This window comes from Peribacillus sp. S4, from assembly GCF_046715815.1.
GTDB classification, from domain to species: Bacteria; Bacillota; Bacilli; order Bacillales; family DSM-1321; genus Peribacillus; species Peribacillus frigoritolerans.
Map to the genome: position 1 here is coordinate 1,857,133 of NZ_CP175708.1, position 57,671 is coordinate 1,914,803.

The following is a 57,671-nucleotide window of genomic DNA, read 5'->3' on the forward strand; positions in this document are numbered from 1 at the left end:
TAATTAACATACTATGAGTACATTCAATAAAAATAAACCGTTTTTTTACCTATCTGTCCTGGTACAGTTGGAGGGGGATTAATATATGAACTCAAAATATATAATGATAATGGAAGACATTAAGCTTCGCCTAGAAGATGGTTCGCTAATTGCAGGCAGTAAACTTCCTTCTGTTCGTCAATTATCTGAGTATTTTTCATGTAGCAAAAATACGGTAATTAAAGCATATACAGAACTTGAAAAAGAGCATTTAATTTATTCTGTTCCTAAAAGCGGCTACTATGTTGTGAATGAATATCAAAAAGCGAAGGAAGAAAATGAGGTGATTGATTTTTTGTCTGCCGGTCCAGATAAAAATGTTATGCCTTATGTTGAATTTCAACATTGTATGAATCAAGCAATTGATCATTACAAAGAAGAGCTATTTACATACTCTGATCAACAAGGGCTTTACTCACTGCGAGTACAGTTGGTGAAATATTTGGAGAATTTACAGGTCTTCACTAAACCAGAAAGATTAGTCGTTGTCTCTGGCTCGCAGCAAGCCCTCCATTTATTAGTTTCTATGCCATTTCCAAATGGAAAAAACAATATTCTAATTGAACAGCCTACTTATTTTGGATTTATAGAGTCCATCAATCTGCATCAAGCGACCACTTTTGGGATCGAATTATCAATGAAAGGAATAGATCTTGATCGACTGGAATACATTTTTCGAAATAATGACATAAAGTTTTTCTATATTATCCCGAGATTTCACAATCCACTTGGACATAGTTACACAAATGGCGAAAAGAAAAAAATCGTTGAGTTAGCTGAAAAATACGATGTATACATAGTGGAGGATGATATTTTAGGAGACCTTGATCCAAATCCAAAATCAGATCCTTTATTTTCTTTTGATCCTTCTGGGAGAGTGATTTATATTAAAAGCCTTTCGAAAATTTTTCTCCCAGGGCTAAGGATTGGGACTGTCGTTCTTCCTGCATTAATGATGAACAACTTTTTACGTTATAAATTCAGTTCGGATTTTAATAGTTCAGCACTTTCTCAAGGTGCGCTAGAAATCTATTTAAAAAGCGGTATGTTTAATAATCATCTCAAAAATGTAAAAGAGGTATACCGAACTAAAATGCAAATCCTTCAAGAAGCATGTGAATTATTGCTGCCGGCTAATACTTCTTTTTCTAAACCGAATTCCGGATTCTATCTTTCCATCAGTTTGCCCAAGAATGTGAAAGCAAAACAGGTGGTTCATATGCTAAACGAGCAGCATATATATGTTGATGATGCCTCCAGAATGTTTTTAGCAGAATATAAAAAGGAGAATCTCGTTCGTTTATGCATCTCTCAAGTGAACGAGAGTCAAATTAAACTAGGGGTAGAGCGATTGGCTCACTGTATTGCTTTACTTGACAGTAGAAAAAAACATAGTACTCCCAATAACTTTTTACTCATTTAGAAAGTGTCGGATTTTTCCGGTCACAACCTAAATAATCTTAACTTGTCGCTCACTTAATTCCTTCCTATAAAATTATTTAAAATAGAGCTGCTTGTTTATAAGGGTAGGTTCTGATATGATTGTTTGATATTTTAAGGGGTTAAGAGAGGGTGAGTCAATTGACTAAAAACCTTAGGCAATTGAAAAATGTTTCGGTGTTCCAAACGCTTCTAACTTAGAAAAATAATTTAGAAGCGAGGAATAATCATATGAAAAATCAAAGAATCTTAAATAAATCATTTCTTTTTTTATTTATAAGCAACTTTTTAGTTTTTATTGGGTTTGAAATGATGCTTCCTATTTTGCCTGCCTATTTGTTAAGCATGAATGCATCTTCCATTCAAGTTGGTCTAGTAACATCATTATTTACGATAGGTGCTGTTTTAATCAGGCCTTTTGTAGGTTACTATTTAATGGATAGCCAGAGGAAAAGTCTGGCCATTTGTGCAAGTGCAGCTTTAATGGTCATTACAATTCTATATCCGTTTCTTAATATGATATGGCTTCTTCTATTGTTACGGCTTTTCCATGGTGCAGCATGGGGGGTATCAACCACAGCTAACAGTACAATGGTAGTGGATTTTATTCCTAAGACACGCTTAGGAGAAGGGATAGGGTATTTTTCTATATCCACAACGGTCGGGGCTATCGTTGCACCGAGTATAGGTATCCTTATCTATGACTCTTTTTCCTTCGATATATTGATATGGTCATCAGCCGTATTGAGCTTATTGGCAGTACTTGCGCTTCAATTGGTCTATTCACCTACTATTGTAAAGCGTGAGAAGAAGCCATTTCGCTTTTTGGATATGATTTTTGAAAAAGACGTATGGTTCCAAGCGTTACTTACGGTTATTACAACACTAGGTTTTGGGGCTATCATCACATTTTTGGTTCTTTTTGGGAAGCAAAGGGAAGTAGATCATATTTTTCTATTCTTCCTTATCAATGCAACTGTCTCAACTTTACTACGTCCGTTTACCGGAAAATGGTATGACAAAAAAGGACCTTGGTCTATTATCATTATGGCGGCTGGGTTAGGATTCTTTTCACTTGTTATCCTGTCATATACGACAAATGAATCTCAACTCATCGTTGCTGCGATTTTATTTGGGGCAGGTTATGGTACCGTTATGCCATGTTTACAAACATGGACTGTTCAAAAGGTAAGTGAAGAAAAAAGAGGAGCAGCCAACGCAACCTTTTTTTCCAGTTTTGACGTTGGTGTTGGAGTTAGCGCGTTTGTATTAGGTATTTTAGCAGAATGGATCAGTTTAGAGATGATCTTCAGGATTGTTAGTCTAAGTTTTATTGTTGTTGCTGTGTTGGTCTATAAGGATTATATAAATGAAAAGATAAGGCATAATAAATCGATCTAAAACAAATCCACCTCTATTTTAATAGAGGTGGATTTGTTAGCTGGAATACCAAAATGAGTAGAACTGGAATACATCCAGTTCTACTCGTAAGGGATGAAGTGCTTTGATTCACGAATCGCAAACTTCAAAGCTCTTCTCAAATTTCCCAGGTGCGAAGTTTGAGTTATAATAGTAAAAAACATCCGTCTTCTATAGGATGGATGCTTCTTGATTGAAATACATATAAAGGATTGGTGAATAAGAATGGCAATAGTTGATGTAACGGTTATTCCTGTCGGTACACAAACTCCAAGTGTTAGCAGCTATGTGGCGGATATTCAAAGAGTATTAAAGCAATATGAAGAGAAGGGGGAAATTCGTTTTCAATTGACACCCATGAATACAATCATTGAAGGCGACCTGCCTAAATTGTTTGAAGTGATCCAAGCGATGCACGAAGTACCTTTTGAAAAAGGTCTTGCTAGAGTTTGTACGAATATCCGAATCGATGACCGTCGTGATAAAGAACGCAGGATGGAAGACAAAGTAGAACGAGTGAAGGGCATGCTTGAGGAATAACAGGTTTTGTAATTAACAGTGAAATGTAGATAATGCTGTTTTTCGGAGATATATCCTGAATTTCGTCGATATATTGCTGTTTTTCGGAGATATATCCTGAATTTCGTCGATATATTGCTGTTTTTCGGAGATATATCCTGAATTTCGTCGATATATTGCTGTTTTTCGGAGATATATCCTGAATTTCGTCGATATATTGCTGTTTTTCGGAGATATATCCTGAATTTCGTCGATATATTGCTGTTCTTCATAGATATATCCCGAGTTTCGTTAATGATCTTTAATTAATGTCAATGTATTAATAGCTTTAAAGCCTTGGTATTACTGATTAATCAGTTCCCAAGGCTTTTTTATTTTTTATTTCATACATTTCCATTTTATATCTTGCTGAGGAGATTAAGTAATGATAGATATAGACCGTTATCTGGATAATTTATAAACGTTCGCCATAAAGTTCTTTTTCTTCATTTGGATGAAAAAGAGTGAATCCTTTTGAACAAAACACAAACCTTCTATCTATCTCGAATCCAGCCTTATTCAAAATTTCAACTGTCCCCTGTGAACCAGTGCCAGCATACCCGCAACTACAACCAGAAAGGTGTAGCTCATTTCCTTTTTTGTCTATAAGGATGAGATCGCTATCGAGCAAAATATTATCTTTAATATTTTCTTTAGTAATTTTAGCAATTTTAAAACGATCAAAATGATCCTTGACTGCTTCGAATAATGCAATACTTTTATTGGTAATACCGCGGTCTTCTCCGTAATCTTTTATGACGAAAACTTCCCGCTCATATGATTTCTTATATAGATGGTACTTTTGGTAAGTGACGTCATTAATTTTACAAATAAGCGGCCTAATATTATCCAGTTTTTGATTAAACATTGCACCCCTCCTAAATAGTTAGTTTATTAAGTTTATTAGGAGAAAAAGAGATTAGTACTAAGAAACTGATAAGAAGCAAATTTTTTTCATTTTTGATTCTCGTTTGTTTAATTAATAGTAATGAAACGTGATACCTATAAGGAATGAATGAAGCTGTCAGGAAGAAGTGAAAGTGTGAAGTCAAATTAAAAAAGCACCAAAAAAGGTGCTTACTAGTTTTATATCTTCTTAAAGTAACGGACAAACATAATATTCATGACAATTTCGACTATAGCATTAATACTTACATCGAAAATATTAGTTTCCTCAAGTGAATGATAAGGAGCAAATAAGACAATGTAAATTGAGCCAATGATAGTTAAAAGTATGGTCCATATGCTGTTACGTAAAAACAGTGGAATCAGTAAGCCAAAAATGGGCAAGAAGAAATCTTATTCTTTCCTCATTCTCTTTTTATAAATACCGACTAAAAGATAGATTGTAATCATATTGATAATAAAAAAAAAAATTAGATCAATAACATCATATCCATTCATAGATGAAGGGTTATAAACTCCTGGCAGTGAAAACACTGTAAGAGCAACTAGTACCCAAAAAGTTATCCGATATCTTTTCTTTTGTTTGCCAGTTATTGTTCCTGCCTGTAACGCCTTGACAAGTTTGTTAATATTCCATCTGGAGAACCCATTCAGTTCGTAAAGGATTTTAGATTGGTGGAATGAAAGACATTCATATCGACCATATGGAGTCGTCACAAAATTGCAGCAAAAGAAATATGTTTTTATGCCCAACGCTAACAGAAAGCAGTTCTATTTAAATAGTAAAGGCAAGAGGCACAAGAATATGACAACCCCCTTTGACATAACATTTAGAAAAAGATAAGGGTGTGACCATTATGGGTATGAAGAAAAACGACCAAATCGTTATTTATATAATAAAAGGTTCAACAATTAAAAGGTTTTTAATCCTAGATCTAATTATTGGATCAGGAATTTTTTATGTGGTCAAATTCATTTCTTCAAGCATTTTAATAGCGAGTGCGAGCAGTTTTGTTGGAACGGAAGGAATTAAAAAGGCACCGAAAGTACTAAAATGTGCAATTGGATTAATATCCTAAGGGCATCTGGATCAATGGGATCGGCCGTAGGATTAGTCAAACTGGAATTAAACAGGATGGTGTGTGGATGAAATGGGCAGTTACGAAGTATACATCTATAATGATTCATATTAATAAGGAGGGAACCATGACAAAACCTCAAAAAGTGAGACCCTATTTAACTACGCGTAGTTTACTGCCGGAAAATCAGGAGACACCCATTCAATTCATCAATAATGATAGTGTGGAAAACCAATTATTTTTTAGAAGGAACCACTTTACTTATCCGACACTTTCTTATTCAAACTATTGGCTTCCTATAAATGGAGCAGTATCAGCTCCATTACTGCTGTCCATGCAAGACATTCTTCAATACCCATCCAAAACGGTTGAAGTTGTCCTTGAATGCTCGGGAGACAAGCGTAATCTCTTCGAACCTAAAACATTTGGGGAACAATGGGAAAAGGGGGCCATTAGTCAAGGGAAGTGGAAAGGTGTACCATTACGGACATTACTTGAATTATCTGGCATAGGAGAAGGGGCAAAAGAAGTTGTCGTGGAGGGATATGATTATGGCCTTAGGAACGATCTGGATGAGGTTTACACCTACACGAGGAGTTTGCCTATCGAGAAGGCACTGCATCAGGATACAATCATTGCATATGAGTATAATAACCAGCCAATTCCTTTTAAACATGGTTATCCATTGAGATTAATCGTTCCGCAGTGGTATGCGATGGCATCTGTTAAGTGGATAAGGCAGATAAGTGTTATTAATACTACTTTCAATGGACCTTTTCAAAACATTGATTATATGTATTATCCAAATAAAGACAATGATCAAAATGCATTTCCGGTCACTGCAATAAATATCAATTCGACTATCCAAAAACCGCTGGACATGGAAAAAATTAATACAGGTGTGCATTTAATAAAAGGGATTGCATGGACAGGAAAAGGAGTTATTACCAAGGTGGAAATTAGTATGGATGATGGCTATACATGGAGTAACGCCGATATATTACCTGTTAAGAATGTTGGTTATGGATGCGTTAGTTGGTCATTCGAATGGAATATATCAGAAAAAGGTGAGTACACGATTAAATCCAGAGCAACAGATTCATTTGGTCAAATTCAACCTAATTTACCTTTTTGGAATAAGAAAGGTTATGGGTATAATGCCATTGATAAAATTAAGGTAAAGGTAGAATGACTTTAATTTTATTTTAAGGAAATGAAAACGGCTGAAAAAACTTTTGGATTTAGCCAAATAACGGTTTTGTGATATAGAGAAAAAAACCTTCCAAAGGATGGAGGAAAGTGGCTTACCCATGGCTCATACAACGATTATGCGTTGGGTTCATCAATATGGACCTGAATTAGGTGAAAGAGTAAGGCTTCATCTTAAGTCAACAAATGATTACTGGAGAGTCGATGAAACGTATAACAAAGTAAAGGCTCAATGGATGTACTTATATCGTGCAGTCGATTCAGAAGGGATTACCATTGATTTTTATCTAAGTGAATCAAGAGATAAACAAGCAGCCAAGCGCTTTTTCAAGAAAACCTTGGCTACTTCTCAAGTTTGTAAACCACGTGTCATAACAGTGGACAAAAACCTATCCTATCTCGTAGTGATTCAAGAGTTAAAAGAAGAGAAACATATGCCTGAAGGCAAATAAGACAAGATATCTCAATAGCATGGTAGAACAGGATCATCGTTTTATAAAGAAGCGAGTTCGTTCGATGTTAGGTTTAAAATCATTTCGTACAGTTACTTACATATTGAAGTCTGTCCAAAACCAAAAAAAATTTATCCATAATTTTTTTGGATTAGCTTCATAAATTAGCCATTCAAAGGAAATTGATACTCTGTGTTTCTAGTGAGTAGTTTTTGCACGAGAACCATAAAAAGTACTGTAGCTCTTGTGAGATAGATTCAGTTCAATTGAAATGGCAGGATTCATAAAAAAAACACCATCCTTTCTCGTAAACTTCTTACGATAAGCATAGCGTTTTTTCTTTTTGACGGTATAATTTTAACTTAGCTTGATACAGGAACCCCAAGAGGTATGATTTTAAGGGCATGGGGTAATTCCATCGGTAGGACCCCTTAATGTAAATAATGAAAAACACTGACCTTTGAACGTTGTTTTAAGCTTAGACTTTAAAAGGTAACTTTTAAAATAAATTCATCTCTATGTATTAAAAGTTCTCTTCAAGTGACAGGCTAACTCAATTTTCAGCATATCTTCAGTATTATTGAAACTTAGATTTAAGGCTTCTTCAATTTTTTTTAGACGTTGGTACAGTGTATTAATATGAATATGTAATTTTTCAGCTGCCTGTATTGCAGAACGATTTGAATTTGTATAGACTAACAATGTTTTTTCTAATTCATTTTTCTTTGCTTTATGAGACCATAATGGTGAAAATATTTCGTTCAAAAACCTTTCTATTTCTTCGGGCTTTTGATTTAAGAAAAAGCGATTAAGTCCAATTTCTCCATATCTTATCATACCAGGCCTGTTCTGCTCTGTTAAATACGAAAGAGCTTTACCAGCTTCATCATAGCTTTTTCGGATATTTTCAACACCATAATAAGAATTGCCGATTCCGGCACTCAATGGCGGTCCGTCTTTTCTGTTCCATTCTTTAATGATTGAATCAAGCAGTTTAGTAATTGAAGAAATATGATCTGCACTTGATAAAGAAATTAGAAGTGTAACTTTATTATGAAAGCCATAAACGATCTTTTCGGCTCTAGCCATTTGTTGTTTAATAATCGAGACCAATCGATGAATGATAGCTTCTAAAACTTGCAAATCTTGATAGGATCTAATTTTAAATAAGGTGACAAACATGATAGAGTTCATATTTAAACCAAGTTCTTTCCCTTTTGTTAAAAGTAGTTCTGGCTCTTTGTATTCTAATAACTCGGTAAAATATTCATGTGTCTTTTTGTAATACACATCAGTCAATGTATGCTGTTTTGCCAATTCTAATGCAAGGGTTGAGCTCCCTTGCTCAATGGTAATCCGCTCAAGATGTGAAAGAGGTCTAAGAAGAGTAATGATCAAGCAGCCTAAAAAAACGGTTCTATTGATGATGGGGTATATAAAATATCTGTATGCTTGTTGATCATATACATCAATATAAACAGGGTACTGACGTTTAAAGAACAAAATTGATATTTCGTCAATGCTTAACGGAGGAATTTGATTTGGCTTATTGAAATAAAACTCATTTCCTAAAAAATCAGCAAAAACAATCTGGGTATCTAACATTCGATTTAATTCCATAATGATAGCTTGTACTCCCTCATTTTGCAGTGAAAGCTTTGTTAACGTTTCGTGAACCTCATTTCTTTTTAAAAGAAATTGATTTCTCTCCTTTAATTGATTACTCAATTTAGTAACTTCTTCTAAACTCATTCTCACTTTTGTGTATAGGCGCGCATTTTCAATGGCGACCGCTGCTTGATTCGCAAATCCTTGTAATAAATTCAAGTCACGCTCTGTCAATCTTCTTTTTGTATCGTATTGATGAACAATCATTATTCCAATTCGCTTACTTCCAATTGAAACGGGTACACACATGATTGCTCTCACATCCAAGCTTATCGCGGATGAAGAAATGTAGAATAAATTTTCATTTGACATATTGTTAACAAACATTTCGTTTATAACTTCTTCATTAGAGTTGAGAACTCTGGCTTTTCCATCCATAAAGACTTTTCCAGTAATCCCCTCACCGATTTTTGTTTTAAAATATTGAATCTGCTGGTTAAAACCAACCGATGCACTTGGAACTAACCGTTCAATTTCAGCATCATAAAGTTGTAAATATCCTGCATCTACAGCAGTAATAACTGCAAGAGCATTCCCGACTATTTTTGTCAGCAATTCATCCAGATCAAGAGATGAGCTAATAGATTGCATGCCTTCCATTAGTTTTTCAAGTTCGTTCTCTCTTACTTGGAACATCTCATGTGTAAAAAAACAGTAAAAAAGCAGATTTAAATGGTCGAGCTCATTAACATTGAAAAAACATTCTTTATCTAACACACAAACGATCACCTGATAATCTTCCAAATAGGAAAATGATAGATATGTATCTCCCCCTTCATACAAAAGCGTAGATTGCTCATGATCTATTTCAGTTAATGGCAATTTTTCAATATCCTCTTTACCCTGTTTATAAGCTAAATTGAAATTCTCCTCTAGTGGTTTGCGTATCCAAATCTGATAAGAAGTGTCTATATATTTAGTATTGAAAAATGCAAGTATCTTTTCATATATATTCAATTTATTCCTTCCTTCCTTTTGTGTAAAAATTTACACATATCACAAATATATACGTTAAAAACCTACATTGTAATAATATTCTGAATAATATAAAATTTCAATACGTGAGTTGTGCTGCGAATTTTTATTTAGCACTTTGTCGCAAATCAACCGTTTCAAAATAGATTCTTCTTTGATTGTAACCAGAGGATACTATTATTTAAAAAGCAATGGGAGGTCAAAAATGGAACGGTTAGTGGGAAAAGGACAAAACAAAATAATAATTCTTGCACTTTTATTTCTTGGTTGGATGGTCTCTTATCTTGATCGAGTTTCAATTAACATTGCCATGGTACAAATTGGTGAAGAGTTTCAGTTGGGCCCAGAAGCTTACGGGACTGTCCTTAGCATTTTTTTCGCAGGATATGCACTCATGCAAATTCCTGGCGGCTGGTTGGCAGATAAGTTCGGTTCTAGGAAAGTGCTCATTTGGTCGGTCGTCTTATGGTCTTTATTCACCTTTTTAACAGGATTTGCGTGGTCGATGCTTTCTCTAATCGTGATCCGGTTTCTTTTTGGACTAGGTGAAGGAGGCTATCCTGCTGCCAGTCAAAAGACAGTTGCTGAAGTGTTTCCGAAGGAGCAGAGGGCAAGGGCATCGTCATCGATTATGTCTTCGAATTACTTTGGCGGGGCGCTGGCACCGATTCTTGCGACACCACTAATTGTTGCACATGGCTGGAGAAACATGTTTTTTATTACCGGTGTACTTGGGATTGTCGTTGCTGTTCTATTTTGGTTGTTTATTCGCCCACGGTCTGAAGTAAAAGAATTAAAAGAAGCAAAAGTGGAAAAAGTGCAAATTTCTAAAAATAAAGTAATACCAGTAAGAGACTTATTAAAAATGCAAGTAGTATGGAAGTTAATCGTCATTTGGTTTGGAATCGGTATTGTTAACTGGGGGCTTGCTTCCTGGATGCCAACTTATTTAGTTACGGTACGAAATATTGATTTGATGTCATCAGGTATGCTATTGTCATTGCCTGCCATTGTTGGAGGATTTGCAACTATTATGGGCGGTTGGATTTTAGATAAGATAACTGGGCGTGAAAAAATTTTTTTAGTTGCAAGTTCCGTCTTAACGGCTGTCTTTCTTTATTTTATGTTTAAGGCTCCAACAGTTTCCCTTGTCATTACCTTTTCAATCTTGATAAGTGTCGTTAAATCATTTGTATTAGCGACAGTTTTTGCTCTCCCTCATAAATTGCTTCCAACAGAAGTAATTGGAACGGCGATCGGGACCATTAATTTTGGAGGTCAGATTGCAGGATTTGTAGCTCCTCTTGCTATTGGATTTTTAATTGGTGCTTTCAATGGTTCCTATGATGCGGCATTCTGGTTCTTGATTGCATCAACTATTTTTGCAGGACTTGTCGGACTAACGCTTAATACCAATAATCATTCGAAACAATACCCAGATAGAAATGCAACGGTCCAATAACTATTATTAAGGAAAAGGATTAAAGCAACCGTGAAATATAACCCTAGCAAATTAAAAAATATGCTGAATAGCATTTTTAAGCAAGGAAAAATGGCTTCGATCCAGCCCATTTCATTAGTCAGCTTTTTTTAAAACATAATTTTTTTTCATTTAAAATGGTAGTAATAAAACCGTTTTATTAATTTTATGATATAAAGGGGTGCTTTTAACATGCTAGAAAACTTATTTGACAGATTGGAAGAACTGTATCCAGACCTAGTGAACTTTAGAAGAGATTTACATATGTATCCTGAACTATCCTTTAAGGAAGAAAACACACCAAAAAAGATTGCTGCCTTTTTATCAACTTTAGGAATAGAAGTAAAAACAGGTGTAGGTGGTAGAGGTGTAGTCGGGTTTCTAAAAGGAGGCAAACCGGGCAAGACAGTAGCATTAAGGGCAGATTTTGATGCTCTTCCAATTCAAGATGAAAAAGAAGTAGACTATAAATCTCGAATTCCTGGCGTCATGCACGCTTGCGGACATGATATTCATACAGCTGCTTTGCTTGGAGTAGCGAAAGTATTAAGTGAAGTGAAGGACAAAATCGAAGGAAATGTTGTATTTATCCATCAATTTGCTGAAGAGCAGCTTCCAGGAGGAGCGAAATTCATGATTGAAGACGGTTGTCTGGAAGGGGTGGATGTCATTTATGGAGCTCATGTAGCAGCCACGTTTCCAACAGGGTCAGTAGGTGTACGTGAGGGTTATTCGATGGCTGCTTACGATTCTTTTGAAATTGAGATCTATGGAAAAGGCGCACATGGGGCAATGCCGCATTTAAGTGTGGACCCTCTTGTAACAGGCTGCCAGCTAGTGTTGAACTTACAACAAATTGTAAGTCGCCGTGTGAACCCAATAAAACCGGCTGTATTGACAATCGGTTCATTTAATAGTGGTCAAACATTTAATGTTATTCCTGGAACGGGAAAAATTACTGGAACAGTTCGAACATTTGATGAAGATGTTAGAGACTTAATAGAAAAAACGATCGGAGAAATAACTAAAACAACATGTGAAGGGGCTGGTGCAACCTCAAAATATAATTATCGTAGAGGTTATCCTGCCCTTTGGAACCATCCAGAAGAATCGAAAAGAGTGGAGGAACTCGCGAATAATCTTTTTGGCCAAGAAAAAGTAATCCATATTCCACAGGCAATGGGTGGTGAAGATTTTGCTTATTATTTACAAAAAGTGCCGGGTACTTTCTTCCATGTTGGCGGGGGACATGAGTATCCGCATCATCATCCGATGTTTGATGTAGAAGAAAAATCTATGTTGCAAATTGGGAAGTTGTTTATTTCATCCGCATTTCATTATCTCACTGATGGGAAAGTAAAACCTGATCGAGTACAAGTACAAAGGTAGAAACAATTTATCACTGTTCTTCTAGTAAGTTTCCCTACTTTCAGGATATTTTTACTAGTTTAATGATTTTTAAAAATAGTGTTATTGATTTAACATACAGTATCTTAAGTAACATGGTTTTTTTAGAAAATGAATACTTCGTAAAGAAAATATCTATTGGGATTGCTGATTGGAAACAATGAACTTCCAACAGATGGTTCCGGTACAAATATAACCTGTGAAACATAGAATCACAATATCCTTTTCATCTATGAATTATGAGGCTGCTCGAAATAATTTATGTATGAAATCAATCTCGCTTTGGACAGACTTCACCCCTTGTTGAAGTTGTCCTTTTTTCAGCATATGCATCATCTCTACTCCACAGATGATTTGTTTGGCTGTTCGGAACTTTTTTAATCCTAGCATAGAACGGACTCGCTTCTTTATAAAGCGGTGATCTTGTTCCACTAGATTGTTAAGGTACCGTATTCGTCTGATTTTAACGCCTTCAGGCATCATCTTTTCCTCTTTTAACTGGCTCATGGCTAAAGGATACGCTGGATGCAGCCTTTCTTGAATTGTGAAGAAATGTACTTAAACTATCGAGTGCGTTAGCTGAAGATCAGAGCTGTCTTTAAGGCAGCTTTTTCTTTATGCAACTAACGGGGCAGCATTCCTGTAATAACTGAAAATGAGGTTTGAACGAAAAAAGACCTCTTGATAAGATGAATGTGTCCTGAGCTGGCCAGCTAAAAAGGACAAAAACATCTATCGGAGGCCTCACAATGAATTATAACCAAAATCATAAAATCACTCAAATTACTTCTGAAACTTTAATTGTCGGAGTTGACATCGCCAAACACAATCATGTCGCAAGAGCATAAGATTTTAGAGGATTGGAACTGGGGAAAACGTGTTTCTTTGAAAATACGAAAGCAGGATTTCATTCGTTTCTAGATTGGATTAACCAACTTGTTAAAGAGTGTAAGCTAAATCAAGTGATTGTAGGGATGGAGCCAACCGGTCACTACTGGTTAAATCTAGCTCATCTTCTAAAAGAGAATAATATTAAGTTCGTATCAGTCAATCCACTACATGTTAAACGAAGTAAAGAATTAGACGATATTCACCTACAAAGAATGACGTGAAAGATGCAAAAGTCATCGCACAGTTAGTCAAAGACGGAAGATACGCCGAACCAACAATTCCACGTGGAATTTATGCAGAACTCCGAGTGGCCAAAAAACTTCGCGATCTTCTCAACGTTGATTTACAGGTCGTTCAGGGACAAGTTCATAACTGGCTTGATCGTTACTTTCCCGAATTTTTGACGGTGTTCAAAAGTTGGGAAGGCAAGGCAGCTATTCATTTTTTAAAGCTAGAAGCTTTGCCACATGAACTTGTAAAGTATACGGATGAAGAGCTCTTACTTTCCCTAAGACAAGTGGTAAAACGCAGTATAGGCTTAAAGAAAATACGAGCACTTAAAGAAGCAGCCAATCGTTCAAAATTGGTATTCGTCAAGGGGCAGCTATGGCGAAATTAGAGTTGAGAGCTTTACTAGGGAAGTATGATTTTATTCAAATGAAATTCGAAGAAATAGATCATCAATTAGATCAGTTATTAGACCATATCCCAGGTGTCACACAGATGTTAGAGGTGTCAGGAATCGGTAGAGATACAGTAGCAGGGTTTTTCGCAGAGGTCGGAGACCTCAGAGACTATCAACACCCTCGCCAAATCGTAAAATTAGCAGGTTTAAGTTTAAAAGAAAACACATCCGGAAAGCACAAAGGTCAGACCAAGATTACCAAACGGGGACGAAAGAAATTGAGGGCTCTCTTATTCCGGGCAGCCATGATACTGGTGGCAAAGAACAAGGCTTTTAAAGCTCTTCATATATATTACACAACACGTTCCCATAATCCCTTAAAGAAAATGCAATCTCTGATAGCCTTGTGTAACAAGCTTATTCGAATTCTGTTTTCAATCGGTAAAAAACAATTTACGTTTCAAGAAGACAAGGTGTTAAAGGATATCCCTCATATGGCAACATTTGTAGCACATCAAACAGTCGCATAGTTCATCGGATTTTTATGGTTACACGGTTATTTAATTAACACTCATTAAAAGTGAAGCACGGATTAGTCGGCAAAGCAACTAACGTGAGGACTTAGATGGGGCAGCATGACCGACATCCACCTCATGGAAAGGTTGAACGAAGGAATGTAGGAGCATCGACTCTGTGAGACATGGGAGGGTTGACCTCCATGAGACATGTGGATATCCTAAGTGCGATCATAACATTGCTTAAACCAATTTTTACCTATGATTGGCTAGTTTAGCATGCACTTTTTTCGGTAAATCCATATTCTTGAGGCGTAATGCCAAGCTTACATAGATAACGGTTAATGATATGACTATGAAATCCTAAGAATTCTAGAGCAATCGTGAGATTGTGTTTAGTTTATTGAGGGAGGTTAGTTGAAAACTGGTTTTAGTTACCATTAGAGTAATGAACGATGTATTTTTCATGAATTAAGCAAAAAACCTCTCTGGAATTCCAGTTAATTTAGGATTTTATGAGAGGTTTGTTTTATATGTTGCTCTTCGAAAAATATTTCTTAGTAGCTTCACGTATTTGTTTGGGTAAGACACAATCAAGCTCTTCATTTAACCATAAAAGTGTCTTACTGCTTATTGAGGGAGGTTAGTGGAAGGACATTTTATTAATGCAGGACCAATCAAAAAAAGTTCGAAAAATTTGATCTTTTTTCAACAATTGGACAATATTGTTGAAGATGAGCAGGGAATGTTCAACTAAAGGGAAAGAAGAGTTTAAGAAAGGAATATCCACACATTGGCTGAAATATATAGGGTGGGAAAAAATAAATCGGGTTTCAATTGACAGAGTATTACATAATATTGTGAGTTTTTCCGAAAAAAGCGAAAGATTAGGAAGATTTTCCTTAAAGGGCAGGTGTGTTAGTTCTTTAAAGAACTATGCGACCAGCTCTTTTCTTATGGAGCCCGCGGTGCAGGTTAGTGTAATAAGAAAACAAAAATGATTTTAATTTTTTATAAAAGGTTAATCCAATTAATTATGTTAAGAGCATGTTTTGAACAAAATTTTTCAAAATTATGCTCTTGCTAATTGTTCAATTAATCAAAGTGCTTAATATTAATTTTCTCAAACTTTATTCAAAATCAAGATTAGATTTTATTCTACTAGGGGAGTTTTTGGTTTTTTATATTTGTTCCCGTCCCCCTAGCGGACTGAAGTTTTTTCATAAAGTAACGTTTATACTGAATCAATGATAAAAATATTAGTGTTGTTTTTTTAGGGAGTTTTACAGCTAAAGGCCGAGTTTCTTTTCCTTATTTGAGTCTATAAAAGTGCTAAAGTATTTCAATAAAGTATTTCAATACATTATTCATTTCTTCTTCGGTAATGCCGATATAACGCAATGTAACCGAAGGATGGGAATGATGTAAAATCCGTTGCAACATGGCAATTTCCTTCGCGGTTTTTTAAAAACCAATAGCCAAAAGTTTTCCGTAAGGTATGGTTGCCCACATGTTCCACGCCAGCAAACTCTGCCGCCTTATTTAACTGACAGTAAGCCGGAGTGGGGAATGGGGCGTATTCATAGTCATAGACCTCCTGGAAGCAATTCGCGATATACATGTCGCGGATTATTTGCGTTTTAACCTTCCTTGACCAGAAGAATTTTGTGTTGTTTTCCTTTAAGGTTAGTTACGCTTTTACGAATTACAAAAAAGTGGAAAGTTTAACCAGCCGTACAATAAGTTGAAATGAAATTCCTTGAAAAAAATTTTTTTTTTAAATATGATAGCGATAATTTGAAAGAAGGGCTGGTAAAGTGCAAAGTCTAAATAATCATGTTTCAAAGTTTTTGCCAGGTTATATTACAGTAACTGCAATCTTTTCTTTTTTAAAACCTGAATTTTTTTCTTGGTTTTATGAGAGCACCAGTTTTTTATTAGGTTTAGTTTTATTTTTAACAGGTCTAACAATGTCCTGGAAGGATTTAAAGGAGGTAAAACGATCAACCTTAGTTTTGAGTACGGGGATTGTTCTTAAATGGACATTAACTGTCCTGGTTTCTGTAATCTTAGCAAAACTATTCTTTTGGAAATATCCTGACTTAGCGGCAGGATTGATATTGACTGGAAGTGTACCAAGTGGAACAGCTGCCACGTTATATACCTTTATAGCTGGAGGCAACACTTCTTTAATTGTAGTCATGGGTATTATTGATGTATTTATTTCCCCAGTTTTAACTCCTTCCATAATGCATGTGTTTGCTGACAGCAGTGTTCAAGTTTCTTTTGTTGAAATGGCGGAAAAGATGCTTATTATCGTTATTTTGCCCATTATAGCTGGTATGTTAATTCATCATTTTTCTCGAGGGAACACTCACAAAATCCAACCATATTCAAAGCTCATCTCATCACTTACAATTCTTTTAATTGTTTTAAGTGTAGTAGGGAAAGTAAGCAGTCAGGTTATTGTACCAACAAATCTACTATTTTTTATTGCTTGTGCCGTATTTTTACAAGTACTCTTACCTATGATTGGCGGATATAAGATTGCACTAATGATAGGAATAAAGAAAGAAAATGCTATTCCAATTTTATTTGAAGTGGGGTTGTGTAATTCAGCACTAGCAGCAATTTTAGCGCTTGAAGTATTTGGAGAAATCGCGGCTGTGCCAGCAGTTATTAATATGATTTTTAATTTATCATTAGGATCTTACTTTTCAAGTTACTTCTCAAGAAATAGAAAAAAGTATTAATTTACAATAATGTTGACTTTTGTTAATAATTGAATTATTCTGAATTTAGTAAAATAAAACTATGGTTTCATAATGTGAAACTGAAGAAAGCGAATGAAGTATAGTGGATTATAAAATCAAGAGTGTAGAGAGGGCTTTCGAAATAGTTGAAGCGCTCGCCTTAAAATCAAGACTACCTTCCGAATTATCTAAACAACTCAATATTAATAAAAGTACTCTTCATCGATTTTTATCCACTCTCCAAGACCTTGGATATGTAGATAAACACTCCGATAACTCTTTTTCTTTATCGCAATCTTTTATTAACCTAGGTGTTAAAGCACAAAATCAATATAATATTGTTGCTATTTGCAAGCCTTACTTACTTGCGCTTGCAGAGAAGTTCCAGGAAAGTGCTCTATTGGCAACATTTAATGGATACCGTTGTCAATATGAAGATAAGATGGAAAGTTCCTATGCAGTAAGAATTGTATTTGATTCAGGTAAAACTGCTCCAGCACATGCCGTTGCATCTGGAAAGGTATTTTTGGCTTCCCTTGAAAATGAACGCCTCCATGAATATATGGAAAGTGAACATTTTACTTCTTATACGAAAAACACGATCACTGATAAAGATAAATTAATAGCTGAACTTTCCACAATCAAAAGACTTGGCTATGCCGTGGACAATGAAGAATATGAAATCGGTCTTCAGGGTTTTGCTTGTCCTATAAAAGATGCAGATGGAAAAACAATTCGAACAATTTGTTTAGCTGGTATTGCTGGCAGAATAAAGGAAAGAAATGATCCCAATGACATTGTGACTGCATTACTTAAAGCTTCAAAAGAAATTTCAACAAAAATGGGGTATCAAGCGTCTAAAAGCCTGTTAACACTATGAAATGCTACTTTTGAAGTAACGGGCTACATGCTTGAATATACAAGAAATATCAAAATTCTCGTAATCTTAAATGTATTCGCTTCCGTAAAATTTCTAATATTACAAAAAGGTACATCCAGTCTTCATAAGACTGTTAAATAGCTCAAATGTAAGCGCTTTAATTTTGGTGGAGCTCTATAAAATGTACATGTAATCTACTATTCAATTTTTAGGAGGAATATCCATGGCGAGAAGACTTGAAAATAAAGTATCAATTATTACCGGCGGAGCTCGAGGTATTGGTGCAGCTTCTGCAAAAGCATTAGCCAGAGAAGGATCACATATAGTCTTGGTCGATCTACTAAACTGTGAGCAGACTAAAGAAGAAATTCAAGAGATAGACCATTTAACTAAAGTGTTTATTTACAAGATTGATATTAAAGAAAGAGATCAAGTGGAGCAAGTAGTAAATGAAACGGTTGAACATTTTGGAAGCATCGATATAATTGTGAACAATGCAGGTACTTGCTCACGCCTTGATTTAGAAAGCATGACAGATGAAATGTGGTTCAGAGACATCAATACTAATCTGCGAGGAACTTTCCTTTTTTCACAAGCAGCAATTTATCCACATATGAAACGGCAGAAATCAGGGAAAATCATTAATATAAGTTCTATTTCGGGGATTATGGGGGGACCGATTTCAGGTGAAAAAGGGGAAAAAGGCGAAGAAAGTGGTCGTTCGGGTCCGGCTTATGCTGCATCTAAAGGCGGTGTAATAGCTCTTACGAAATGGATAGCAAAAGAAGTGGGAGAGTTAGGAATTAATTGCAACAGCATTGCTCCTGGCCCTATAGAAACAGTCATTACCAAAGGAATGAATTATAAGTTGGACCAGGCGATTCAACGAATGGGGACACCCGAAGACATTGCTGATGCAGTTGTTTACCTTGCTTCTTCAGGATCTGATTATGTAACAGGTGAAGTAATTAAAGTATGTGGTGGTTCAGCCATTGGTTAATCTTTCAGAAGGAAGTAAACCTACGACTCGTCAAAGTCATTCATATAAAGCTGATGAAAGTTTCACAATATTTGGATCGCTTTCTGCAGGATCTGACCTTATGAATGGAATATTAGAGCAATGCGAAAAGCATAACATCAAATCTGGCATCGTTTCTTGTATCGGTTCACTTAAGGAAGTGGGATATGTACTTTTCAAAACAATGAATGGAATGCCTTTAGGCTATGGAAGCGAAATTACTATAAAAAAACCTGTTGAGCTTATAAGTGGTACTGGATTCATCTGTGAAAATGAATCTAAAGAATTGGACTTGCATTTTCATGGCTTAGTAATAACCGAAGACGGGGAAATGGGTGCTGGGCACTTTCTTAGAGGGAAAAATCCAACACTTATTACAATAGAATTTTCTATAACAGCTAGTAACAACATAGGAGCTGTTCGTGAATTTGATGCAAACTTAGGGTTTAAAGTAATTAACTTTTCCAAACATTAAGAGGGAGGGATTGAACTGGAGACATTAAGTGCATTAGCAAAAAAAACACTTATTCAGTACAGTAATCAAATAGCAGTGAAAGATTCTAGAGGTACTCTCACATTTAGTCAACTTAGAATTAATGCATGTCAGCTGGCTCATGCTTTTATAGAGGAAGGATTACAAAAAGGGGACCGTATTGCTGTTCTTATGAGTAATCGCAAAGAACATATTGAACTTGATATTGCTGTAGCATTAGCAGGTTTGGTAAAGGTACCTATAAATTATCGTCTTCATCCAAAAGAGCTTGAGTATATAGTAGAAAATTCCCAAGCATCGATTTTAATTGGGGAAGAAGCATTAATTAACTCTGTTCGATTATTAATTAAAAAAATAAATATTGATACAGAATATGAATCATTTATCAGTAATCAACAAACTGATTTTCCTGATATTGAAATAAATCAAGATGATTTGTTCGCCCTTATGTATACTTCAGGAACTACAGGTAAACCAAAAGGGGCAATGCTTACTCACCGCAACATGATTTCGAGTGCCCTCTCATTGAATATGATTTGTGAAATTACACATGGTGATACTATTGGCCATGTCGCCCCATTAACTCACGGGAGTAACTTTTTAGCACAATGCGCATTGTTTTTTGGTTTAAAACAAGTCATTTTCAATAAATTTGAACCTGATGATTTCATTGATGATTTAGAAAGAGAGAAAATATCAATCATCTTCCTGGTTCCTACCTTAGTAAACTTAATGATTCACGGAAAAAATTTTGATCCAGAAAAGCTTCGATATGTTAAATCCATTAATATGGCAGGTTCCCCCATTTCCGTCGAAAAGATTCATAAAGCACTGGGCTTATTAGGGCCGATATTTGCCGAAACATATGGTCTTGTTGAAGCGCCAATGGTCATAACTATGATGCCAAAACAAGAGTTGGAGAACCATCCTGATTCATGTGGTGCAATTGGTCCTTTTGTAGAAGTTAAAATTTCCGATCCCAACGGTATTGAAGTCCCAAACGGAGAAATCGGTGAAGTAACTTGCAAAGGGTCTATAGTGATGAAAGGTTATTGGAATAATGAAAAAGCAAATAATGAGTCATTTAAAGATGGCTGGTTTTATACAGGTGATCTTGCTTGGAGAGATGAATTAGGATATATACACCTTGTTGATCGTACAAAAGATGTGATTATTACAGGTGGAATGAATGTCTACCCACGTGAAGTGGAAGAAGTAATAAATCAGCATCCGGCCATAAAAGAAACTTGTGTATTCGGTATCCCGGACGAACGATGGGGTGAATCTATCTGTGCACATATTGTATTGAATGAACAATTGATAAATCTAGATAAAGAGGAAATTATCATACTTTGTAAAAAGAACTTAGCTAGCTATAAAAAACCACGTTTTGTTCATATTGTAGACGCCTTACCGAAAAATAGTTATGGAAAAATCCTCAGAAAAACTCTGAGAGAAAGTTATCAACCTCAAGGAGGAATACGATGACAGGTGTTTCTATCATAGGCAGTGGAATAACAACATTCGGAAAAAAGAATGAATCCATTAAATCCATGCTCATCAAATCTTGCAGAGATGCACTAATTGAGGCAGGACGCCCAAAAGTGGATGCTGTATTTGTAGGAAATTTTGCTTCAGGGCCGTTGGCAAACCAGGAAATATTAGGTTCAGTTCTTACCAATGAACTTGGGCTAGGTAGTATTCCATCCTTAAAAGTGGAAGGTGCCTGTGCGTCGGGAGGATTGGCCTTTCGCCAGGCTTACCAGCTAGTAAAAGCAGGAGAGTACAATACGGTTCTGGTTGCAGGAGCTGAAAAGATGACGGGCATGGATACAGAAAAAATCACAAAATCTATTAATCTTGCCATGGATAATGATTCTAATGAAGGGGCTTCTGGACTTACATTTGCTGGATTTTTTGGAGTCCTTGCCAATCGGTATTTTTATGAATACGGAGCTGAAAAAAAACATCTGGCAATGGTTGCCTTAAAAAATAGACAATACGCTATATCGAACCCCATTGCCCATTTCAGGAAAGAAACTTCTCTTCATGAAATAATGAATGCGCGCACTATAACTGACCCTCTTGGATTATTTGACTGTTCCCCTATATCAGATGGAGCTGCTGCTGTAGTGCTTCAAAAAGGAGAAAATGGGGTTGAAATTTTGTCTTCAGGACAGTCATCTGGGTCCCCCCTTATGCAGGAAGTAAAGAATCTTCTTCATATTTCTGCCACCTATGAATCTGCAAAAATAGCCTATAAAGCGGCAGGCCTTGAGCCAAAGGATATTGATGTCGTTGAATTACATGATTGTTTCTCTATGACGGAAATTGTTGCTATTGAAGAACTGGGTTTCTTTGAAAAAGGAAAAGGGTGGGAAGCCGTTGAAAAAGGTTTAACGAGACACGGCGGTACTGTTCCTGTGAATACTAGCGGAGGGTTACTTTCAAAAGGACATCCAATAGGTGCTACTGGCATTGCGCAAATTATTCAGATTGTTGATCAGCTAAATGGAAAGGCATGCAATCAAGTTGAAAATGCGCGTATCGGCCTTGCACAAAATTTGGGAGGTACGGGAGCTTATTCTACCGTCCATATACTACGAAGGAAGGGGGCATAATAATTGGAACTATCAGCAAAGTATTGTACGAAATGTGACCAGATACTTAGTACGGATAAATATCATTGCCCTGTCTGTTTCTCGGAAAATTTAAAAGATAGACAGCTAAGTGGAAAAGGTAAAGTTTATTCCTATACAAAAATCCATGCTGCCCCTGAGCAATTTGCAGATCAATCACCCTATTTTGTGATATTGGTACATCTAGACGAAGGATTAAAAGTAACAGCAAGATACAATGAGAACAGTGTTTATATTGGTGAAAAGGTCGAGCTAAAAAGCGTTAAAGACAGGGCCTATTATTTCAGCCGTTAAATCACCTCTTCCCCCAATCAGTAAAGTGAAAAAATTCCAAGGGAAATAGACGCAGTATTCCAACCTAGCGATTCGGCTCCAGTTTAATAAATCGAATTAAAGGAGCGTCATAATATGAGAATTCCAAATGCACGTTGGTACAGAATCGGTTTATTGCTATTTTTAATATACTTAGCAGCTTTTATGGATCGGTCTAATATAGGGATGGCTGCTCCACAGATAGTGAAATCACTGGGAGTTTCATCGACAGCTATCGGGGTTGTGCTTTCTGCATTTTTTTGGGGATATGTAATAACTCAGGTACCAGGAGGATGGGCGGCAGGAAAGTATAGTGCCAAAAATGTAATAGTGATTTCTTTAGTTGTTTTAGGTATTTCAGCGATATGTACAGGTTTGATCAAAAGTTTTGACATGCTTATTTTTTTTCGATTTGTTATGGGATTAGCAGAAGGTGTATTATGGCCAGCATTCTCTATTTTCTTTGTAAATTGGTATTTAGACAAAGAGAGAGCTAAAGCGGTAAACTTTGCTGAGATGGCTCTACCCATCTCTTCCATTATTATGGCTCCACTAGCTGGTTGGATGATTACGCAATGGGACTACCATACCATGTTTATTTTACAAGGAGCTCCACCTCTAATTTTAGCCATCTTGTTCGCATGGCTTGCGGCAGATTCCCCTGAGAAGGATAAGCGACTCTCCAAAGTAGAACGGGATTATCTTGTAGAAAACCGTTCAACAGTGATAAAAGAAAAAGGATCCTTTTTAGATGTAATAAAAAATTATCGTGTTTGGGTATTTTCCTTTATCTATTTCTTATGGATTACCGGTGTATACAGTTTTGGTTTATGGATGCCAAGTCTAATTAAACAATTAAGCAACAGTGGAATTGGTGCCGTAGGTTGGATGACGGCTATCCCATTTGTTTTAGCTGCGGTTTTTATGTATATTAATTCAGTGTGGTCAGACCATGTAGGGAAAAATCGAGTTTTATTTGTTTCAATCCCGCTAATGATAGGTGGAATAGCACTCGCAGCTGAGCATTTCATATCAGGAGGACTTGTGTTTAACATGGTTCTCCTGATAATAGCAGGAATAGGAATCTACTCAGCTTTTGGTCCATGGTGGGCATGGGCAATGTCCTTCTTTCCAGACAACCAAACAGGTACAGCAAACGGGTTAATCAATATGTGCGGAAATATTGGCGGAATTGTTGGACCTATCGTTGTAGGTGCTGTAGCAGAAGGTAGTGATTTATCTAATGGTTTTTACGTATTAGGCTATTTCTTAATGGCTGGTTCAATACTTGCTTTAGTTTTTGGAGTAGTACTCAAGTCGAAAAGTGAAACAACAGGCCATAATGGAATAAGTGAAACAAAAGGACAATCCATATAATAGGTCAATTAACAGATAAAATCTATTGCCTGTTCTCCCTCCCTTGTCCTTTTTTACATCAACCAAAAGAACCCGTTCGTAAAAGTACTCTTTAATGAACGGTTCTTTTTTCGATAAATTCACCCTGTTTTTACGTTCGTTAAAGTTGAAAAACATTTTACGAACGTGCTTAGTGTTGCACACACTTTTACGAACGATTTTGGCAGAATAAGAGGGAAGAAAGCAGAAAAAGGAGTGAAAAAATGGATGTTCGTAAATTTGGTTTCATACGAGTTAGTAGCAAAGATCAAAATGAAGGTCGGCAGTTAGAAGCGATAAAAAAATTAGGCGTTGATCCACGTGATATTTTGGACAAATAATGTGAAAAGATTTCAATAGGGCTCAATACCACCAATTACTAAAACGTGTGGTACTTAAAGGAGAAATTCTATACATTTATTCTCTTGATCGTTTTAGTCGGAACAAAGAGGAGATTCTAAAAGAGTGGAATGACATTACAAAAAATATCCAGGCGGATATCGTCGTTTTGGATATGCCATTACTCGATACAACTCAATTTAAAGATAGTCTCGGTACATTCATTGCAGATTTAGTTTTGCAAATTCTTTCCTGGATGGAGGAAGAAGAACGGGATAGGGTCCGGAAACGGCAGCGTGAAGCAATTGATGTGGCTTTGCAAAACGGTGTGCCTTTCGGGCGACCGAAAGCTCAAGTAATAGAAGAAACTCGTCAAAAAATTAGCCGGCCATCCCTAGATATTTCGCTTTATTGTGGGGGATATCCATCCTGGGTGAATGAAGCATATACACTTTCAGCCATCCTTTTAGAATTCGTATGAACATAAAAATAGTTAACAAAACAAAAATCAAAAAGTGTCGAATAAAGAAATCTCCAATTTCATGAAGCATCAAAATAAAGAAGAACCGATTGATACAGCATTGGCGGATGCTTTGGAAAAACTGAAAGTCGATAAATAAATGGAACTATTTGCATTCCTCTTTCCATGGAAATTGTCACACAGATTATGTACGCCAAATAAGCGCGTGATGTTCGAGAAAATGGAATAGAAATAAACAAGAGTTGCAGCTTGTTTTACTGAAGCAGCAACTCTTTGTTTTATAAGATGGTATATAGGAAATCCCATACATTTTAACTCATTATTTTAATGGTTGTCCTTCAAATGCGTTAACAATTAAAGGTGAAGAGAGGAATTCTTTAGCTTTACCAACAAACGAGGTAAAGTGCTCACTTGAATTATGGCTTGCAACCGCTAGATGATCTTGCCAAACTTCAACCATTGTAAACTCATTGTCTTTTTCTGTAGCTTTGTGAAGATTGTAAGAAACATTTCCACTTTCCGCTCTTGAAGCTGCGATAAGCGGTTGAATCTCCTCTAGAAATGCATCTTGTTTTGCTGGATTAATATTGAATACGGCATGAATGATAATCATTAAACGTCATCCTCTCATTTGTTAAGCATAATAAACTTAATATATAATTAAAGTAAAAATAACATCTCGGTTGAAATGAATGGATTCTTTACTTCCATTGTGCGACTTTATCAATTGGAAGACGAACTGATTGATGGCCATTATCTGCTGCTTTACCGATTGAAATTAGCATAACTGGTACGTACCGATCTTTTTCTAATCCAAAAGCTTCTGCGATCTGGTCTTTTTCATAGCCACCGATTGGATTTGTATCATAGCCATAAGCACGAGCCGCAAGCATCAGTTGCATGGATACAAGACCACCATCGACTAGAACGACCTCTTTCATCTCTTCTCTAGTGATTTTTTCGAAATATCCAGCAAATGAAGCTAATATGTTTTCTTTTACTTCTAAAGGCATAAGCCCTAAATCTACAGCTTTACCGTAGATCTCTTCGGCGTTATCAAAATTGTTCATATCACCAAATACGGCAATTACTGCGGAAGATGTTTCGACTTGATTTTGGTTAAAGCGAGCAAGAGGTGCAAGTGTTGCTTTTCCCTCAGGACTATCAATTACAAGGAAGCGCCATGGTTGCATATTAACTGAAGAAGGAGCAAGTGTCGCTAAGGTAAGTATTTTCTCCATTTCTTCCCTACTGATTTTTACAGATTTGTCGTAATTTTTTATGGAGCGGCGTCCTGTGACAATTTCTTTGAAATCATTTGTTAATTGTGCTGTAGTAGTCATAGTTGATAGTCTCCTCTTTTTAACTTTAGTAGTTTAATTTAAGCAAGTGTTAGACTTGGCTTATATTTTTTTGAATGCGTGTCAGCATATCTGTTAATTCTTGACGTTCTTCTTCTTTAAAATCTTTAAGCATTAAAGTGACAAAACGAGCCTTTTCAGCTTGGTAGAGAATAATCTGTTTGCGACCATAATCTGAAAGACAGACAAGAGTAAATCGATTATCCTCCGGATCTTTGCGTCTTAAAATCATCCCAGTCGCTTCAAGTTGTTTTAAATGCCGGGTAATCGCTGCACTGTCAATGTTAACCTCTTTTTGAAGTGCTGTTTGACTAATTTCATCAACTTGATAAAGCTGATATAAGATATCATGTCTTGATTGACTAATGCCTGTACAACTTTCAAATTTTGAACTTATCTGTTTGTTAAGGCAGTTCATTTTATATAAAATTAATGATTCATTACACCATGAATTCGTCAAGAAACACCCTCTTTTCATACGTTAGACAAAATAATTGATAGCTCAATAGTTGATGCATCAATTAATATACTATACCCTAAATAATAAAGCAAATATTTTAGTACTGCAACTTTTGCTTAAATATGATCTAGACCGAAATGTTGCTCTATCTCCGTTTTGATTAGGCAATCTTTTCAAGAAAGCTCAGTAAACCTTTGGAGCTTTTAGCCAAGGTATAAGTATGATAATCACATTGTTATAAAAACTGCCCTTAAATAAGGTGGAAAAGTTCATCTGATAGTTGTAGACCAAGACTATTCTTCGATTTATGTGCCATAATACAGAAAAGGAAGGAGAGAATGCTCCATCCTTTTCTGTATTGCTACTTCAATCAATTAAATTTCATGGAGTACGATGCCTGTAAATGATATTCAAGTTTGTCAGTTATGTGTGTGGAGATTTAAATCTAATGGTGTAAGTGCAATGAATGGGCTCCTAATAAAATCCAGATAGACATAAAACAGAAGGGTTAAGTTTAGAACCATACTTTTCACATCTCATCATTCATAAGGAAATACATGGGGATAAAGTATTCGTACCAATAGATTTAAAGAGAATTTGGAAACGTTTATAGCAATGAAAAAAAGCAACCGTTTGGATATAAAACGGTTGCTTTTTTATCAACTGTGGCCTAGGAGTTTTATAATAGTCCTCTCGGAGTTCCTTCGCAGGGTGCAATACTGAATATGTATTTAAAGGCCCAAGTACGGAAGTTCAACATTTGTGGTTTGCTCTATTTACTATGCTCAAAATAAGGTTATTAGAAAAGTGAGCTCATTTTAGTTTTTATAATACTGATTAGAGGAAATCAAAAAGCACATGAATTTCATAGGATTCGAGGGATTTCCCATGTAACTTGACCGTTGGGCACAAACTTCAAAACAGTTATACAGATTTTTACTAATTTAGCGTGTGGAAATTATTTGTAAATAATTTTATGTTTCTGAAGTATGAAAAAAGGATAAAAATTCAATTATTATTAACTGAAAATTCTTAATTCGCACAAAAATAAGTGTATAATATTATAAAACAGTTATCTAAGTTTGTAGTTACTATTTCTTAATAAGGAGGCGATACTCTTAAACATGTAAATTTAAAATATTAGTAGGGGGCAGAAAAGGAGAAATTTATTAGTCTAGAAAGGAATTTAATCAGCTACAGTAGCCAATGCGGGTTTAGGTATTGTGTTAATTAATTAATTAATACATATTTTAATTGAATACAACACGAATGACTCGCTAAAAGGCTGAACAAACCCTATTGAAAGCGGTTTAATTTTATAACGTTGAACAAACCACATCGTTAAAAATATTCTTTATAAAATTTGATAAGCTCCCCCAGCAAGTAACACTACATAAATTTGACCTTCCGAAACTAGTGCTGCAATAGGCGAGCGAATCCCAATAAAATAAACCTTGAACGACTTGGTGGGATATATACAAAAAAATCATACTGGAGGTTTTAGGATGAAAAAGAAAAAAGCATTATCCGGCCTGATGGCTGTGAGTTTACTAACAGTAATACCGTGGAGTTCTGGACATGCTGAGAAACCTCAATGGACAAATGTGAATACATATGAGGAACAGGACGGAAGTAAGTTTAATAGCGAAAACTATGACTTTGTGAAATTTTCACAAATTGGTTCCAAATTAAAAGAGATTGAAAAACTTTCAAACCGTGTGAAAGTTGAAGTCCGTGGAACATCAGCTGATGGAAACCCACTCTATGTTGTCACGATTGCCGACCCAACAACACAAGGAAAGTTCGGAAAAGTGAAGGCACTTAGAAAGCAAATGTTTAAGAATCCAGGCAAAGCTCAAGAATGGGTTGCCAATAATCCTGACTTTAAAGTTCCAATCATGATTAATGGTTCTATTCATGGGACTGAATTTGTCGGAAGCGATGCAATCCTTCAATTAATTGAACGTTTTGCTACCCAAAATGATGCAACAACCAAAGACGTTTTAGAGAATAATATTCTTATTTTCAATGTCGTACAAAACCCTGATGGACGTATTGATGCCACCCGCTTTAATGGCGAAGGAATTGACATAAATCGTGACTTTATCACCCAATCGCAGCCAGAAACGAAAGAGATGGTTGAGCTCATTAAAGAATGGAACCCGATGGTGTTCCTTGATACTCATGGTTATGTGAAGAATTATCAGCCAAATCTGCAGGGGTTAATTGAGCCTTGTACGCCACCGCATAATCCTAATTATGAGTATGACTTATACGGAAAATGGGCCTATAAACAGGCAGAAGCGATGGAAGCGGAAATAATGAAGGATCATGAGAACTATTCAGGATCCTTGTATCAAAACATGAAAGGTACCTATATTCCGCTGCGCGATGACTCCGCTGGCTGGGATGATTATCCTCCAATTTTCACACCAATGTATGCGATGTATCATGGTGCTTACGGTCATACATTAGAAGCTCCAACAAATGATTGGGACGGCGTACGATGGATGTATAATTCGATTATGGGAGCACTGAAATTTGCAACAGCCAACAAGCAATCCATGATTACTGATCAAATTGAAGTTTTTAAAAGAGGAATTAACTTTGACCATCCTTTTCATAAGGAAGGGTTATTTCCAAAAGCCTACATACTTCCACTAGACCCTAAGGATCCGACTGTTACGAATAAGGCTGTAAATCATTTGATCAATAATGATATTGAAGTTGTTCAAGCTGTGAATGCATTTGAAGCGGATGGAGTGTTATATCCAAAAGGAACTTATCTCGTTGAGATGGACCAGGCGAAAGCCGGATTAGCAAACACGATGCTCTGGGATGGGGAAGACATCACGAACGATACCCCAGCAATGTACGACATTTCCGCATGGAGCTTACCGGAGCTTTGGGGATTCGAGGCAGTAGCCACACAAAATCCTATTAAAGTCAATGCAACGAAAGTAAACCAGATTACAGGTCAAGGCAAGGTTTCAGGAAAAGGACCGTTTATGATTCCGAACAGCTCTGTCCAATCGGTAAATTTAGTAAATAGATTGCTTAAGCAAGGAATACCTATTGTACGTGATGCACAAGGTAACTTCTTTGCAAAAACAGTAGCTAATCAGGTATCAGCAGCGGTGAAAGAATCTGGGTTACAGGTTGGAACTGCTGATGTACCAGCAGATGCAGTGGCTATTACGTCTGTAAAAGTGGCTATATTAAAGGATGGAGGTATGGGTAAACAGAAATCACACGCAGGAACAAAGCTTGCTTTGAAAAGACTAGGTTTTGATGTGACAGAAGTAACGCCAGTCGAAGTGGCTAAAAATCCCCTTAACGGTTTTGATATTTTTGTCTATAGTGGAACGGAAATTCTCATTTCTACTAACCTTTCCGAAGCTAATAAAGAATTTGGTTTACAGAACGCCGGGCAACTTAATGCATTTAAAGACAATGTGACAAGCTTCTTAAATGAAGGAGGCAAATATATAGCTGTAGGTGCTGGTGCATCTAGAGCAACTAAAACACTCGGTCTTACAGACGACATCATTAATGTAGGAGGTTCCAACAGTAATGGTATCGTAAAAGTCGATTATGAGGGAACTGGTTTAACAGCAGGTTATGGAGAGGATGATATCGGCTTTGTCTATCGTCCAACATGGTTCACGGGTACGGATAATGATGAAATTGTCGCGACCCTTGCAGATTCAGATAATTTCTTCGTAGCTGGTCACTGGCAAAATAACATAACCGCCAAGGGCCATGCCGTAATCGTAAAAGAACAGAATAAAGATGTAACTCTTATTGGGTTAGAAGCAGGTTTCCGCGACCACCCGGATTACTTGTTCCGTCTTCTATCTAATGCAATTTTCGAAAAATAGTAGAATTAGCCAAAGCCGGATTCAGCATTGAATTCGGCTTTGGTAATTTAAAAAATGCTGAACGCTTGCTCTGAACTCATTACTTTTAAATCATCTGTTTCAAAAACCCTGAAGGACAATAAGTAGTTTTTTAGCCGATTAAAAATGGTGACTACTCTTATAATTCACAAGCTGGATATGGATTAACTAACCAGGAATTATTATAGATGAAGATAAATGATATGATTAGCGAACAAAATTATTAACTTGCAAAGGGGGCTGTCGTTCTCCTTTTAGTTTTAAACGACGTATCGGCCCTAGGAGGTTTGTACGGGTGAGTACACCTAGATAATTTCAAAGGAATGGGAGATGGTAAACAATTTATCTTTGCGTAAAAATCTATATTCTTTATTTAACAAGGTAAAAGGAATTCAATAAAGGAAATAAAATAATAATAATCGATCAGGTAATACTGCTTAACTTCCTGATTCATTTTTTTATTTAAGTAGTCTTAGATATGATACGATGACCTCATTAAATAAACACTCATTTTAAATCTCTGAAGCGGTATAGTATCAGTAGTTAATACCGGTGATTAAATAATGATAAAAAACCTGTAGTTTTTTGTCTGGTTGTAGAAGAAGGAGTATTAAGCTGGATAGCTGTTTCCGACATAATCGACCCATTCCAGGGTCGATTATGTCTTTTTTCGCTTTGTCTAAGCGAACTTTATAGGCTATGAGGTCTGATACTTATAGACTGACAACTTTACTTGAAATTGATGTAGCCCGGTGGTGAATTTATATTCATTTTGCTTGAGCTAAGTTATGTTTCCCCTAAAATATTAATAATTTTTTTATCTGGAGGCACAGTAGCGGGAGTTTTTTAATCCCTCTTTTTGAAATCAATATATAAATAGGAAGAAATACGTCTTGATTACCGTAAACAGTGGTATATGCTGTTAAAAAGTTTGTTTGAAAAGTAAGTAATATAGCAATTTTTCCTTATTGGAAAAAATAACTTCATTGTTAAATTATTGTTATTACCTTATAATTTTCTAGAAACATATGAAATGATATGAATAGGAGAAAAGTATGAAAAAACTGTGGACCATTTTAGTTTCATTTACGTTGTTAATTAGCTTATTCCCGCAATTAGCATCGGCGGCACCAAGCAAGAATTTTGAGAAAGAACTTACAAAGTATTTAAAAGAGGTAAGCCTTGTCAGGGGTTTTGAAGTGACGAAGGATGATATTGAAACATCTCTTTCTTTTTACGATGAAAGTATTGAGAACTTTGAATCTATTGGTGATCTAAAAGAAGCCTTGGGCGAAGTTATTAAGGCTGATTTGAGTAATTTAGATGCCATTTATGAAGATTATAATCTAACTAATGAGAGCCTAATCAATCTATTACACGAAAATGGCGAAGAACTAGACGATTATATCTTTATCTGGGACCTCGATGAAACTGTTTATTTCTATACAGAAGAGACAGAAGAGGGCGATTTTGAACGCGACCCGAATTTTGACAAAGAATTAGTCAATTATTTGGCCAAGGTTAGCAAAGAAAGAGGCTTCCAAGTAACACTAGAAGATATCGAAGCGTCATTGAAACCCTATGATTTTAGCACGGAAGAATTTGAATCTGTCGAAGAGCTTAGCGAATTCCTGGGTGACGTCATAAAGGCAGACCTAAGCAACTTAGATTATTTTAATGAGAATTATGGATTGGATAAACAAGCCTTGCTTCAAATGTTAGAAGAAAATGGTGAAAATATTAACGATTATATATACATAGATAATCTTGAAGAAACTGTTTGGAACCTTACTGGCGGCGGGATGGATGGCGAAGTTGCCGAAGAGCTTCTTCCTATTTTCGAGCAGGAACTCGGTCTAACGGAAGAGGAACTACAGCGGCTTGAAGACCACTTGATGTCTTTGGAAGACCATCTTTCCAACCCGGAAACAGTCAAGCGACTTGAAGAATTGGGCAACCGCATGATGGCTTTCGAGGAATTTGATGTAGCAACCGAGCTTACAGCTGAACAGATAGCTGAAATGGCCTCAATCTATGAAGAATTACTTTCCATCTTTAAGCTTAATGTTTCCTATTCCCTTGTGAAAAGTGGCTCGGAATCACCTGTATCCCTTTTGGATTTAATGAAATTGGAAGAATTGAAGGGTGCTAACCTGAAAATATCAATATATAATACTGACGGGAAGTTCTTGGCTGATCTGTTAATAACAGGTGATATGGTCGATTCTGATACTCTTACTAATGCAGGCGGACAAATAAAGGAATCTGCTAAAGAGGTACAAAAGACCATTGAAAAGGCACCAGTTGCTAAACCAGTAATACAAAAGATCAGTGCCCATACTAATTCAGAACATCAAACCGTAAAAGGTGCTAAACTGCCAAATACCGCTTCCGGTTATTTGCCTAGTGCCCTTTTAGGACTATTTCTTGTCTTGTTCGGAAGCTTGATGTATCGAAAAATCAGGAAAGCTTAATATGAAAAAATTAAAGAAAAAGCGGTTACTGCTGCTTTCTTGTGCAATTGCCATCATTTTATTTGGGGTTTGGTTTTCCACATCCAATCTGTATAAGTTTGCAAAAGGCTACTTTCTTTACAAGACTCATGCTCCTAGTAGCCAAGTGAATGAAACTGTACAGAAAACACCAAGTGATAAACCAACAATTGATAAAACACCAAGTAATGACACAACAAAGAAAGAGCTATATCCTATCCGCCCTAAAACGGGTGAAGAAATCGGGGAGCTGTACATACCCAAACTAAAAACAAAACTTCCTATTTTCCATGGCACAAATGAGGATGAATTGGAAAAAGGAGTTGGTCACTTTGCAGGAAGTGTGTTACCTGGTGAAAATGACAATTCCGTACTTTCCGGTCATAGAGATACGGTATTCCGTAAACTCGGGCAAGTGGGCGAAGGAGATTTGTTGGTAGTAAGAACATCGGCAGGAGATTTCACATACAAAGTCAACAAAGTTCGAATTGTGGATAAGGATGATCGAACCGTAATCGTACCAAAGCCACGGGCAACGCTAACCGTCAGTACCTGTTACCCTTTTGATTATATTGGGTCAGCACCTGAACGCTATATCCTTGTCGCGTATTTAACTTCAAAAACAGTAAGTTAATCAAATGTACTAAAAAAAAGCGTCCCAATAAGGAAACCTATTGGGACGCTTTTGATTTTATTTCTTATTAGAAAGAAAAGCGAGATGATATCACTTCCTCCACTTTTAAACCAATTAGAAAAAACACCTTTCACGATGTTTTTTCATGGCCAATTTATTTATATTGTTAAACTATTCTTATTGCTCGATGTGCCAGATGAAGCGGATTTTAATATTTTATGATGGTAAATATAAGAGCCGGCTATCAATATATACCCGATAATGAAAATCAGCCATCCACTGGCAGGGTCGCCCACTGAAATGCTTGAATACATAGCCCCAGTCAAATCAAATACAAAACCGGCATAAGCCCATTCCTTGATTCTTGGAAAGCCTGGAATAAGTATTGCCACGACACCTAATAATTTGGCAATCCCAATAAAGGGTAGGAGGTAAGTAGGATAACCTAAATGATTGAATAATGCGACTGCATCGGGAACAGACATTATATCCGGAATAGAACCCAAAACCATTAGTGCCACTAAAAGTCCTGTGAAAATCCAATATATAATTTTTGTTTTTTTCATTTATTCACATTCCCTCCCTTAGATTGACATTTTAATCATATTCCACTTTTCTTTTTTTAATGCATTCTAAAAAAATCTTAATCTTAAACAGTTGTGGCACAATCCTTTAGGAATCGCGCTTGACTGAAGGATAACTTGAAGAAAAGCGAGTTTGCCTGCAGTTATTTCTTGAAAAATATTCATTTGATTTCAGAAATCCGCTCCCACAAGGTGACAGCTGAAATCATAGGTATAGCACGAACTCACGAGTAAATAGCCGAATTCACGAGTAAAACAGCAAAACTCACGAGTAAAACAGTAAAATTCACGAGTAAGAAGCCAAAACTCACGAGTAAACAGAGCGAAATCACAAGGGTAGCACGAATTCACGAGTAAATAAGCCGAATTCACGAGTAAATGGCCGTAATTTACGAGTAAACGGACCAAACTCACGCGTAAACGGTGCGAAATCATGGGAAAACGTACGAAATCCCGAGTACAGTACAAGCAAGATGCATATCGTAAGGGAGTGCATTCCTTGTTCAGCACTTGTAAGTACAACTTTATCTTAAAAAGTTTATTGTCTTAAAAGAATTGATTATAATGACGCAGAACCCGACACAGGATATCGTGATGAGGGAATACATTAACTTTAAGTCTTTCAATATAATGATTCCCGCAATTACTATGAGAGAATCAATGATAAAAATAATAATTCCTGGATTGATTGCTGTGGTTTTAGATATTAATAGTGCTAGTAAATCCACTCCACCGGGGCTAATATGTTGTCTCAGCATAAAACCGACACCAATCCCAATCGTCATTCCACCGATAATGGCACTTGTTATGATCGGCAGATGAACCAAACCGTTTAGTGGTGTTAGCCAATCAATAATGGTTGAAGTGAAAACTAACCCAAGGATGGCATTAAAGAAATAAGACTTATCGTATAGAAGAGATAGAAGGTATATGGGAATATTGATCATGATCATGGTATGTCCAACCTGGATTCCCCAAACATATTTGATTAATTAGCTTATGCCAAATATCCCGCCATTTATTAGATGAATGGGGATAATAAATAAGTTAAGACCTACTCCAATGAAAAAACTTGAAAAAATCAGCGTAACAAACTTTTTCATAAAAAAATTCCCCTTGTCCAAATCATTATCTTAAAATATATGAGAGAAATCTAAATATATACTTAGCTGATTGGAAATTACGATTGCTATTTGTTCCATAAGATATTTTTAATTCACATGGGAGTAAGTTAATCAAAGTAAAGGCCTTCTCGTTTTAGGCCATGATGTAATTAGGGCAAAAAAAAGAGACACTAAAAGAGTCTCTTTTTTTTGCCTTGTTTTCATGGGGCAAGTCAGTTTAATAATAAAAGAATTTTTTATACCTTGGAAAATAGGTTGGATTTAGCCTTTTTTATTCAAGATGTTTTTTTTGATAGGCGATTTGTAATGGTATCTTCTTGTGGGGAAGTTTGCCGTATATAAAAGGCCAGTATGAAAGCAATTATGGTCAAACCTGTTGCTATCATGAATGCATCATCCACTCCCATTACGCTGCCCTGTTTAATGGCCGTCGCCATTTGTGATGTATTATCCGGTGATATGTTCCTTTGAGATAAGATTTCCTGAACATGTTTCGTTCCTTGGTTTGTCATGATGGACACAAAGAATGCCATGCCAACAGCACCTGCCACCATTCTCAATGTATTGACCATTGCTGTGCCGTATTTATTTAGGCTAAGTGCCAATTCATTTAATCCGGCTGTGAAGATAGGCATCATCAGTATCGACATTCCGAACATTCTAATGGTATATACCCACACCACATAAGAATAAGACGTATCTGTTTGAAGCCGCGTTAAAAGATAGGTTGTAATGATAGTGATGGCAAGTCCGCTCACCGCAAGCCATCTCGCACCAAATCGATCAAACAGCTTACCTGTGATAGGGGACATGATCCCCATTAAAATCCCGCCAGGCAATAGCATGAGACCGGATTCCATCGGAGTGAACCCACGGATATTCTGCATATAGATCGGCATGATGATCATTCCAGAGAACATACCCATGGTTGCGATGATGTTGATGATTGTCGTTAAAGTGAACATCCGATACCGAAAAATTCTAAATTCCAAAATAGGATGTGATACAGTAAATTGCCTCCAGACAAATAAAATTAAACTGATTCCTCCAACAAGGAACATCGTCAGTACTTCGGGACTGCCCCAGCCCTTGGTACCGCCAGTAGCAAATCCATATAGAACCCCGCCGAATCCGATAGTGGATAGAATGACACCCAGCTTATCGAGTTTAGGCCGGCTGGTTTTCCCTACTTTTTTAATGATGAAAATGGCAAAGATGAAGTCAAGCAGGGCAAATGGGAAAATGATAAAAAACAGAACCCGCCAAGAATAGTTTTGGATAATCCATCCTGATAGCGTAGGTCCTACAGCAGGGGCAAAATTCATCGCGATACCAAATATGCCCATTGCGAAACCGCGTCTGTTAGGCGGAAATAAAGTGAAAATTACATTTGTGATCAACGGGAACAAAATCCCCGCACCTGCAGCTTGAACCACACGTCCGATCAATAAGACGGAGAAGCTGGGGGCAATTCCGCATAAAAAAGTTCCTAAGGCGAAGAGTCCCATCGAAGCTAGATATAATTGTCTTGTATTGAATCGTTCCATTAAGAAAGCGGTAATCGGGATGACAATCCCATTGACCAATAAGAAGATAGTAGTAAGCCAATTCGCTGTTGCAGCTGATATGTCAAAATGAGTCATTAATTGAGGCAATGCGATATTAATTAAAGTCTGATTTAAGAAAGCGACTAGAGCACCAGCCAGCATCACCGCAAACATGGGACCTGTACGTACTTTAGTGATGGCTGTTTTGTCGTGATTCATTATTATGGCACGTCCTTTCCGCTAGGATAGTACAAATTGTACTGCCTGCTATTTTTAAAAGTTTAGAAACTAATTCGTTTCACGAAGTATTAGTGTAAACCCACCTATATTTTCCGGTAAAATACAGCATTTAAGGAGATTCACCTCAATTACGGCTTTTTTGAGGTGTTTATTCTTTATTAACCACTCACTTGACAATATTTCAGGATACATTATCTCTTGGAAATCCCCCAGGTTAACATCCATTCTACAGGTATATCATATTTCAAACAATAATCACCAATATAATACTTACAATGTACCAGAGAAATTTGTGCACTAGGTATAATACTTTAACATTCTACCATTCGTATTCACTAAAAAATAGTTAATTAATGTTGAACAATAAAATCACGACTTTTCCGTATTTTGCGAATAATTATTTTTTTAATATTCAAAATAATTATTGCAATCAATGTACTGGTTAATTATAATACAAAGCATAACAAATAAAAAGTCATTATGAGGGGGTGAAATAATTGAATATTGCAGGGATGAATATAACTTTTAGGAATTTCCCTTTTCATTATTTTTTGGATTGCATGGACAACCTTGGGATTAATAGCATTGAGTTATGGGGTGGGGAGCCACATTTGTATGTTTATCGAAACATATTAGGAAATATAAGGAGTTTGAGAAGGGAAATTAAGTCTAGAAATATGAAAATCATTTGCTATACCCCAGAACAATGTATCTATCCTTATAACATTGCATCCTCGGATGCTCATTGGCGAAAAAAAAGCATGGAATATTTTATGGAAAATCTTTATGCCGCGCTGGAGTTAGACACAAACATGATGCTTATCACTTCTGGAATAGGGGACTTTTCTGTCTCACAAGAGGAATCATGGAAATATGCAAGTGACTCAATCTTTCAATTAACCAAAGTAGCTGAGATGGAAGGTTTGATTCTTGTTTTAGAGCCATTGACAAAGTATGAATCCAATCTGGTAATCGACTCAAAAGGGCTAAAGAAAATGTTAGAGGAAATCCAATCTACTTCATTAAAAGGAATGATAGATACGGTTTCCATGCATCTGGCGGGTGAAACACCTGATGAGTACTATTCCTTCCTTCCCGAATTAGGCCATTTTCACCTAATGGACGGAGATGGTCAATCAGATGCACATTTGGCACTGGATGATGGGGTTTTAAATTGGAGGGAATACTTAACAAGCCTTCAAAGCCATCGTTACAAAGGAAGTTGTACTTTAGAGATTATGGGATCAAATTATTATCAAAATCCAAGAGATGCAATCAAAAAATCAATTGAAAAAGTTAGGGAATTGGGAATTTAATCATCTAATTTGGAGGAACTCTTTATGAGTAATGGCACACTTACACGAAAACTGGGTTTTTGGTCTGCTCTGGCTATTGCTGTTGGAACTACAATAGGGTCGGGTATTTTTGTCTCATCCGGTGATGTTGCAAAGGCTGCGGGTACTCCTTCCATTTCCATTCTAGCCTGGATAATAGGCGGGGTGATTGCCATTCCACAAGTAATGGTACTGGCGGAGTTATCGACAGCATACCCCCAAAATGGAAGCGGTTACGTTTATTTGAATAAAGCTGGGTGGAGGCCTCTGGCATTTTTATATGGATGGGCCACTTTCTGGGCGTTAGATCCTCCATCCATATCGATTATGGCTTTAGCTATCGTTTCTTATTTAGCAACCTTTTTCCCATTTTTCTCTGGGGTCGCCGGGAAATTATTGGGTATTGCGATCATCCTGCTCATCACATCGATTCATTATCGAAGCGTGAAGGAAGGAGGTCTTTTCCAAGTCATTATCACGGCTATCAAGATCATTCCTTTCCTGATTGTCATTGTCTTGGGAATTATGTACATGAACCCTGATAACTTTGCTTATACACCAGGACCTGGTGCCCAAAATTCAAGTTTAATGGGTGGCGTATCCGCAACCACATGGGCATATACGGGAATGGCTGCGATTTGTTTCATGGCTGGGGAGTTCAAAAATCCAGGGAAAATACTTCCGCGGGCTCTTATTAGTTCGGTATTCATCGTGTTGGCTTTATATACACTGTTAGCCGTTTGTGTCATCGGTTTGATGCCGTTTGATGAATTAATCAACTCCAATGCGGCTGTTTCTGAAGCTGTAAAATATATTCCGGGATTATCTGATATTGCATCATCATTCGTGGCCATTACGGCGATTATTGTTATCTTGGGTTCGCTGAGTTCTTGCATAATGTTTCAGCCCCGCCTTGAGTACGCAATGGCAAAGGACGGACTATTCTTTCAACGTTTTGCAAGAGTTCATCCTAAATATGAAACTCCAAGTTTCTCTATCATCGTTCAGGTTGCGTATGCATGTATACTTGTGTGCTTCAGTAATTTAACTGTGTTACTGGGCTATTTCACACTGATTCAATTGGTAATTAACATCCTGGACTTTGCCGCTGTTTATAAATGCCGTAAAAGGGATGATTATAATCCAATCTATCGTATGCCAATGTGGAGGTTAACGACGGTTTTAGCTATTCTTGGAGCATCATGGCTTGCCTGGGGAACATTTACTTGGGCGCCTATTCAAGGAGTGATTGCAGCGCTGATCGTTATCGTAACAGGTCTGCCGGTATACTATTATTGGGAAAGGAAATATGGATCAAAGAAAAATAACGACAGCGATATCGTGGCTTAGCAGAATGATAAGGGAAGTTAGGCCTTCTTTTGATAAACCAAAAAAATTTTAAAATAAAACGATTGTGCAAATTATTATGTTTAGATATAATACAAGACATAACAAATAAAAAGAGGTAAGGGAGGAAGCTGTTAATGCTAAAGTTTGATGAGGAGTTATTTCTAAATCTTGTAGAAAAAGAGGGCCTTGCTTTTAGAGGCCAGATTGAAGAAATCGTAGATGGAATCACAAAAAGGGGCTACAGCAATATTTTCCTTATCGGTGCTGGCGGCACCATAGCCATGATGTATCCATATGAATACATTTTAAAATCAAATTCTACCATCGATGTCCATGCAGAAATTGCTGCTGAGTTCATGGTGATGAATCATAAGCATTTCAGCAAAGATTCAGTCTGCATTTTTACATCTGTATCAGGGACTACTCAAGAAACAGTTGCAGCGGCTGAGTATTGTAAAGAAAAAGGGGCCACTACAATCGCTTTAGTTGCAGAGCCAAATACTCCGTTAACACAAATTGCGGATTACTGTATAACGACCGGTTCTGAAACGCACTCTTTTGATACTTTCTTTATGCTTTTGTACATGGTCGTCTTCCGTTTCATGCATAACAACGATGAATTCCCGCAATATGAACAATTCACGAAGGAGGTTTCTCTACTTCCGCGTGCAATTCTAGATGCCGTTAAATCTTTTGACAAAAAAGCAGAGGAATTCGCCATTACACATAAAGACACGGATTACCACATGATGGTCGGCTCTGGTAACCTCTGGGGAAACACTTATTCATATGCCATGTGCATTTTAGAGGAAATGCAATGGATCCAAGCGAAATCCATCCACGCTGCAGAGTTTTTCCATGGTACGCTTGAACTTGTTGTTGAAGATACAAGTGTTATTTTATTAAAAGGGGAAGATGAAACTAGACCGCTGATGGACCGTGTAGAGAGATTTGTAGAAAAAATCTCAAAAAATATAACGGTTATTGATACCAAAAGCTTTGAAATGGAAGGCATCAGCGAAGAATTCAGAAAGCACTTTTCAGTTAGCATCAACTGGTCAGTATTAAGTCGAATCAGCGTATACCTTGAGCGTGAGAGAAATCATCCATTAACACTTAGAAGATACTATCGCCAAATGGAATATTAAGATAAGTGGAGCACTACTTAGTAGTGCTCTTAAGTTTAAAGAAAGCGGGGGAAAGTGATGAGAGCGGTTACAGTCGGAGATAACTGTATGGATGTTTATCAAAAGAGCGGGGAGGTCTATCCTGGCGGTAATCCTTTAAATGTGGCTGTCTATTTAAGAGGGTTAGGTGCTGAATCTGCTTATATCGGCTGGGTGGGCTCCGATCAATACAGTGAAAAAATGGTTAAAGCGATACAGGAAAAAGGTGTTGATATTTCTCATCTTTCGCGGAAAGAAGGAAAAACAGCTGTTACCTTTGTTGAAATGGTAGGAAATGACCGCAGGTTTGGAGAATACGATGAAGGTGTCATGAAACATTTCCGCTTAACGACGGAAGAACTCCATTACATTCAAACATACCAGCTCATACATTCAGGGATTTGGGGACATGCGGATAAGTACTATTCCTTATTTAAAGAAAATGGAATGCTCACGTCTTTTGATTTCTCAGATCAGCTAGATCACGATCTAGTGAAGACTTTACCGCAGTTTGTTGATTATCCTTTTTTCTCTTATACGAAGGATGATGCTTTTATCCGCCAATTTTTAAAAGATGTAAAAAATCAAGGATCTAAAATTGCGGTCGCCACTTTAGGAGAAAATGGTTCACTTGCCTATGACGGCATTCAATTTTATCAATGCGGTGCCGTTGAAGCGAATGTGGTGGATACAATGGGTGCGGGGGACTCCTTCATTTCCGGTTTTATTTATGGATTATTGAAAGGCCAATCTATCGAAAATTGCTTAGAATTGGGTACAGATTCTGCTGCGAAAACCATTAGCTATTTCGGTGCGTGGTGACTGGGACTGTAAATCATGTATAATAGGTAGTAAATAATAAATTTTGACGGATAAGGATGAATCTAATATGAATTTAAATCCTTCAACCCCCCAGCCACTATATATGCAAATAAGGCAAATGTTGAAGAATGATATTCAGAACGGTAAATACAAACCAGATGAACAAATCCCAACCGAAGCAGAGCTTTGTGAAACTTATAACGTCAGCCGCATCACCATTCGAAAAGCAATCGAGGAATTGGTGAAGGAAGGAACACTGACACGTATTCCGCGCAGGGGAACCTTTGTTGCATCTAATAAGTTTCATAATGAGTTGTTATCCATAAGTGGATTCTCAGAGTTTAGTCATCAGCTTGGGAAGATACCGAATTCCCGGATTTTAAGAAGTGAGGTCATAGCAGCACCAAAAGATGTTGCAGGTCATCTCCTCATTGAAGAAGGAAGCCCCGTTCTCGAACTGGAGCGACTCATGTATGTAGATGAGCGTCCGCTATTCTACGATACCGCTCATTATTCGTTACTTCGTTTTCCGGATTTGGAAAAGAAGATTGCAAGGGATGAATCAACTTATAAGATCCTATTGGAAGATTACCATACCGAAATAGTCAGTAACGATAAAATTATAGACGTGATTGGTGCTACAAAAATCCATGCTAAATATTTAGAATGCGATATTGGCGCAAATTTATTTAGAATAGTGAAGATTGCTTTCGATGCAAACGACCAGCCTGTGCACCTCTCAACGTTCATGTGTGAAGCCAACAAGGTCAATCTGACTGTTCATCGGGCAAAATAGGTCATGCCATTAATTTGGCATGACCTATTTAAACATCTAGTTTTGATTTTCCTCCTCCAAACTTTCTTCTTTGATCATCGCATTTAAAATATCCTTACAATTAAAACATAAGATATTCTTGTTATCTAAAAGAATACCGTTCAGAAAACCAGCCGTACAATACACATCATGTGCACAGCGAACACAAGAGCCAACTAGTTCATCCATCGATACATCCCCCTATTCAGGAAATGGTATATAGTTTGGTGTTCTATTTTGTATAAAGGTAAAGACCAAAATCTTGCATAACGGAAGTGTGCCCCATTTGCCGTAACATGGTAGCTATATTGCCACGATGATATGATCCGTGAGTGACAATGTGTAATACCGATTCGGAAATGGTAGTTTCAAGCGACCCAGCATATGGGTTATCCACAACCATTACCTTTTCCATATCCTCTGTACTCAGAAGTGCTTTGTTTCTTTCGTACAAGTCTATAAATATTTTTTTCATTTCCTCAATACTTTTCTTTTCCACCTCTTCTTTTAATTCACTAGAAGATGCCATTGCTTCATCCATACTTATACCAGAGATAATATCAAACCACGTGTAATCTGTCAGATAAATGTGAGACAACACTTTTGATACCGACGAAAAACCACGCTGAATTTCCTTATGGTAAATGTGTTCTGGAAGTTCATTTAACCGATTGATGATGACTCCATTTGCCCATGCGTGATAGTTATACATTTCTAATACTGGCTCGAGGTGATTCATTAAAAAACCTCCATAAACACTAGTTTTTTCGTATTGGACAATTTATGCAATAAGAACAAAGTATTCAGGTTTATTCAATACAGCATATTCATTAATATGCTGTTCTATAATTTATATAACAATTCCTCCTTATGATTCTTCGGGTATATGTGCTCCTCAAATGTAATATATATATAAATAAGAGGTTTTGAGATAATACGAGCTACAAACATTCGGGTTATAAATGAATAGATAGTGGAGCATCACATATAGGCTTTTTTTCTTGCAGGAAAATAGCACCCAATATCGAACTGATAGTAAAGGAGATGGTAATATGAATCTGAGGATCAAATATAGGCTTTATATCCATGTAGACGGAAAACTTATTCCAGAACAGTATGACCGATACGAGATACTAAACGTCAGAGAAGGTATAGATCCCAATGATACTAAGGATTACCAAGAGCTTATTAAAAAATTGAGTAAGTCGATTAATCGGCCATTAAATGAATTTGAAATAAAAAACTATGAAACAATGTAATTGTAACACCGGAGGGAAACGAATATTTCGTTTTCGAATTTATTCTCCTTCATTACAACGAAATTCTTAACGTTTAAAAGTGTAAATAAGAGAACCGTTTATATCCTGTAGCTTGCTAAATGATCCTCCTCCTTATAATAATAAATGTAAAAATATAAGGAGAGAGGAGATTTATGATCATGCACATATTTATTAGGTGAAAAATGGGTATAAATAATCAAGCAAAACCTTTGTCTTCATTGCAGAACCTCCGTGATCTTTCAATTTTTCTAACCCAGTAGATTTCTGCGCGCCGTCGGAAGAGTCTTTAAAATGGATTACCTGGGTCTATAACTACAATCTTATAAAAGTTTATTAAAATCCATTTTTCATTTTTAATGATAAATGGATTTTTTGTTTTTTTGGAAATATAAACAAAATGATTTTTGAACCGTGAAATCTGGATCCAACAAAAAGTACATACTAATGCCGATGCTGCCAAAGGGTTAGTTTGTTTTGACCAGTAACGAACTTCTTGAGGCATAGTAAAAAATCACTCGAAAATTAGAGGATGTACCTTTAGCGTATATGCCTGGGAATGCATCCCGTATTCGTGTGAAAGCCGCTGGTGATTTAGCCCAGTCTGAAATGAATGAAATGGTGTAGTCTAGGCAGGGGGGAAGGAGCTTTTCATTGTGCGGAGGAAGCTTCCCTTTAGTTAAATAAGTGGAAAAAGAAAAGCGCTAAGGGTAGTGGAATTGACGAAAAATATGACGCATATTTATTTCTTCCTCTCTTGAATTTTTACAATAATGGGAAAAAAGGTGCTTCCTCTGCTAATGCACTAGGTATAGTGCTCGGAACAGTAATTGGGCTTTTGAAAGAAGATTTCCAGATCATATGAAATAAACTGTGATGGTTACAATTGGTGTGGCTATTATAGTTCATAGTCTCGACATGGCTTTGAAGTGTAACGACCTTTATCTTGTAATTGTCAGTTTAGTAGTGTGCGCTATAATTGGGGGAATGGATGAAGTATAAAAATTCCGCCCAGACCAATTATTATATATAGCCACATTGATAATAATAAGATCTATGTAAAACTCTCTTGTATCAAGAGAGTTTTTTTCATGAAAATTTATTTAGCTATGGATTTTTGTTAACGGCGAGCTAAAAAGAAGGGGAGAAGGATGATATGTTTTTAATGAAAAATTTTTCACATTCTCTTTTATAGACTTGCCTTTCCTTGGTCCTGTTTGCGGATTGTTGTTAATGCTTATGAAGATAAAAGCTGATGAGTAGGAGAAATAAAGAGCAGGTTTACAAAATCTTAACATTTGGTTTATGTGGGATTAATGTTTTGTGACTATGATTAAACCGTAATAAACAGTAATGAACATTAAAGATTCCACACTAAATGGAGGCACTTTTTATGAATCGCACATTCAAGAAGAATTGTTACAAGTCTATTCAAGCTTTGATGTTAGGGGTGAGTGTACTGGGATTAGCTGCTTGTGGAGCTACTAATGAGGAGGCTGCTCCAGTGGTTAAGGATCCAAATTCGTTAACCTTGAAAGAAATTGAAACAAAGGCAAAAGAAGAGGGGACTATTAATAGTGTCGGTATGCCTGATTCATGGGCTAACTGGGGAGAAACTTGGAATGAAGTGATGAAAAAATATACATTGGAACACAATGATACAGATTTGTCCAGTGCCGAAGAGATTGCCAAAATGGAATCTGAAGGAGAGAATGCAACAGCCGATATCGGCGATGTAGGGATTTCCTTTGGGCCAATCGCGGAACAAAAAGAATTAACGATGCCATATAAAACTTCCTATTGGGACGGGGTACCTGAGTGGGCAAAAGATGACAATGGAGATTGGGTTGTTGGCTATCAAGGAACGATTGCATTCTTTACTAATAAAGAATTAGTAGATAACCCGCCTAAATCTTGGGATGACATATTAAGAGGGGATTATAAAGTAACAGTGGGAGATGTTCAGCGTGGTACACAGAATCAAATGGCCGTACTTGCTGCCGCTATCGCTAACGGCGGTGATGAAACAAATCTCCAACCAGGAATTGACTTTTTTGCTAAGCTTGCCAAGCAAGGCCGCCTTAGTTTAACTGATGCCAAGCCGGCTAACATCGAAAAAGGGGAAGTGGAAGTTGCCCTTGTTTGGGATTTCAATGCTCTTGGTTACGCTGACCAAATTAACCGCAATCAATTTGAAGTGACCATTCCAACTGAAGGTTCAGTCGTAAGCGGCTACGCAACCATTATTAACAAATTTGCAAAGCATCCGCATGCGGCGATGGCAGCTAGAGAATATATCTTAAGCGATGAAGGACAAATTAATTTAGCTAAAGGATTTGCCCGTCCAATTCGCGATGTAGAACTTCCGAAAGAAGTAGCTGAAAAAATGGTTCCAGAAGAACAGTACAAAAATGCAAAACCAATTGAAGATTACAAAGCTTGGGAAGAAACGGCTAAAAATTTACCTCAGATTTGGCAAGAAGAGGTGTTAGTCCATGTCAAATAAAGTAATAGCAATTGTTGTTGATGGTATGAGATACGATAAAGCATGCGAAGCGCTGGGATTTATTCAGCATTTAGTCGAAACGAATCAAGCGTCACTTTACAAAGTTAAGTCGGAGCTTCCAAGTCTTTCCCGTCCATTATATGAAGTGTTGTTAACAGGTACGCCGGCTTCAATGAATGGGATTACGTCCAATCAAGCCGTTCGTTTATCTACTGAGAAAAGTCTCTTTCATCTTACGAAAGAAAACGGGTTAAGAAACGGAACAGTGTCCTATTACTGGGTAAGCGAACTTTATAATCGTGCGCCATTCCAATTTATTGAAGACCGTGAGCAAGAAGATGAATCCAATCCAATGCAATACGGAAAATTTTATTGGGACGATGACTATCCAGATAGCCATGTGTTAATGGATGCAGAAGCTTTACGCAGAAAGTATGACCCTCACTTTTTATATATTCATCCGCTCGGTGTAGATGTAAAAGGAGAAATTTTTGGCTCGGAATCAAAAGAATATCGTGAGCAAATCCTAAAAATGGGAAGCTTGTTGGCACAACTATTGCCAATTTGGATCAAAGAAGGTTATCACATATTAATTACATCGGATCATGGCATGAGTGAATATGGCAACCATGGCGGCATAACTGATGATGAACGTGATGTACCGCTCTTTATCATTAGTCCAAAAGTTGAGCCTGGCATTTATGGTGAAGTGGTTCCGCAATTAGCTTTTGCACCGCTCGTTTGTGAACTATTAAATATTGAGCCGTCCGATAAAATGATTTCATATCAATTTCCAGGTCTGAAAGGAAATGTCACCCTGTAAAAACATTAAATGATGATTCAAGATTGACTGGAATTGGTTTAACGAATGTACTATTAGACCAATTCCCAAATTGTTAGAGGACATAGAGGAGCGAGAAGTCTTGCGAAAAATAAAAAAACAAAAAATTTACTTATTAGCTCTTTTACTGCCATTTATTATGTTTGTGATTGGATTTGAGATAGGACCATTAGTGGCAATGATTAAAAATAGTTTTTATGCAGATGATGGAATTCAAGTTACGACCGATCAATACTTAACCATATTTAAAAGTGAATTTTACTTACAAGCCATTAAAAATAGCCTGGTCATTTCCTTGTTTTCTGCTATAACTTCTGTGATTGTAGCAGTCATTGCAGCCTATTCGTTTACAAAGTTCTCTCAAAAAATACAAAACCGACTACTGATGGTTACCAATATGACGTCGAACTTTGAAGGGATTCCCCTTTCATTTTCATATATTATCTTACTTGGAAACAATGGGTTGTTTACGTTGCTATTTGCCAAGATTGGTTGGGACCTGTTTGCAGATTTTAATTTATATTCCTGGACAGGCCTCATTCTTGTTTATATTTATTTTCAAATTCCGCTTGCCGTTATGCTCATTTACCCGTCTTATCAAGGAATTAGGCAACAATGGAAAGAAGCATCTTCATTATTAGGAGGGTCAACATTTTCATTTTGGCTTCGGATAGGGGTTCCAGTTCTTTTACCTAGTATTGTAGGTACATTCAGTATTTTGTTTGCTAATGCGATGGGAGCCTACGCAACAGCCTATGCATTGGTCGGCAGCAACTATAACATATTGTCATTGCAAATTGCTTCTCTAGTTGCTAGTGATGTTGCATTAAAGCCGCAGCTAGGTAGTGCGTTGGGAGTTCTTCTAGCTACGACCATGATAGGGGCGATGTGGTTCAATGAAAGAATGATGCGTAGAGTTAGGAGGGATTTACGATGAAGTCGTCATTGACATTTCATAAATTGTTTGTTGGATTACTAGTTATATATTTATTAATTCCGCTTGTAGGAACACTTTTATTCTCGATTGCTGGTAAATGGGATCATACTATTTTACCTGAGAGTTATACAATGAAATGGTATATTGAATTGTTTCAAGATGAACGGTTTTATGATGCTTTCCGACGAACACTGTTTTTAATTGTCATGTCTGTAGGTCTTAGTGTTGTTATAATGCTTCCGACAATTTTTATTATCACGGTATATTTCAGTAAATGGGAAGGATTACTCCAAGCCGCAGCCATGCTTCCTTATGGAGTTCCTCCGATTGTTGGAGCTGTTGGATTAATCAAGCTTTATTCTGCTGGACCGATTCAAATTGCCGGAACACCTTGGATTTTAATTGGTGCTTATTTCATTACCATTCTACCATTTATGTATCAAGGAATTCGTAACAGCCTTCGTACGCTTAATGCTGTACAACTTGTTGATGCAGCTGAATTACTCGGTGCCACAAAATTCCAAGCCTTTCGTACGGTGGTGTTTCCAAATATTATATCTGGAATTTTAGTGTCTACCCTATTATCTGTCTCTCTTTTATTTAGTGAGTTTGCTTTTGCCAATTTGCTTGTCGGGGGCCGATTCGAAACCCTTCAAATTTATCTATCCGACAAACTAAACAGCAGTGGTCACTTAACAAGTGCAATTGTTATAACCTATTATTCAATGATTTTACTTTTAACGGGGACTGTATTAAAGCTTACGTTTAGCAACAAAAGAAATCCTGTCGGGTCAAAATAAGCAGCGAATTCCTTCATTTTTTTAAGAAAATACCGTCATAAAATACTACTTTAGAAGGTGAAAACTAATGAGCTATGTAACCATCGAACAAGTGACTAAGGGATATGACAATCAATTAGTTTTAAATAACATTTCTTTAACATTAAAAAAAGGTGAATTTGCTACACTTCTAGGGCAAAGCGGGTGCGGAAAAAGTACATTATTACGTTCCATTGCGGGACTTGAAGACGTTGATGTAGGAAGAATCTTAATTGATGGAAAAGACATTACTGATTTATCACCGCGTCAGCGTGAAGTCGGTATGGTGTTTCAGTCTTATGCGCTTTTCCCGAATATGAATGTTTTTGATAATATTGCTTACGGCCTTAAAATGAAAAAGGTGAAAAATCTTAAGTCAAAAGTGAAAAATATGATTGATATGGTTGATTTAATAGGAAAAGAAGAGTCTTATCCTCATCAATTATCTGGTGGACAACAGCAGAGGGTTGCTCTTGCCCGTGCGCTTGTCATGGAGCCAAAAGTACTGCTTCTGGATGAGCCGTTAAGCGCATTAGATGCTAAAATTAGAAAAAGTTTGCAAAAAGAATTAAAGAGAATACAGAAAGAATTAGATATCACAACTATTTTTGTTACACATGATCAGGAAGAAGCAATGACGATGTCTGATCGGATTTTTGTCATGAATAAAGGACAAGTTGTACAATCCGGTTCTCCTTCAGAAATTTATACTTCTCCAGTCAATACATTTGTTGCAAAATTTATCGGGAATTATAATGTCTGTAATATGGAAGTTTTCCGAAAACTTGTTCGCACCAGAGAATTAAAAGGAAATGAAGTTGCCATTCGTCCAGAAGTTTTACAATTAGTTTCTGTTGGTGAAGACAGGTTGGACTTACAAGGGAACTGGGGGATTAAAGGATTCATTAAAGATGTTTCCATGGCCGGTAATGTTTTGAGATATGAAGTAGAAACAGAGGAGTGCGCTTTTCATGTAGACTATCTTCACCACCGTGGGGAAATGTTTGAGCAAGGAGCACGCGTTCAAATTCTTGTACCGAAGAAAGAATGCATTATGTTATAAAGTATTGATGATCTAGGGGGGAGAAATATGTCTGTTTTGCCTGAAGAAAGAAAGAATGAAATTTTAAAAGAACTTAACAAAATGGGAAAAGTAAAAGTTATAGAATTAGTTGATCAATTTAATGTTTCAGAGGAAACGATTCGACGCGATTTGATGATATTAGAGGAAAAAGGACTGTTAAAGAGGGTTTACGGTGGAGCGATTAAAACAGTCTTTGAATTTGAGGAGCCTCCATTTACACAGCGTACAACGGTGAATCAAGATGCGAAAATCAAGGTTGGGAAAAAAGCGGTGGAACTTATTTCCAACGGAGATGTGATTGCCATTGATGTAGGTACAACCATGCTTGAATTTGCCCAGTGTATTGAAAATAAAAAAGACATTACGATTTTAACCAATTCTCTTCCTGTGTCGTCTGTGTTGACCGAATTGCTCAATCAAAATAAGTTTACAGGACAAATTCTATTACTGGGAGGACAAATTGATCCAAAGCATCAATCTATATGCGGGGGTCTCACTGAACAAATGTTAAATCAATTTAATATCGATAAAGCGTTCATTTCGGCTGGTGGTGTTTCCATTCAAAGTGGTGTTAGTAATTATCATTTACGTGAAACATTAGTTTCACGCAAAATGATCGAGGTATCAAAGCAAGTCATATTGCTAACGGATTACTCTAAAATTGGTGTTGACACCTTTTGTAAAGTTTGTCCTCTAGAAAAAGTAGATGTGATTGTCTGCGAGCAGCCATTTCCAGAGGAATGGAGAAATGATTCAAAATTAGAGGAAGTCAATTGGATTCAAGCATAGCCCATAAAAGAGTAGGAAGAGGGAGTACTCTCTTTTTTTGATAGCAGCAAAAAAAGCTAGAAAGAAAATTTAATGGATAGAATGAAAAGGAGCTATATAGCATGAGTTTCATTGCGATAGACTTAGACGGAACATTATTAAACGACCAGAATGAAATTAGTGAAGAAAATATAAAGGCGATTCAATATGCCCAAAATAGAGGCTTTGAAGTAGTTATTTCAACAGGGCGGGCTTATTTTGACGTTCAAACAATATGTGAAAAAGCCGGGATATCCCCATTTGTAATCGGGACAAATGGAGCAACCATTCATTCAAAAAGCGCAAAGTGCATTTCTTCTATTACGATAACTAAAGATCGTGTTGAATCCATTCTCCAATGGTTAGATGAACGGAATTATTATTACGAAGTGTTCACTGATAAAGCCATCTATACTCTTAAAAAAGGAAGAGAACATTTCCATAACGAGATTAAAAGTTTGAAAAGCGCAGATTTGAATCCAGATATGAAAGAATTAGTTGAAATAGCGGAAAGGCAATTTGACCAGTTTGGATATGTTTTAGTTGAAAACTATCATGATATCTTAAAACAGGAGGAAGAATTCTATAACATTTTAGCATGTTCTTTTGATGAAAATAAATTAGAGGAAGCCTGGAACCAATTCAAAAAGTTTGATGAGTTGATGGTCGTTTCATCTGCTGATCATAACATTGAGATTACCAGTAAAAAAGCTTCAAAAGGAATAGCCCTTGAAAAATTGGCTTTCTTGATGAATGGCTCATTAGATACGGCTATGGCAATCGGGGACAGCAACAATGATTTATCCATGTTCCAGAAAGTTGGATACAGCGTAGCGATGGGAAATGCAAAAGATGTCATAAAAACTGTTTGTACAACGACAACCCTTAATAATGATGAAAATGGGGTAGCTTATGCGATTTATCGATATATGGAGAACTTCGTGGTTCAAAAATAAGTGTCAATGCCAAAGGAGAGAGCGATAAAATGGCATGGATATATATCATAATGGCAGGACTTTTGGAAATTGTCTGGGTGATTGGTCTTAAACATTCATACGGATTCACCAAAATTATACCTAGTATATTTACGGTAGTTATTATAATCTTTAGTTTCTTTTTACTTTCAAAAGCTTTACATTCAATACCATTAGGAACTGGTTACGCCATTTTCACTGGATTGGGAACGGTTGGAACTGTAGTAATTGGGATGCTTTTTTGGGGTGAGACCATTGATCCACTGAAAGTATTTTTTATGGCTTTAATGATATTAGGGATAATTGGAATAAAAGTCAATCCAGCAGAGCCTAAACATTAAAGGAAATGAACTGATATACAAGGTTAGGGGATGATTCAATGGCTTGGTTTTTTCTTATTATTGCCGGATTTGCCGAGATTGGTAGTGTTATTAGCCTGAAGCGTGCAGACGGCTTTAAAAAATTGCTCCCCTCTGTAGCGTGTCTTTTTTTGGGTAGTTTAAGCTTTTATTTTCTATCCTTGTCATTAACTTCACTTCCAGTGGGTACTGCCTATGCAATATGGACCAGTATCGGCTCAGTTGGAAGTGTTTTAGCAGGAATGATCTTCTTTAATGAACCTAGAAGTTTAAGATTAAACCTATTCATTATTTGTATCATTGTAGGCGCTATAGGTATTAAAATGACTTCTGGACATTAATCGAAAAAGACTTTTAATTTAAGGAGCTAATTGATGATTCCCGTATGGTGTGGGAGGCATTCTTTTAGGCTTCATTGGTCGAATTGTATTCATCTATATATTATTCAATTAATTAGTGTAACTCATCAAAATTAATCAAAATGGTATGTTAAGCGGACCGGTAGAAAAAAGTGGCACAGCAGTTTCTATAGCCTGCTTAGTTGGATATGCCCCTTCTATGTTTGGATTTATTCTACACGGAAGCATGTTCGACCGATCACCAGGAATAGAGGGCAAAAGACTTGTCTTTTGACAATGATTGCGTTCTGTGTCAAAGGTTTTATTATAAGCAGCTTAGTTAAAAATCGTAAACAAGAAAAAAATCAACAAAACTTTTTAAAAAAATCAAATGCTTAATTAAAGGTGGGGAAAAAATGAAAATTGGATTAGAAACAGAAAGCTATCACTTGCAATTTATTACGGGTCGAATGGATATTTTCGGTTTTATCAGAAAAACAGCTGAGTTGGGATTAGACGGAGTCATGATCAATATTGTTCCATGGCCAGGGTTGTCAGGATGGGGTACATTAGAATCATTTGAGCCGGAATATTTAGAGAGAGTAAGAAAAGAAATTCAAAAGTATGGATTTTTCGCTGAAATAGACACAAATGGAAGCGATCCGGAACATCTAAAAGAAGTCATTAAAGCATCACATAGAATCGGAGCGGATGTGATTCGCACGTATACATGCTTGGGAGAGTATGATCCGGAAAGATTGAAAAAAGCACCAGAAGATATCAAACAAATTGTACCATTATTGGAGAAATACAGGATAAAACTAGCTGTGGAAAATCATGAGGAAGAGTTAACAGATGAGGTTATCCAAATAATAAATGAAGTAAACAGCCCTTGGGTTAGCGCTCATTGTGATGTGGGCAACGGAATGATGGCATGGGAGGATCCGGTTGAAGCTGTAAGAAAATTAGCGCCATATGCATTCACAACCCATTTTAAAGATCATATTATCATTCATGATGGAGAGGATTATAGGGTATGTGGTGTACCAGTAGGGACAGGCAATATTGATACAGAAGAGTGTTTTAAAATACTTGTTGAGAAATCTACCCTAACTAGAATCAACGTCGAAATGTGTTTTCCATATGCTGCCAATTTTAAGAGAGAGCTTGGTGCTGGCGGAATCTTTTCGGTTGGAGAAGGAGCTTTCAAAGTCGAACAACCACCATATGATTTAAGTGTCATTAAACCATTGGATTACTATTATCCTCCAAAAGAACTTTTAGAACAAATGATTGAAGATCAAGAAAAAGGTACAGTACAATCGGTTAAGTATACCCTTGCATTACGGGATAAATATTGCCGATAAATAATATGTAGAAGCAGGGGTGTTGTATAATTCTGTTCATATCATAAAAATTATTACAGCTGTACTTGCTATTGAGTTGATAGAGAGCCTCTTTTGATTGCCAACATTACTGTCGCTTTGCTTTACGAATTCCAACACACGGTTCTTTAATAAGTGTCGCCTGTCTTGTTATAGTAATAGTAACGGATACTAGTTCATTATGACATTAAAAAGCCGCTCCCATTAAAGAGAGGGGCTTTTTCTTATTTTGATTTTTGACTATTTCTGCACTTTTACAGATTCAGTATATACTTACGATGTTTCATCCTGCCGTGCATTTTTTTGTAAAAGATCACGGATTTCCTTTAAATATTGCTCGGATGCCGGTACCGCTTCCAATACCTCTTCCTCGTTCGCTTGTTTTTTTCTAATAAGAGAATTCGCTACCTTCATAAACATGAAAATCGCAAATGAAATGATCAAGAAATCAATCACAGCTTGGACAAATATACCGTATTTAAGAACTGCGTTTCCAACTTTAATGGTTAACGAAGAAACATTGATCCCCCCTAATATAATTCCTACTAGCGGTGTGATAATATTTTCGACTAGTGATGAAACGATCTTCCCAAAAGCAGCACCCATTACTACAGCTATTGCAAGATCGAGAACGTTTCCTTTAGTAATAAATTCCTTGAATTCCTTTATCATTGTAACTACACCTTTCTTTTTTCAATTGATAAAAGCATATCAGAAACATGGTGAAAATTGAATAGTGTAAGAGGCATCCTTAATACCAAAGATAGGACCATCCAACCTTTTAATCATTTGAATCCGTTAATATAATGCCAATCACGACACTCCGATCAAAGGAGATAAAACGTTGGAAGGGCAGAACGGGAACGACTATGGCGTCATTTTTCAATGTCACGCAAGGCCGTTTTTACCAACTTGAGGAAGGGGGTGAATATAAATGTATTCGTTTGGCGATAATTATATTATTGTACTACCCCCTAAGTGGTACTCCTCCATTGTTAAAAGCCCTTCTCTTAATTGAGAAGGGTTTTTTGTTTTGGGATTTGTTAAATGATTTTTGTTAATAGGAGGTATTTGGACTGAACTTAGATCGAATTGGATTTTTTATACTTCTTTCCAACCAACAATATCAGAGGGGAACCTATAATGCTTGGAAGAAACCAAAAAATTAATGGGTTCCATTCATTCAAGATAGTTATATTGGATACATTTACTACAAGAATTGCTGTACAAATAGCGATATAGGAACCGAGCATCCCGCTAATATGAGAGGCAATCCAGTTTTTCCATTTCTTCTTACCAGCTACATAGCCTATAAATGCGAAAGAATATGAAAATATTCCAATGAAAAATAAATATGCGCTGCTTTCCCAATTCAATATTGCCATAGTCAGGGATGTGACAAAGACTACAACATATGCACTGTGATAAATTTCACCACAAATTGTATGCATACCTCTTTTTTTCTTTGAAGACATAGCACCTATTCCACTAATAAGACATATTGCTCCAGCGCAAATGTGAATGAACAGAATGGTCTTAAAGATAAGCAACCTTCCCTTCGTTAAATAATCTTTATCAAAATGTAACAGATTAAATATTTATTTTATTATAATACAAATATTTACTAAAAATATGAATGTTAATTTTCAAAGAAAAAATCAATTCAGTTAGGGCGGATGAGTTTCCATACAATGAAACGTCCTTTGCAAAACGGTCAGGCGCTGTATTTGTTGCGGAAAATCGTCAGTGAATCTGGTTTTTATGTGTTCATTTCTATATTTGGAATAAAGGGTCAGTGCGGTACACAAAAGGGAATTGTGTATCGTCCTTTTCAGGGAAAAAGGAGGATTTTACGTTTCATTTGGAGAATATTTTGACAAATGGGGGTGGAATAATTGCGACAGCATATTGAACAGGATTTATATAAAGAGGATATTTTTAGGATGATTGTTAAGCACCTTGATGTATTTCCGTTGACTAGTATAGAGGCTATCAGAGAAGTGATCAGAAGTTCTTTAAATCAAAGAGGCTTGATAGGGGGGATAACCAAACAAACAGGAGCCGCTGCATATAACCGAAAAATATCAGACCAGGATATCCAATTAATAAATGAGTGTATTTGTGACCTCTTAAATAGCCGCGTTATCCAACCTGGTATTAATGAAGTCAATCAGGATTTACCATGGATTTCTGTTTCTGATAAAGAGAAACTTGAAACATTGGTGAACTCCCAATCTTAACTTTTTACATATCAAAGCCCTTCTCTATATCGAGAAGGGCCAATTTTATTTGAATATAATAATCCATAATAGCAATTTTATAAAAACCTCTAATTAATTGTATTTTAACCTGTAAGATGGGATTCAAACATATCAATAATTTCAAGGAAACGTTCGGCCTCACGGAAAACGTGATCAGCCAATAGTGGATGAATGATGCTCTTGATTTTGCATTCTTCGATTAAATCTCTGGCCGTTTTCTTAAAGTCTCGAAGTGATACGACGGAAACACGGTTCTGATCTAGAAATTGATCCAGAAGAGGGGCCGTTTGAGATTGCGGTTTCATGGACTCTAAGTCTACGGCTTGAAAGACTAATTGATCAAAATCATTACTAAAGTTTCGCGCCATATCCACCAGCTTTCTTTCCGATGGATCAAGGAGATGTCCAATGAATTTTGCATGATCCGCCATGATTCTTAAAAAGAAAACATTTTCTTTGATGATCGCATCTGCCAGTGGTTTCAATTTACCTTCATTTAATTCTTTTAATCGTTTTCTAAAATAATTGGCTTCTCTGCTTGTATGGTCAACTAAAAGTGGGAAGTTGTTTGCACCAGGCAATTTACAGGTGAGTATTAATCCTAATACCTTCCTTTTAAATAAAAATATGCCTGTAGCAGCTTGTTGCACCTCCGCGTTAAATCTCCTGATCTGTTCTGGATCAGCTTGATTTGTAAATGAATGGGATTGCTGTTCTATCCGTTCAAATAAAAGATAAAACTGATTAGCTTCCTCAATTAGCTGTGTATCTTCACATCTAAAACCTAGTCTTAGAAATAACGAGTGTTCCTTCATTATTCTTGACCAAAAACGAATCTCATCTAAAGAGCGTTCAACAAACATTCCAGAGTTTTTCCTCATATTGGCTTCCTGTGTGTTCTCACTCATAACTAATGCCCCCTTTTAACAAATCCATCATTAAAAGCATATTAAGGAGGGGGCATTATTATTCTGCTCGAATTGCAAATCGTATCATTACCGATATCCTTTTAACATCTCAAACCATTGAGTTTTTTTGTTTTCTCTTGTAGGATTTGATTCATCCATGTTCTTGAAGAAAAGTAAGCGAGTATAAAGGAAGGGAAATGGATTTCGAACTGAGGGATGTACAAAAATCCTGGACGATTTGAGTCTTATCTAAAGGCTGTTTTCACATACTTTGTTGCTATTTACCAGGTAGTGATTTGTGGTTGATTTCCCCTCCAGATGCTCGCTTTCCTTGGTGCGGGCGGTGAGCCTCCTCGGCGTAAACGCCTGTGGGGTC

48 protein-coding genes and 4 pseudogenes are annotated in these 57,671 nt (G+C 36.6%); 38 read left to right on the top strand and 14 right to left on the bottom strand.

Going from position 1 to position 57,671, the window contains the following annotated elements; genetic code table 11:
• Window positions 1–85: 85 nt before the first annotated feature.
• The 3 genes from ACJ9PY_RS08950 (at window position 86) to ACJ9PY_RS08960 (ending at window position 3,438) form a co-directional block, all read left to right on the top strand.
• Window positions 86–1,462, top strand: coding sequence for a PLP-dependent aminotransferase family protein (locus ACJ9PY_RS08950; protein ID WP_411739808.1), 1,377 nt, complete (start codon window positions 86–88; stop codon window positions 1,460–1,462).
• A gap of 248 nt (window positions 1,463–1,710) precedes the next feature.
• Complete coding sequence (locus ACJ9PY_RS08955) at window positions 1,711–2,880, top strand: MFS transporter (protein WP_411739809.1); 1,170 nt, start codon at window positions 1,711–1,713, stop codon at window positions 2,878–2,880.
• A gap of 243 nt (window positions 2,881–3,123) precedes the next feature.
• Window positions 3,124–3,438, top strand: a complete 315-nt coding sequence (locus ACJ9PY_RS08960; protein ID WP_057276246.1) for an MTH1187 family thiamine-binding protein — start codon at window positions 3,124–3,126, stop codon at window positions 3,436–3,438.
• A 433-nt stretch (window positions 3,439–3,871) separates the two neighbouring features.
• On the opposite strand, the gene ACJ9PY_RS08965 is transcribed toward ACJ9PY_RS08960, so the two are convergent.
• Window positions 3,872–4,324, bottom strand: coding sequence for a hypothetical protein (locus ACJ9PY_RS08965; RefSeq protein WP_268565066.1), 453 nt, complete (start codon window positions 4,322–4,324; stop codon window positions 3,872–3,874).
• Window positions 4,325–5,219: 895 nt separating this feature from the next.
• Between ACJ9PY_RS08965 and ACJ9PY_RS08970 the strand changes: the two genes are divergently transcribed.
• From ACJ9PY_RS08970 to ACJ9PY_RS08980, 3 genes and pseudogenes are all read left to right on the top strand, one after another.
• Window positions 5,220–5,441 (top strand): hypothetical protein, encoded by a 222-nt coding sequence (locus tag ACJ9PY_RS08970; RefSeq protein ID WP_411739810.1) that lies wholly within the window; start codon window positions 5,220–5,222, stop codon window positions 5,439–5,441.
• 127 nt (window positions 5,442–5,568) lie between these two features.
• A complete protein-coding gene (locus tag ACJ9PY_RS08975; RefSeq protein ID WP_411739811.1) occupies window positions 5,569–6,633 on the top strand; it encodes a sulfite oxidase in 1,065 nt (354 codons plus the stop codon).
• Window positions 6,634–6,724: 91 nt separating this feature from the next.
• A pseudogene (locus tag ACJ9PY_RS08980) lies at window positions 6,725–7,265 on the top strand (IS6 family transposase); the annotation flags it as partial.
• A 353-nt stretch (window positions 7,266–7,618) separates the two neighbouring features.
• On the opposite strand, the gene ACJ9PY_RS08985 reads toward ACJ9PY_RS08980, so the two are convergent.
• Window positions 7,619–9,727 carry a helix-turn-helix domain-containing protein gene (locus ACJ9PY_RS08985; protein ID WP_411739812.1) on the bottom strand — a complete coding sequence of 703 codons (2,109 nt, stop codon included), beginning with the start codon at window positions 9,725–9,727 and terminating at the stop codon, window positions 7,619–7,621.
• 223 nt (window positions 9,728–9,950) lie between these two features.
• On the opposite strand from ACJ9PY_RS08985, the gene ACJ9PY_RS08990 reads away from it, so the two are divergent.
• A complete protein-coding gene (locus ACJ9PY_RS08990; RefSeq protein ID WP_411739813.1) occupies window positions 9,951–11,207 on the top strand; it encodes an MFS transporter in 1,257 nt (418 codons plus the stop codon).
• A 210-nt stretch (window positions 11,208–11,417) separates the two neighbouring features.
• Window positions 11,418–12,614: a M20 metallopeptidase family protein gene (locus tag ACJ9PY_RS08995; protein ID WP_411739814.1), complete on the top strand. Its 1,197-nt coding sequence runs from the start codon at window positions 11,418–11,420 to the stop codon at window positions 12,612–12,614.
• 255 nt (window positions 12,615–12,869) lie between these two features.
• Here the strand turns inward: ACJ9PY_RS08995 and ACJ9PY_RS09000 are convergent.
• Window positions 12,870–13,160: pseudogene (locus ACJ9PY_RS09000) on the bottom strand (DDE-type integrase/transposase/recombinase); the annotation flags it as partial.
• 221 nt (window positions 13,161–13,381) lie between these two features.
• Here ACJ9PY_RS09000 and ACJ9PY_RS09005 point away from each other — a divergent pair.
• From ACJ9PY_RS09005 to ACJ9PY_RS09050, 10 genes and pseudogenes are all read left to right on the top strand, one after another.
• Window positions 13,382–14,678 (top strand): annotated as a pseudogene (locus ACJ9PY_RS09005) (IS110 family transposase).
• Window positions 14,679–16,480: 1,802 nt separating this feature from the next.
• Window positions 16,481–17,416, top strand: coding sequence for a bile acid:sodium symporter family protein (locus ACJ9PY_RS09010; RefSeq protein ID WP_411739815.1), 936 nt, complete (start codon window positions 16,481–16,483; stop codon window positions 17,414–17,416).
• Between the two features lie 103 nt (window positions 17,417–17,519).
• Complete coding sequence (locus ACJ9PY_RS09015; RefSeq protein WP_411739816.1) at window positions 17,520–18,296, top strand: IclR family transcriptional regulator; 777 nt, start codon at window positions 17,520–17,522, stop codon at window positions 18,294–18,296.
• A 223-nt stretch (window positions 18,297–18,519) separates the two neighbouring features.
• Entirely contained in the window at window positions 18,520–19,296 is a 777-nt protein-coding gene (locus ACJ9PY_RS09020) for an SDR family NAD(P)-dependent oxidoreductase (protein WP_411739817.1), read from the top strand.
• Entirely contained in the window at window positions 19,289–19,789 is a 501-nt protein-coding gene (locus tag ACJ9PY_RS09025) for a PPC domain-containing DNA-binding protein (protein ID WP_411739818.1), read from the top strand. The genes ACJ9PY_RS09020 and ACJ9PY_RS09025 overlap by 8 nt, the downstream gene beginning before the upstream one ends.
• 51 nt (window positions 19,790–19,840) lie before the next feature.
• Window positions 19,841–21,295: a class I adenylate-forming enzyme family protein gene (locus ACJ9PY_RS09030; RefSeq protein WP_411740254.1), complete on the top strand. Its 1,455-nt coding sequence runs from the start codon at window positions 19,841–19,843 to the stop codon at window positions 21,293–21,295.
• Window positions 21,292–22,428: a thiolase C-terminal domain-containing protein gene (locus ACJ9PY_RS09035; protein ID WP_411739819.1), complete on the top strand. Its 1,137-nt coding sequence runs from the start codon at window positions 21,292–21,294 to the stop codon at window positions 22,426–22,428. Before ACJ9PY_RS09030 ends, ACJ9PY_RS09035 begins: the two co-directional genes overlap by 4 nt.
• A gap of 3 nt (window positions 22,429–22,431) precedes the next feature.
• A complete protein-coding gene (locus tag ACJ9PY_RS09040; protein ID WP_411739820.1) occupies window positions 22,432–22,740 on the top strand; it encodes a Zn-ribbon domain-containing OB-fold protein in 309 nt (102 codons plus the stop codon).
• Window positions 22,741–22,854: 114 nt separating this feature from the next.
• A complete protein-coding gene (locus ACJ9PY_RS09045) occupies window positions 22,855–24,135 on the top strand; it encodes an MFS transporter (RefSeq protein ID WP_411739821.1) in 1,281 nt (426 codons plus the stop codon).
• Window positions 24,136–24,377: 242 nt separating this feature from the next.
• Window positions 24,378–24,868 (top strand): annotated as a pseudogene (locus ACJ9PY_RS09050) (recombinase family protein); the annotation flags it as partial.
• 424 nt (window positions 24,869–25,292) lie between these two features.
• On the opposite strand, the gene ACJ9PY_RS09055 reads toward ACJ9PY_RS09050, so the two are convergent.
• From ACJ9PY_RS09055 to ACJ9PY_RS09065, 3 genes are all read right to left on the bottom strand, one after another.
• On the bottom strand, window positions 25,293–25,586 hold the full coding sequence (locus ACJ9PY_RS09055) for a putative quinol monooxygenase (protein WP_034313214.1): 294 nt from the start codon (window positions 25,584–25,586) through the stop codon (window positions 25,293–25,295).
• An 88-nt stretch (window positions 25,587–25,674) separates the two neighbouring features.
• Window positions 25,675–26,316 (bottom strand): nitroreductase family protein, encoded by a 642-nt coding sequence (locus ACJ9PY_RS09060; protein WP_034313212.1) that lies wholly within the window; start codon window positions 26,314–26,316, stop codon window positions 25,675–25,677.
• Between the two features lie 49 nt (window positions 26,317–26,365).
• Entirely contained in the window at window positions 26,366–26,794 is a 429-nt protein-coding gene (locus ACJ9PY_RS09065) for a MarR family winged helix-turn-helix transcriptional regulator (protein ID WP_063591591.1), read from the bottom strand.
• 1,505 nt (window positions 26,795–28,299) lie between these two features.
• On the opposite strand from ACJ9PY_RS09065, the gene ACJ9PY_RS09070 reads away from it, so the two are divergent.
• The 3 genes from ACJ9PY_RS09070 to ACJ9PY_RS09080 all read left to right on the top strand — a co-directional run bounded on the left by ACJ9PY_RS09070 (window position 28,300) and on the right by ACJ9PY_RS09080 (window position 33,819).
• Window positions 28,300–30,675, top strand: a complete 2,376-nt coding sequence (locus ACJ9PY_RS09070; protein WP_411739822.1) for a M14 family zinc carboxypeptidase — start codon at window positions 28,300–28,302, stop codon at window positions 30,673–30,675.
• Window positions 30,676–31,748: 1,073 nt separating this feature from the next.
• The gene (locus ACJ9PY_RS09075; protein WP_411739823.1) at window positions 31,749–33,167 is read left to right on the top strand and encodes a processed acidic surface protein; all 1,419 of its coding nucleotides are present in this window, start codon (window positions 31,749–31,751) and stop codon (window positions 33,165–33,167) included.
• Window position 33,168: 1 nt separating this feature from the next.
• Window positions 33,169–33,819, top strand: a complete 651-nt coding sequence (locus tag ACJ9PY_RS09080) for a class D sortase (RefSeq protein WP_411739824.1) — start codon at window positions 33,169–33,171, stop codon at window positions 33,817–33,819.
• A 158-nt stretch (window positions 33,820–33,977) separates the two neighbouring features.
• Here ACJ9PY_RS09080 and ACJ9PY_RS09085 read toward each other — a convergent pair whose 3' ends face one another.
• The 3 genes from ACJ9PY_RS09085 to ACJ9PY_RS09095 form a co-directional block, all read right to left on the bottom strand.
• Complete coding sequence (locus ACJ9PY_RS09085) at window positions 33,978–34,385, bottom strand: DoxX family protein (RefSeq protein WP_048687048.1); 408 nt, start codon at window positions 34,383–34,385, stop codon at window positions 33,978–33,980.
• A gap of 542 nt (window positions 34,386–34,927) precedes the next feature.
• Window positions 34,928–35,392: a YitT family protein gene (locus ACJ9PY_RS09090; RefSeq protein WP_411740255.1), complete on the bottom strand. Its 465-nt coding sequence runs from the start codon at window positions 35,390–35,392 to the stop codon at window positions 34,928–34,930.
• A gap of 410 nt (window positions 35,393–35,802) precedes the next feature.
• Window positions 35,803–37,293 (bottom strand): DHA2 family efflux MFS transporter permease subunit, encoded by a 1,491-nt coding sequence (locus ACJ9PY_RS09095; protein ID WP_411739825.1) that lies wholly within the window; start codon window positions 37,291–37,293, stop codon window positions 35,803–35,805.
• Window positions 37,294–37,811: 518 nt separating this feature from the next.
• Between ACJ9PY_RS09095 and ACJ9PY_RS09100 the strand changes: the two genes are divergently transcribed.
• The 5 genes from ACJ9PY_RS09100 (at window position 37,812) to ACJ9PY_RS09120 (ending at window position 42,782) form a co-directional block, all read left to right on the top strand.
• Entirely contained in the window at window positions 37,812–38,630 is an 819-nt protein-coding gene (locus ACJ9PY_RS09100; protein WP_411739826.1) for a TIM barrel protein, read from the top strand.
• A gap of 24 nt (window positions 38,631–38,654) precedes the next feature.
• The gene (locus tag ACJ9PY_RS09105) at window positions 38,655–39,998 is read left to right on the top strand and encodes an amino acid permease (RefSeq protein ID WP_400449747.1); all 1,344 of its coding nucleotides are present in this window, start codon (window positions 38,655–38,657) and stop codon (window positions 39,996–39,998) included.
• A 134-nt stretch (window positions 39,999–40,132) separates the two neighbouring features.
• The gene (locus ACJ9PY_RS09110) at window positions 40,133–41,146 is read left to right on the top strand and encodes an SIS domain-containing protein (protein WP_053534516.1); all 1,014 of its coding nucleotides are present in this window, start codon (window positions 40,133–40,135) and stop codon (window positions 41,144–41,146) included.
• A gap of 57 nt (window positions 41,147–41,203) precedes the next feature.
• The gene (frlD, locus tag ACJ9PY_RS09115; protein WP_411739827.1) at window positions 41,204–41,986 is read left to right on the top strand and encodes a fructoselysine 6-kinase; all 783 of its coding nucleotides are present in this window, start codon (window positions 41,204–41,206) and stop codon (window positions 41,984–41,986) included.
• Window positions 41,987–42,053: 67 nt separating this feature from the next.
• A complete protein-coding gene (locus tag ACJ9PY_RS09120) occupies window positions 42,054–42,782 on the top strand; it encodes a GntR family transcriptional regulator (protein WP_411739828.1) in 729 nt (242 codons plus the stop codon).
• A 36-nt stretch (window positions 42,783–42,818) separates the two neighbouring features.
• On the opposite strand, the gene ACJ9PY_RS09125 is transcribed toward ACJ9PY_RS09120, so the two are convergent.
• Both ACJ9PY_RS09125 and ACJ9PY_RS09130 read right to left on the bottom strand, forming a co-directional pair.
• A complete protein-coding gene (locus ACJ9PY_RS09125) occupies window positions 42,819–42,989 on the bottom strand; it encodes a hypothetical protein (RefSeq protein WP_170946962.1) in 171 nt (56 codons plus the stop codon).
• Between the two features lie 43 nt (window positions 42,990–43,032).
• Window positions 43,033–43,539 (bottom strand): DinB family protein, encoded by a 507-nt coding sequence (locus ACJ9PY_RS09130; RefSeq protein WP_411739829.1) that lies wholly within the window; start codon window positions 43,537–43,539, stop codon window positions 43,033–43,035.
• 313 nt (window positions 43,540–43,852) lie between these two features.
• On the opposite strand from ACJ9PY_RS09130, the gene ACJ9PY_RS09135 reads away from it, so the two are divergent.
• The 11 genes from ACJ9PY_RS09135 (at window position 43,853) to ACJ9PY_RS09185 (ending at window position 54,108) form a co-directional block, all read left to right on the top strand.
• Window positions 43,853–44,059: a hypothetical protein gene (locus ACJ9PY_RS09135; protein ID WP_053534520.1), complete on the top strand. Its 207-nt coding sequence runs from the start codon at window positions 43,853–43,855 to the stop codon at window positions 44,057–44,059.
• A gap of 1,411 nt (window positions 44,060–45,470) precedes the next feature.
• Window positions 45,471–46,583: an ABC transporter substrate-binding protein gene (locus ACJ9PY_RS09140; protein ID WP_187049154.1), complete on the top strand. Its 1,113-nt coding sequence runs from the start codon at window positions 45,471–45,473 to the stop codon at window positions 46,581–46,583.
• Complete coding sequence (locus tag ACJ9PY_RS09145) at window positions 46,573–47,406, top strand: alkaline phosphatase family protein (protein ID WP_411739830.1); 834 nt, start codon at window positions 46,573–46,575, stop codon at window positions 47,404–47,406. The genes ACJ9PY_RS09140 and ACJ9PY_RS09145 overlap by 11 nt, the downstream gene beginning before the upstream one ends.
• A gap of 100 nt (window positions 47,407–47,506) precedes the next feature.
• Window positions 47,507–48,361 carry an ABC transporter permease gene (locus ACJ9PY_RS09150; RefSeq protein WP_095679490.1) on the top strand — a complete coding sequence of 285 codons (855 nt, stop codon included), beginning with the start codon at window positions 47,507–47,509 and terminating at the stop codon, window positions 48,359–48,361.
• Entirely contained in the window at window positions 48,358–49,161 is an 804-nt protein-coding gene (locus ACJ9PY_RS09155; protein WP_063576768.1) for an ABC transporter permease, read from the top strand. The genes ACJ9PY_RS09150 and ACJ9PY_RS09155 overlap by 4 nt, the downstream gene beginning before the upstream one ends.
• Window positions 49,162–49,228: 67 nt before the next feature.
• Window positions 49,229–50,242, top strand: a complete 1,014-nt coding sequence (locus ACJ9PY_RS09160) for an ABC transporter ATP-binding protein (protein ID WP_411739831.1) — start codon at window positions 49,229–49,231, stop codon at window positions 50,240–50,242.
• Window positions 50,243–50,269: 27 nt separating this feature from the next.
• Complete coding sequence (locus tag ACJ9PY_RS09165; protein WP_411739832.1) at window positions 50,270–51,052, top strand: DeoR/GlpR family DNA-binding transcription regulator; 783 nt, start codon at window positions 50,270–50,272, stop codon at window positions 51,050–51,052.
• 101 nt (window positions 51,053–51,153) lie between these two features.
• Window positions 51,154–52,026, top strand: a complete 873-nt coding sequence (locus tag ACJ9PY_RS09170; RefSeq protein ID WP_191930285.1) for a Cof-type HAD-IIB family hydrolase — start codon at window positions 51,154–51,156, stop codon at window positions 52,024–52,026.
• Between the two features lie 29 nt (window positions 52,027–52,055).
• On the top strand, window positions 52,056–52,385 hold the full coding sequence (locus tag ACJ9PY_RS09175; protein WP_034313138.1) for a DMT family transporter: 330 nt from the start codon (window positions 52,056–52,058) through the stop codon (window positions 52,383–52,385).
• 38 nt (window positions 52,386–52,423) lie between these two features.
• Window positions 52,424–52,744, top strand: a complete 321-nt coding sequence (locus ACJ9PY_RS09180; RefSeq protein ID WP_034313134.1) for a DMT family transporter — start codon at window positions 52,424–52,426, stop codon at window positions 52,742–52,744.
• Between the two features lie 413 nt (window positions 52,745–53,157).
• Window positions 53,158–54,108 carry a sugar phosphate isomerase/epimerase family protein gene (locus ACJ9PY_RS09185; RefSeq protein WP_411739833.1) on the top strand — a complete coding sequence of 317 codons (951 nt, stop codon included), beginning with the start codon at window positions 53,158–53,160 and terminating at the stop codon, window positions 54,106–54,108.
• 291 nt (window positions 54,109–54,399) lie between these two features.
• On the opposite strand, the gene mscL is transcribed toward ACJ9PY_RS09185, so the two are convergent.
• Together mscL and ACJ9PY_RS09195 are read right to left on the bottom strand one after the other, a co-directional pair.
• Window positions 54,400–54,798 (bottom strand): large conductance mechanosensitive channel protein MscL, encoded by a 399-nt coding sequence (gene mscL / locus ACJ9PY_RS09190; RefSeq protein WP_268572780.1) that lies wholly within the window; start codon window positions 54,796–54,798, stop codon window positions 54,400–54,402.
• Between the two features lie 410 nt (window positions 54,799–55,208).
• Complete coding sequence (locus ACJ9PY_RS09195) at window positions 55,209–55,676, bottom strand: DUF2306 domain-containing protein (RefSeq protein ID WP_095679504.1); 468 nt, start codon at window positions 55,674–55,676, stop codon at window positions 55,209–55,211.
• Between the two features lie 345 nt (window positions 55,677–56,021).
• Between ACJ9PY_RS09195 and ACJ9PY_RS09200 the strand changes: the two genes are divergently transcribed.
• Window positions 56,022–56,366 (top strand): hypothetical protein, encoded by a 345-nt coding sequence (locus ACJ9PY_RS09200; protein WP_411739834.1) that lies wholly within the window; start codon window positions 56,022–56,024, stop codon window positions 56,364–56,366.
• A gap of 104 nt (window positions 56,367–56,470) precedes the next feature.
• Here ACJ9PY_RS09200 and ACJ9PY_RS09205 read toward each other — a convergent pair whose 3' ends face one another.
• A complete protein-coding gene (locus tag ACJ9PY_RS09205) occupies window positions 56,471–57,295 on the bottom strand; it encodes a DUF2935 domain-containing protein (protein WP_400449751.1) in 825 nt (274 codons plus the stop codon).
• Window positions 57,296–57,671: the final 376 nt, after the last annotated feature.

Coding starts and splice junctions, on each gene's coding strand:
- ACJ9PY_RS08950 (WP_411739808.1), top strand. CDS start 86: ATGAACTCAAAATATATAATGATAATGGAAGACATTAAGCTTCGCCTA.
- ACJ9PY_RS08955 (WP_411739809.1), top strand. CDS start 1,711: ATGAAAAATCAAAGAATCTTAAATAAATCATTTCTTTTTTTATTTATA.
- ACJ9PY_RS08960 (WP_057276246.1), top strand. CDS start 3,124: ATGGCAATAGTTGATGTAACGGTTATTCCTGTCGGTACACAAACTCCA.
- ACJ9PY_RS08965 (WP_268565066.1), bottom strand. CDS start 4,324: ATGTTTAATCAAAAACTGGATAATATTAGGCCGCTTATTTGTAAAATT.
- ACJ9PY_RS08970 (WP_411739810.1), top strand. CDS start 5,220: ATGGGTATGAAGAAAAACGACCAAATCGTTATTTATATAATAAAAGGT.
- ACJ9PY_RS08975 (WP_411739811.1), top strand. CDS start 5,569: ATGACAAAACCTCAAAAAGTGAGACCCTATTTAACTACGCGTAGTTTA.
- ACJ9PY_RS08990 (WP_411739813.1), top strand. CDS start 9,951: ATGGAACGGTTAGTGGGAAAAGGACAAAACAAAATAATAATTCTTGCA.
- ACJ9PY_RS08995 (WP_411739814.1), top strand. CDS start 11,418: ATGCTAGAAAACTTATTTGACAGATTGGAAGAACTGTATCCAGACCTA.
- ACJ9PY_RS09020 (WP_411739817.1), top strand. CDS start 18,520: ATGGCGAGAAGACTTGAAAATAAAGTATCAATTATTACCGGCGGAGCT.
- ACJ9PY_RS09035 (WP_411739819.1), top strand. CDS start 21,292: ATGACAGGTGTTTCTATCATAGGCAGTGGAATAACAACATTCGGAAAA.
- ACJ9PY_RS09045 (WP_411739821.1), top strand. CDS start 22,855: ATGAGAATTCCAAATGCACGTTGGTACAGAATCGGTTTATTGCTATTT.
- ACJ9PY_RS09055 (WP_034313214.1), bottom strand. CDS start 25,586: ATGATTATCATTCATGCCGTATTCAATATTAATCCAGCAAAACAAGAT.
- ACJ9PY_RS09060 (WP_034313212.1), bottom strand. CDS start 26,316: ATGACTACTACAGCACAATTAACAAATGATTTCAAAGAAATTGTCACA.
- ACJ9PY_RS09070 (WP_411739822.1), top strand. CDS start 28,300: ATGAAAAAGAAAAAAGCATTATCCGGCCTGATGGCTGTGAGTTTACTA.
- ACJ9PY_RS09075 (WP_411739823.1), top strand. CDS start 31,749: ATGAAAAAACTGTGGACCATTTTAGTTTCATTTACGTTGTTAATTAGC.
- ACJ9PY_RS09080 (WP_411739824.1), top strand. CDS start 33,169: ATGAAAAAATTAAAGAAAAAGCGGTTACTGCTGCTTTCTTGTGCAATT.
- ACJ9PY_RS09085 (WP_048687048.1), bottom strand. CDS start 34,385: ATGAAAAAAACAAAAATTATATATTGGATTTTCACAGGACTTTTAGTG.
- ACJ9PY_RS09095 (WP_411739825.1), bottom strand. CDS start 37,293: ATGAATCACGACAAAACAGCCATCACTAAAGTACGTACAGGTCCCATG.
- ACJ9PY_RS09105 (WP_400449747.1), top strand. CDS start 38,655: ATGAGTAATGGCACACTTACACGAAAACTGGGTTTTTGGTCTGCTCTG.
- ACJ9PY_RS09110 (WP_053534516.1), top strand. CDS start 40,133: ATGCTAAAGTTTGATGAGGAGTTATTTCTAAATCTTGTAGAAAAAGAG.
- frlD (WP_411739827.1), top strand. CDS start 41,204: ATGAGAGCGGTTACAGTCGGAGATAACTGTATGGATGTTTATCAAAAG.
- ACJ9PY_RS09120 (WP_411739828.1), top strand. CDS start 42,054: ATGAATTTAAATCCTTCAACCCCCCAGCCACTATATATGCAAATAAGG.
- ACJ9PY_RS09125 (WP_170946962.1), bottom strand. CDS start 42,989: ATGGATGAACTAGTTGGCTCTTGTGTTCGCTGTGCACATGATGTGTAT.
- ACJ9PY_RS09130 (WP_411739829.1), bottom strand. CDS start 43,539: ATGAATCACCTCGAGCCAGTATTAGAAATGTATAACTATCACGCATGG.
- ACJ9PY_RS09135 (WP_053534520.1), top strand. CDS start 43,853: ATGAATCTGAGGATCAAATATAGGCTTTATATCCATGTAGACGGAAAA.
- ACJ9PY_RS09140 (WP_187049154.1), top strand. CDS start 45,471: ATGAATCGCACATTCAAGAAGAATTGTTACAAGTCTATTCAAGCTTTG.
- ACJ9PY_RS09145 (WP_411739830.1), top strand. CDS start 46,573: ATGTCAAATAAAGTAATAGCAATTGTTGTTGATGGTATGAGATACGAT.
- ACJ9PY_RS09155 (WP_063576768.1), top strand. CDS start 48,358: ATGAAGTCGTCATTGACATTTCATAAATTGTTTGTTGGATTACTAGTT.
- ACJ9PY_RS09160 (WP_411739831.1), top strand. CDS start 49,229: ATGAGCTATGTAACCATCGAACAAGTGACTAAGGGATATGACAATCAA.
- ACJ9PY_RS09165 (WP_411739832.1), top strand. CDS start 50,270: ATGTCTGTTTTGCCTGAAGAAAGAAAGAATGAAATTTTAAAAGAACTT.
- ACJ9PY_RS09170 (WP_191930285.1), top strand. CDS start 51,154: ATGAGTTTCATTGCGATAGACTTAGACGGAACATTATTAAACGACCAG.
- ACJ9PY_RS09175 (WP_034313138.1), top strand. CDS start 52,056: ATGGCATGGATATATATCATAATGGCAGGACTTTTGGAAATTGTCTGG.
- ACJ9PY_RS09180 (WP_034313134.1), top strand. CDS start 52,424: ATGGCTTGGTTTTTTCTTATTATTGCCGGATTTGCCGAGATTGGTAGT.
- ACJ9PY_RS09185 (WP_411739833.1), top strand. CDS start 53,158: ATGAAAATTGGATTAGAAACAGAAAGCTATCACTTGCAATTTATTACG.
- mscL (WP_268572780.1), bottom strand. CDS start 54,798: ATGATAAAGGAATTCAAGGAATTTATTACTAAAGGAAACGTTCTCGAT.
- ACJ9PY_RS09205 (WP_400449751.1), bottom strand. CDS start 57,295: ATGAGTGAGAACACACAGGAAGCCAATATGAGGAAAAACTCTGGAATG.